Source organism: Janthinobacterium leeuwenhoeki (assembly GCF_051380795.1).
Classification (GTDB): Bacteria; Pseudomonadota; Gammaproteobacteria; order Burkholderiales; family Burkholderiaceae_D; genus Janthinobacterium.
The window spans coordinates 1-57,671 of sequence record NZ_JBNYXT010000005.1 but is presented as its reverse complement, the minus strand read 5'-3'; the positions used below and the strand labels follow the sequence as shown (position 1 = coordinate 57,671).

At 61.3% G+C, this 57,671-nt stretch carries 47 protein-coding genes and 2 tRNA genes (1 of these 49 running past the window's edge); 13 read left to right on the top strand and 36 right to left on the bottom strand.

All coding sequences use genetic code 11. From position 1 onward, the window contains the following. From ACQ4WS_RS06275 to xsc (ACQ4WS_RS06230), 10 genes are all read right to left on the bottom strand, one after another. Positions 1 to 1,350, bottom strand: the 5' portion of a protein-coding gene (locus tag ACQ4WS_RS06275) for a glycoside hydrolase family 19 protein (protein WP_436474659.1). It extends 108 nt beyond the left edge of the window; 1,350 of the gene's 1,458 nt are visible here — the first part of the coding sequence; its start codon is at positions 1,348 to 1,350; its stop codon lies beyond the left edge, outside the window. Between the two features lie 299 nt (positions 1,351 to 1,649). Next, entirely contained in the window at positions 1,650 to 2,264 is a 615-nt protein-coding gene (gene sorB, locus ACQ4WS_RS06270) for a SorB family sulfite dehydrogenase c-type cytochrome subunit (RefSeq protein ID WP_436474657.1), read from the bottom strand. Positions 2,265 to 2,274: 10 nt separating this feature from the next. Beyond that, complete coding sequence (sorA, locus tag ACQ4WS_RS06265; RefSeq protein WP_436474655.1) at positions 2,275 to 3,501, bottom strand: SorA family sulfite dehydrogenase catalytic subunit; 1,227 nt, start codon at positions 3,499 to 3,501, stop codon at positions 2,275 to 2,277. Then, a complete protein-coding gene (locus ACQ4WS_RS06260) occupies positions 3,494 to 4,927 on the bottom strand; it encodes an amino acid permease (protein WP_436474653.1) in 1,434 nt (477 codons plus the stop codon). The genes sorA and ACQ4WS_RS06260 overlap by 8 nt, the downstream gene beginning before the upstream one ends. 279 nt (positions 4,928 to 5,206) lie before the next feature. After that, positions 5,207 to 6,001, bottom strand: a complete 795-nt coding sequence (locus tag ACQ4WS_RS06255) for an ABC transporter permease subunit (protein WP_436474922.1) — start codon at positions 5,999 to 6,001, stop codon at positions 5,207 to 5,209. 79 nt (positions 6,002 to 6,080) lie between these two features. Next, positions 6,081 to 6,914 carry a taurine ABC transporter ATP-binding protein gene (locus ACQ4WS_RS06250; RefSeq protein WP_436474920.1) on the bottom strand — a complete coding sequence of 278 codons (834 nt, stop codon included), beginning with the start codon at positions 6,912 to 6,914 and terminating at the stop codon, positions 6,081 to 6,083. A gap of 84 nt (positions 6,915 to 6,998) precedes the next feature. After that, complete coding sequence (tauA, locus tag ACQ4WS_RS06245) at positions 6,999 to 8,051, bottom strand: taurine ABC transporter substrate-binding protein (protein ID WP_436474651.1); 1,053 nt, start codon at positions 8,049 to 8,051, stop codon at positions 6,999 to 7,001. A gap of 115 nt (positions 8,052 to 8,166) precedes the next feature. Then, positions 8,167 to 9,606, bottom strand: coding sequence for an NAD(P)/FAD-dependent oxidoreductase (locus ACQ4WS_RS06240; protein WP_436474649.1), 1,440 nt, complete (start codon positions 9,604 to 9,606; stop codon positions 8,167 to 8,169). A 25-nt stretch (positions 9,607 to 9,631) separates the two neighbouring features. Further along, positions 9,632 to 10,057 (bottom strand): nuclear transport factor 2 family protein, encoded by a 426-nt coding sequence (locus ACQ4WS_RS06235; RefSeq protein WP_436474647.1) that lies wholly within the window; start codon positions 10,055 to 10,057, stop codon positions 9,632 to 9,634. Between the two features lie 246 nt (positions 10,058 to 10,303). Further along, entirely contained in the window at positions 10,304 to 12,124 is a 1,821-nt protein-coding gene (xsc, locus tag ACQ4WS_RS06230; RefSeq protein WP_436474918.1) for a sulfoacetaldehyde acetyltransferase, read from the bottom strand. 202 nt (positions 12,125 to 12,326) lie between these two features. Between xsc (ACQ4WS_RS06230) and ACQ4WS_RS06225 the strand changes: the two genes are divergently transcribed. Genes ACQ4WS_RS06225 through ACQ4WS_RS06215 form a run of 3 tightly spaced genes read left to right on the top strand, consistent with a single transcriptional unit; the run spans position 12,327 to position 15,924 of the window. Next, positions 12,327 to 13,178 (top strand): IclR family transcriptional regulator, encoded by an 852-nt coding sequence (locus tag ACQ4WS_RS06225; protein ID WP_436474645.1) that lies wholly within the window; start codon positions 12,327 to 12,329, stop codon positions 13,176 to 13,178. A 41-nt stretch (positions 13,179 to 13,219) separates the two neighbouring features. Next, positions 13,220 to 14,194, top strand: coding sequence for an AAA family ATPase (locus ACQ4WS_RS06220; RefSeq protein WP_436474643.1), 975 nt, complete (start codon positions 13,220 to 13,222; stop codon positions 14,192 to 14,194). Then, a complete protein-coding gene (locus ACQ4WS_RS06215; RefSeq protein ID WP_436474641.1) occupies positions 14,191 to 15,924 on the top strand; it encodes a cobaltochelatase CobT-related protein in 1,734 nt (577 codons plus the stop codon). The genes ACQ4WS_RS06220 and ACQ4WS_RS06215 overlap by 4 nt, the downstream gene beginning before the upstream one ends. Here the strand turns inward: ACQ4WS_RS06215 and ACQ4WS_RS06210 are convergent, their stop codons facing one another. From ACQ4WS_RS06210 to ACQ4WS_RS06185, 6 genes are all read right to left on the bottom strand, one after another. Beyond that, positions 15,925 to 16,617 (bottom strand): choice-of-anchor E domain-containing protein, encoded by a 693-nt coding sequence (locus ACQ4WS_RS06210; RefSeq protein ID WP_436474639.1) that lies wholly within the window; start codon positions 16,615 to 16,617, stop codon positions 15,925 to 15,927. 232 nt (positions 16,618 to 16,849) lie between these two features. Further along, positions 16,850 to 17,992, bottom strand: coding sequence for an AAA family ATPase (locus tag ACQ4WS_RS06205; protein WP_436474637.1), 1,143 nt, complete (start codon positions 17,990 to 17,992; stop codon positions 16,850 to 16,852). After that, positions 17,989 to 18,876 (bottom strand): RNA ligase family protein, encoded by an 888-nt coding sequence (locus tag ACQ4WS_RS06200; RefSeq protein WP_436474635.1) that lies wholly within the window; start codon positions 18,874 to 18,876, stop codon positions 17,989 to 17,991. Before ACQ4WS_RS06200 ends, ACQ4WS_RS06205 begins: the two co-directional genes overlap by 4 nt. 326 nt (positions 18,877 to 19,202) lie before the next feature. After that, positions 19,203 to 20,867, bottom strand: a complete 1,665-nt coding sequence (locus ACQ4WS_RS06195) for a ShlB/FhaC/HecB family hemolysin secretion/activation protein (RefSeq protein ID WP_436474633.1) — start codon at positions 20,865 to 20,867, stop codon at positions 19,203 to 19,205. 29 nt (positions 20,868 to 20,896) lie between these two features. Further along, positions 20,897 to 25,210 (bottom strand): MBG domain-containing protein, encoded by a 4,314-nt coding sequence (locus ACQ4WS_RS06190; protein WP_436474632.1) that lies wholly within the window; start codon positions 25,208 to 25,210, stop codon positions 20,897 to 20,899. Positions 25,211 to 25,441: 231 nt separating this feature from the next. Further along, positions 25,442 to 27,448 (bottom strand): sensor histidine kinase, encoded by a 2,007-nt coding sequence (locus tag ACQ4WS_RS06185; RefSeq protein WP_436474630.1) that lies wholly within the window; start codon positions 27,446 to 27,448, stop codon positions 25,442 to 25,444. A gap of 81 nt (positions 27,449 to 27,529) precedes the next feature. Between ACQ4WS_RS06185 and ACQ4WS_RS06180 the strand changes: the two genes are divergently transcribed. Next, complete coding sequence (locus ACQ4WS_RS06180) at positions 27,530 to 28,213, top strand: response regulator transcription factor (protein ID WP_436474629.1); 684 nt, start codon at positions 27,530 to 27,532, stop codon at positions 28,211 to 28,213. A gap of 13 nt (positions 28,214 to 28,226) precedes the next feature. Here ACQ4WS_RS06180 and ACQ4WS_RS06175 read toward each other — a convergent pair whose 3' ends face one another. The 8 genes from ACQ4WS_RS06175 to ACQ4WS_RS06140 form a co-directional block, all read right to left on the bottom strand. Then, entirely contained in the window at positions 28,227 to 28,973 is a 747-nt protein-coding gene (locus ACQ4WS_RS06175) for a TSUP family transporter (protein WP_436474916.1), read from the bottom strand. 16 nt (positions 28,974 to 28,989) lie between these two features. Next, complete coding sequence (gene pta / locus ACQ4WS_RS06170) at positions 28,990 to 29,991, bottom strand: phosphate acetyltransferase (protein ID WP_436474627.1); 1,002 nt, start codon at positions 29,989 to 29,991, stop codon at positions 28,990 to 28,992. 64 nt (positions 29,992 to 30,055) lie between these two features. After that, positions 30,056 to 31,882, bottom strand: coding sequence for a sulfoacetaldehyde acetyltransferase (xsc, locus tag ACQ4WS_RS06165; RefSeq protein WP_436474625.1), 1,827 nt, complete (start codon positions 31,880 to 31,882; stop codon positions 30,056 to 30,058). Positions 31,883 to 32,108: 226 nt separating this feature from the next. Then, positions 32,109 to 33,119, bottom strand: coding sequence for a porin (locus ACQ4WS_RS06160; protein WP_436474624.1), 1,011 nt, complete (start codon positions 33,117 to 33,119; stop codon positions 32,109 to 32,111). 84 nt (positions 33,120 to 33,203) lie between these two features. Further along, positions 33,204 to 34,013 carry a thiazole synthase gene (locus ACQ4WS_RS06155; protein ID WP_436474622.1) on the bottom strand — a complete coding sequence of 270 codons (810 nt, stop codon included), beginning with the start codon at positions 34,011 to 34,013 and terminating at the stop codon, positions 33,204 to 33,206. A gap of 26 nt (positions 34,014 to 34,039) precedes the next feature. Beyond that, entirely contained in the window at positions 34,040 to 35,389 is a 1,350-nt protein-coding gene (locus tag ACQ4WS_RS06150; RefSeq protein ID WP_436474620.1) for a D-amino acid dehydrogenase, read from the bottom strand. Positions 35,390 to 35,405: 16 nt separating this feature from the next. Beyond that, complete coding sequence (locus tag ACQ4WS_RS06145; RefSeq protein ID WP_436474618.1) at positions 35,406 to 36,470, bottom strand: YeiH family protein; 1,065 nt, start codon at positions 36,468 to 36,470, stop codon at positions 35,406 to 35,408. 204 nt (positions 36,471 to 36,674) lie between these two features. Then, positions 36,675 to 37,544: an NAD(P)-dependent oxidoreductase gene (locus ACQ4WS_RS06140; protein ID WP_436474616.1), complete on the bottom strand. Its 870-nt coding sequence runs from the start codon at positions 37,542 to 37,544 to the stop codon at positions 36,675 to 36,677. Positions 37,545 to 37,807: 263 nt separating this feature from the next. Here ACQ4WS_RS06140 and ACQ4WS_RS06135 point away from each other — a divergent pair, with 263 nt between their 5' ends. Beyond that, complete coding sequence (locus ACQ4WS_RS06135; RefSeq protein WP_436474614.1) at positions 37,808 to 38,461, top strand: FxDxF family PEP-CTERM protein; 654 nt, start codon at positions 37,808 to 37,810, stop codon at positions 38,459 to 38,461. A 48-nt stretch (positions 38,462 to 38,509) separates the two neighbouring features. Here ACQ4WS_RS06135 and hisC read toward each other — a convergent pair whose 3' ends face one another. Then, the gene (hisC, locus tag ACQ4WS_RS06130; protein WP_436474612.1) at positions 38,510 to 39,568 is read right to left on the bottom strand and encodes a histidinol-phosphate transaminase; all 1,059 of its coding nucleotides are present in this window, start codon (positions 39,566 to 39,568) and stop codon (positions 38,510 to 38,512) included. Positions 39,569 to 39,698: 130 nt separating this feature from the next. On the opposite strand from hisC, the gene ACQ4WS_RS06125 reads away from it, so the two are divergent. Further along, positions 39,699 to 40,436, top strand: coding sequence for a hypothetical protein (locus ACQ4WS_RS06125; protein WP_436474610.1), 738 nt, complete (start codon positions 39,699 to 39,701; stop codon positions 40,434 to 40,436). A 175-nt stretch (positions 40,437 to 40,611) separates the two neighbouring features. Here the strand turns inward: ACQ4WS_RS06125 and ACQ4WS_RS06120 are convergent. The 5 genes from ACQ4WS_RS06120 to ACQ4WS_RS06100 form a co-directional block, all read right to left on the bottom strand. Continuing rightward, positions 40,612 to 40,701: transfer RNA gene (locus ACQ4WS_RS06120), tRNA-Ser, on the bottom strand. Positions 40,702 to 40,971: 270 nt separating this feature from the next. Further along, positions 40,972 to 41,061, bottom strand: a tRNA-Ser gene (locus ACQ4WS_RS06115). Positions 41,062 to 41,138: 77 nt separating this feature from the next. After that, a complete protein-coding gene (serS, locus tag ACQ4WS_RS06110) occupies positions 41,139 to 42,428 on the bottom strand; it encodes a serine--tRNA ligase (protein ID WP_436474608.1) in 1,290 nt (429 codons plus the stop codon). Between the two features lie 146 nt (positions 42,429 to 42,574). Next, positions 42,575 to 42,778, bottom strand: coding sequence for a hypothetical protein (locus tag ACQ4WS_RS06105; protein ID WP_436474606.1), 204 nt, complete (start codon positions 42,776 to 42,778; stop codon positions 42,575 to 42,577). 149 nt (positions 42,779 to 42,927) lie between these two features. After that, on the bottom strand, positions 42,928 to 44,349 hold the full coding sequence (locus tag ACQ4WS_RS06100; RefSeq protein WP_436474604.1) for an aminotransferase-like domain-containing protein: 1,422 nt from the start codon (positions 44,347 to 44,349) through the stop codon (positions 42,928 to 42,930). Between the two features lie 180 nt (positions 44,350 to 44,529). Between ACQ4WS_RS06100 and ACQ4WS_RS06095 the strand changes: the two genes are divergently transcribed. Next, positions 44,530 to 44,820 carry a DUF2917 domain-containing protein gene (locus ACQ4WS_RS06095; RefSeq protein ID WP_436474602.1) on the top strand — a complete coding sequence of 97 codons (291 nt, stop codon included), beginning with the start codon at positions 44,530 to 44,532 and terminating at the stop codon, positions 44,818 to 44,820. After that, positions 44,817 to 45,554: an NAD-dependent epimerase/dehydratase family protein gene (locus ACQ4WS_RS06090; RefSeq protein WP_436474600.1), complete on the top strand. Its 738-nt coding sequence runs from the start codon at positions 44,817 to 44,819 to the stop codon at positions 45,552 to 45,554. The genes ACQ4WS_RS06095 and ACQ4WS_RS06090 overlap by 4 nt, the downstream gene beginning before the upstream one ends. 2 nt (positions 45,555 to 45,556) lie before the next feature. Here the strand turns inward: ACQ4WS_RS06090 and ACQ4WS_RS06085 are convergent, their stop codons facing one another. From ACQ4WS_RS06085 to ACQ4WS_RS06075, 3 genes are all read right to left on the bottom strand, one after another. Then, positions 45,557 to 46,876: a replication-associated recombination protein A gene (locus tag ACQ4WS_RS06085; protein WP_436474914.1), complete on the bottom strand. Its 1,320-nt coding sequence runs from the start codon at positions 46,874 to 46,876 to the stop codon at positions 45,557 to 45,559. Between the two features lie 70 nt (positions 46,877 to 46,946). After that, the gene (gene lolA / locus ACQ4WS_RS06080; protein WP_436474598.1) at positions 46,947 to 47,603 is read right to left on the bottom strand and encodes an outer membrane lipoprotein chaperone LolA; all 657 of its coding nucleotides are present in this window, start codon (positions 47,601 to 47,603) and stop codon (positions 46,947 to 46,949) included. 3 nt (positions 47,604 to 47,606) lie between these two features. Continuing rightward, the gene (locus tag ACQ4WS_RS06075) at positions 47,607 to 49,967 is read right to left on the bottom strand and encodes a DNA translocase FtsK (protein ID WP_436474596.1); all 2,361 of its coding nucleotides are present in this window, start codon (positions 49,965 to 49,967) and stop codon (positions 47,607 to 47,609) included. Positions 49,968 to 50,182: 215 nt separating this feature from the next. On the opposite strand from ACQ4WS_RS06075, the gene trxB reads away from it, so the two are divergent. From trxB to ACQ4WS_RS06060, 3 genes are all read left to right on the top strand, one after another. After that, positions 50,183 to 51,136 (top strand): thioredoxin-disulfide reductase, encoded by a 954-nt coding sequence (trxB, locus tag ACQ4WS_RS06070; protein WP_101480433.1) that lies wholly within the window; start codon positions 50,183 to 50,185, stop codon positions 51,134 to 51,136. A gap of 7 nt (positions 51,137 to 51,143) precedes the next feature. After that, on the top strand, positions 51,144 to 51,818 hold the full coding sequence (locus tag ACQ4WS_RS06065; protein WP_436474593.1) for a Smr/MutS family protein: 675 nt from the start codon (positions 51,144 to 51,146) through the stop codon (positions 51,816 to 51,818). A gap of 123 nt (positions 51,819 to 51,941) precedes the next feature. Continuing rightward, a complete protein-coding gene (locus ACQ4WS_RS06060; RefSeq protein ID WP_034758680.1) occupies positions 51,942 to 52,571 on the top strand; it encodes a trimeric intracellular cation channel family protein in 630 nt (209 codons plus the stop codon). 166 nt (positions 52,572 to 52,737) lie between these two features. On the opposite strand, the gene ACQ4WS_RS06055 is transcribed toward ACQ4WS_RS06060, so the two are convergent. Together ACQ4WS_RS06055 and ACQ4WS_RS06050 are read right to left on the bottom strand one after the other, a co-directional pair. Beyond that, a complete protein-coding gene (locus ACQ4WS_RS06055) occupies positions 52,738 to 53,076 on the bottom strand; it encodes a P-II family nitrogen regulator (RefSeq protein ID WP_034758685.1) in 339 nt (112 codons plus the stop codon). A gap of 41 nt (positions 53,077 to 53,117) precedes the next feature. Then, complete coding sequence (locus ACQ4WS_RS06050; protein WP_436474589.1) at positions 53,118 to 54,734, bottom strand: NAD+ synthase; 1,617 nt, start codon at positions 54,732 to 54,734, stop codon at positions 53,118 to 53,120. Positions 54,735 to 54,824: 90 nt separating this feature from the next. On the opposite strand from ACQ4WS_RS06050, the gene ACQ4WS_RS06045 reads away from it, so the two are divergent. After that, positions 54,825 to 55,958, top strand: a complete 1,134-nt coding sequence (locus ACQ4WS_RS06045; RefSeq protein ID WP_436474587.1) for a GNAT family N-acetyltransferase — start codon at positions 54,825 to 54,827, stop codon at positions 55,956 to 55,958. Between the two features lie 75 nt (positions 55,959 to 56,033). Here ACQ4WS_RS06045 and ppa read toward each other — a convergent pair whose 3' ends face one another. Next, on the bottom strand, positions 56,034 to 56,576 hold the full coding sequence (ppa, locus tag ACQ4WS_RS06040) for an inorganic diphosphatase (protein WP_436474585.1): 543 nt from the start codon (positions 56,574 to 56,576) through the stop codon (positions 56,034 to 56,036). Between the two features lie 650 nt (positions 56,577 to 57,226). Between ppa and ACQ4WS_RS06035 the strand changes: the two genes are divergently transcribed. Next, entirely contained in the window at positions 57,227 to 57,544 is a 318-nt protein-coding gene (locus ACQ4WS_RS06035; protein ID WP_436474583.1) for a hypothetical protein, read from the top strand. Positions 57,545 to 57,671 lie beyond the last annotated feature (127 nt).

The following is a 57,671-nucleotide window of genomic DNA, read 5'->3' as shown; positions in this document are numbered from 1 at the left end:
ACCCGCGCTCCAGTTTTTTTCCCAATAGATGTTGTAGGAAGCGGAACTGGCCGGAGTGAAGCGTTGCATGTTGGCGCAAGACAATTGTTCGCCGGAATAATCCCAGCCCATGTCAGCGGCAAATTGCTTGTAGTAATCGATGCGGTTTTGCGCGGCCTGCTTTTCCGTGCCCTGCCCGCATTCGGCGTTGATGATCATGATGGTGGTGGCGAAGTTATTGCCCGCGCCAGCCGTCGTATCGGCCGTGTTCGGCACCCACGTGCCGTCGAGCACATGCAGCATCGACGGTTTCGGTGGTTGCGGATAGACAAAAAAGAAGGTCGCCGACGCCAGGTTCAGCCAGGTCGAGGCCACCAGATCCGGGTTCTTCAGCAGCACGGATTGATCGCCGTCATGCATGGCTTGGGAAAACGGCCCATAGTTATAGTTGTACGACAGCTGCTTGGCGCCGCGGCCGAAATATTTCTTGAAGCTGCCGTCCGCGTTCTTGCCACAGGTCCACACCTTGTTGAAGACGGGATCGGCGCACTCGATGTTGTAGCCGCAGCCGGCGCCCGTCTCGTCGCAGCCCAGTTCGCGCAAATACTTCAAACCCTGACGCCATTGCGGCAGCGGACTGCTGGCGTTATGGTCGCCCGTTTCCTGTACGAAATGGGCGAACATGGTGGCCAGGCTGTGGCGGCAGATGGCATCCGCATTGCGCCCGTCGCTGTAATCGTCGCACACGGCGGGGAACTTGGCCACGGCTTGCAGGAAGCGCTGGTAGGTATAACTGGTATCGCGCGCGGCAAAATAGTAATCCCACTTCGCCGCCGGCAACAGGCGCTCGACGCGCTTGACGTTGAGCGGATTGCTGGCCAGTCCCGGCTGCACGGCTTCGACAGCCGTATTGCCCAGGGTGCGGATCGAGGCCTTGACCTTGCGGAAGAAATCGTTATTCGTCAGCGCCGCCTCGTTGGCCTCGGCCTGGGCCTTGGTGGGCACGCCTGGCGTGGGCGTGGGCGTGGGCGTAGGAGTCGGTGTCGGAGTGGGAGTCGGTGTCGGTGTCGGAGTGGGCGTTGGCGTTGGCGTGGTGGTATCGAGACTCCACGGTCCCCACTGGTCGTTGTTCGGCGCCGTGCCCTGCACCCACCATTTGGCCCGATACACCTTGCCGTCGTAGACGGCGCACTGGCCCGCCGTATAGACGGCAGCGGCGCTCCAGGCCGCGCAACTGTCGCTGGCAGCCGTGGCGGCCAGCAGGGTCGATGGGGGTTCGGTGGTGGAATTGCCGCCGCAAGCGAGTAGTGCGCTGCCCAGCAGGCCAGCCATCAAAGGCGAGGCCAGCCGGCTAATTTGCCGTGTCTTCACAATGTCTCCTGAACGTTATACGAAAACTATCGAAGTAGCTTTTTATGTTGTACGTAAAGAAAGCACAGCGAAGCGTCGGCTTTCTGCACAGAGAATGCGACGCGCTAAATTGGTAGTCAAGTGGTTTTATATAGCGGTGTTTTTTACAATACCAGTGCTGGCGATCGCTGCGTCGTCAAGCGATGCGGCAGCGAATGGGGGACGTAATAAAAAGCCCGCTGCAGGATGGCAGCGGGCAATACCGCGCAGGATGGGGGGCGGCAAGTGGTATTAAGGGTTTCCGCGCGTGCGGGACGAACTTATCTGTTCAGCACGTACTTCGCCAGGCTCGCCGCATCGGCTACACTGAGCTGGCTGAAGGGCGGCATGGGCACGGGGCCCCATTTGCCGGCACCGCCACTGCGGATATTCGCCGCCACGGCAGCGACACTGTCCTTGCCCTTGTATCTGGCGGCCACTTCCGCAAAACCAGGCCCGACCACCTTCTGATCGAGGGCGTGGCAAGCCATGCAGCCGTTCGCCGCCAGCAAGGTTTTGACATCCTTGCCGCTGGCGGCCGGGACAGCGGCTGCCACGGGTTTGGCCACAGCCGCAGCCGTTGTAGCGGCGCCCCGCTCCACGCCATAGGTTTTCACCAGGTAATCGACCATGGCCGGCATGTCCGCGTCGTCAAACTGGGCGCCAAACGGCTTTTTCATCTTCTTCACGGTCGCTTCCCAGTAGGCGCGCGGCGAGGCGGGCGGCTGGCTCGATGCATATTGGGCCGCGTGGCACGTCATGCAGTTGCGCTGTACCAACTGGTAGCCGGGCAATTCGCTGGCTTTGTAGGTTGCCGTTTCCGGCGGCAAATGGATTTCCAGCGCGCACGCACCGCCCGCCGCCGACAGTGCCAGCGCGGCAAGTAATATCTTCATATGGTTCTCCTCAGACTGCCTGGATGCGCGTGGTTTCCACCACGTTGCGCATATAACCCATGGGATTCCACAGGGCTTTCATGGGCTGGCTCTGACCGATGCGATTGACGGCGCGCACCATCAGCACGTGCTTGCCCTTGCGCGGCGCTTTCAGGATCATCGTCCACTCGCGGAAGGAAAAGCGTCCCAGGTCCTTGCCCAGCCTGGCTTCCTGCCAGCTGTGCCCGCCGTCAAGCGACACCGTCACCTCGCTGATGCCCTGGCCGCCATCAAACGCGATGCCGCGCAGCGCCAGGTCGCGCCCCGCTTTTACCTGCGCGCCATCGTGCACGCTGGTGATGAAAGAGCGCACGTTGAGGCGGCTGATGGGCGTCGTCTTGCCCACGGGCGCGCCCGGCTCGATGAAGCCGGAACCGTTGTCGGGAATGCGGTAGCCCGTGCTCATCCAGAAACCGTCGAACGGTTTGTCCAGCACGGTGATGTCGCTCAAGTGCTTGACCCAGTAAGTGCCATAGAACCCCGGCACGATCAGGCGCAGCGGATAGCCGTTGAGGAAAGGAATATCCTCGCCATTCATGGCCCAGGCCAGCATGACGTCGCCGGCCATGATGTGCTCGACGGACAAGGCTTTTTGAAAGTCGGGGCCATCGCCCACGGGCGGCGTTTCCAGGCCATTGAAAGCGACCTGCACGGCGCTGGCTGCGATGCCAGCCTTTTCCAGCACGGTTTTCAGAGGGATGCCCGTCCAGCGGGCATTGCCCATGGCGCCATTGCCCAGCTGCCCGCCATTCGCGCGCGGGGCGAAGAAGCCACGGCTATTGCCCGAGCATTGGGTCACGGCCACCACATCGACGGGCTCGGCCAGCTGTTTCAGTTCGGCCAGCGACAGCGCCAAAGGCGTGTTGACGAGACCGCCGATGCGCAGGCGGTAGCTGTCGCCATCGATGCTGGTGGGCAAGCCGCTCCAGTGGTAGCGCACGAAAAACGCGTCGTTGGGCGTGATCGCGCCTTCATTGAAGACACTAAACGGCGTTTCCAGCTGGGGCGGACGGCTGGTCAGCAGGATCAGCGGGCGCTTTTGCGGGAAGGCCACCAGTTCGCGCTCGCCATTTTCAAACGGCAAGGTGATGGAGGCAGCCAAGGCTGACCCAGGCCCCGCCACTGCGGCGGCGCCCAGGGCGGCCGTCGTGCGCAGGAAGCGGCGCCGGCCGGCGGGCAACAAGGTCGTGTCAGACATGTTTGAGCTCCACTTTGGTCTCGGCCGTTTCACCGCCGTTGCGGTCATCGTTGACGAGCTTCTTGATGTAGTACATGACGCTCATGATGACCACGCTCAACAGGCCGAACCAGAACGACACGCGCTGCTCCGTATCGGACGACACGCTCATGGCGCCGAGGATCACCAGCATGGCGATGATGGTGAAATACGTCAGGTAGGGGAACAGCCACATGCGCACCTTGATGCGTTCCGGGCATTCGCGTTCCAGGCGGCGGCGCAGGCGCAATTGAGATATCGCAATGAGCAGGTACACAAACAGGATCAGAATGCCGTAGGAATTGACGATGAAGGGGAACACCAGGTCGGCCGACACATACGATACGGCAATGGCGAAATAGGCGAACAAGGTGCTGAACAGGATGGCGCGAATGGGCACGCCGTTCTTGCTCAGCTTGACCAGGCCCGTGGGAGCATCGCCGCGGCGGGTCAGCGCAAAGATCATGCGTGACGAAGCGTACAGACTGGAATTCAAGGCCGACAGCACGGCCGTCAAAATGATGGCGTTCATGATGTGGGCCGCGTACGGGATGTTCATCACGGTCAGGGCGCTGACGAAAGGCGTGGCGATGGCCGGCGAATCCCAGGGCACGATGCAGACGACGACAAACATGGAACCGACATAAAACATCAGCACGCGCGTGATGACGGAATTGGTGGCGCGGGCGATGGCCTTGGCCGGGTCTGACGTTTCAGCGGCGGCGATGGTGACGATTTCGGCGCCCGAATAAAAGGCCGTGGCGGCGACGGCGCCGCTCAATACTGGGCCCCAGCCGTGTGGCATGAAGCCGCCATTGCTGGTCAGGAAACCCAGGCTTGGGATGCTGTTGGGCAAGCTACCCGTGATGAACAGGGCGCCGACGAACAGGAAGACGATGATGGCGACCACCTTGATCGAGGCAAACCAGAATTCGAATTCGCCGAACGCCTTCACCGAGAACAGGTTCAGGATGGTCATCGAGACCAGCAGCACCAGGCTGATAGCCCACGACGGCACGTCGGGCAGCCAGAAGTTGACCAGCTTGGCGCCGGCGATGGCTTCCAGTGCGACGACGACGACCCAGAAATACCAGTACATCCAGCCGCTCATGAAGCCGAGGAATTTCGACACTTTCGGCTTGTCGTCGAAGGCCAGGCGCGCATATTCGTAGAAGGAGCCGACCACGGGCAGGGACGAAGCCAGCTCGCCCAGCATGCGCATGATCAGGACGACCAGGCCGCCCGTGAGCAGGAAGGAAAGGATGGCGGCCGGGCCGGCAGCCTTGGCGATGACGCCGCTGCCGACAAAGAGGCCGGCGCCGATCACGCCGCCAATGGCGATCATGCTCATGTGGCGCTGCTTCAGCGAGTGCTGCAAGCCCGTGTTGTTATGGTTGTCGCTAATCATTTTTGTCTCCTAGTAATATCTGAAGCTCGGTGCGCCCTGGCCTGCTGCGGCTCTGTTTCTGCCGCGCGGCTTTGTTTTATTTAGGCAACACCGTCAAGCAGCATCGATACATCATCAAATCAGTCTGGTTGGCTGCATGCCATAAGTCAATCTGGAAATGCAGCGGCCCGGCGCGGCGCCCAAGGAGCAAGCGCGCTGGAGGATACGTACGGGGTATGGCGGTTGAAAAGAGGGAGCGGCGGCAACACTTGTGGCGTGCGCGCCACTCCCGGGAACGTCTTACACCTTGCCCTTCCATGGCACGAGGGTACGTTCGAGGTAACGCATCATCAAATCAAACAGGAAAGCGAAGAAGCCGATCACGATAATGCCCATGATCACCACGTCGCTGGCCAGGAACTCGGAGGCGCTCAGCACCATGTAGCCGAGGCCGCGCGTGGCCGCCACCATTTCGCCAGCCACCAGGGTGGTCCAGCCCACGCCGATGCCGATGCGCATGCCGGTGAGGATTTCCGGGATCGCGGCCCGCAAAATCACGTGCACGATGACCTGGAAGCGGGTAGCGCCCATCGAGTACGCCGCGTGGATTTGCTCCAGCGATACGGAGCTGACGCCGGCCCGGGCCGCGATCGCCATCGGCGCGAAGATGGCCAGGAAGATCAGGTAGACCTTCGAAAACTCGCCAATGCCGAACCAGATGATGACCAGTGGCAAGTAAGCGAGCGGCGGCAGCGGACGGTAGAACTCGATCAATGGATCGAAGATGCCGCGCGCCACGCGATTGACGCCCATCATCACGCCGATGGGAATGGCCAGCAGGCAGGCCAGGCCAAAGGCACCGAACACGCGCACCAGGCTGGCCACCGTGTGTTCCCACAGGGTAGCGCCGCCGAAACCGGTGGTCGCCGCCATGATGAATTTCTCGTACACGGCTTGCGGCGACGGCAGGAACAGGGGTTTCACCATGCCGCTTGCCGTCACGCAAAACCACAGCAACAGCACGGCGATAACGGTGACAGTGGCGATGCGGCTGGAATTGCCCTGCCCCGGCGCGCCGAACGCTTCGCCCGGCATGGCGCAGCGGGGAGCGAACAGGCGTCCAAAGAAACCGGCGCGCTTGGCAGTGGTGGGAGGAAATCCCACGACGGATGGGCTATGCATGGGACACCTCCAGCTCTTTATTGACGGCGTGCTCTTGGTTCATTGCGCGCTCGTCGCCATAAATGATGTTGAGCACCGTTTCGCGCATCTTGATGAAGTCCGGGCTCGATTTCACGGCGCGCGCATCGCGGCATTCGAGGAAGCGCTTGTTGAAATCGAGTTCATACGTGTGCGTGATGCGGCCCGGACGGGGCGACATGACGATCAGCCGGTTCGCCAGGAACAGCGCCTCGTCGACGCTGTGGGTAATGAAGAAAAACATGGTGCTGGACTTGGCCCAGATATCGAGCAGCAATTCCTGGATGGTTTCGCGCGTCAGCGCATCGAGCGCCGCCATCGGTTCATCCATCAGCAGCATGGCGGGATTGCTGGTCAGGGCGCGGGCGATGCCGACCCTTTGCTGCATACCGCCCGACAATTGATAAATCATATTGTCGTGAAAGTCCTTCAAGCCGACCAGCGCCAGGTTTTTTGCCGCCTGTTCGCGCCGCACGGCTTTCGCCACGCCTTGCAACTTCAAGCCGAATTCCACGTTTTCCATCACGTTCAGCCATGGCAGCAAGGCATGCTTCTGGAACACCACGCCACGGTCGGCGCCCGGTCCTTCCACCTTGTTGCTGCCCAACATGATTTCGCCCTTGGAAGGGGCGATAAAGCCCGCCATCAGACTCAGCAAGGTCGTCTTGCCGCAGCCCGAGGCGCCCAGCGCGACGACGAAGTCGCCGCTATTGATGGTGAGATTGATATTATTTAAGGCATGGACGCGTTCACCGGCCGTCTTGCCCGGATAAATCACGCTGACATCCTTGACGTAGAGATTTTCCATCATGTGCCCCGCATAGGTGTAGTCACTTCAGTTCAACGCACTCTGTTCAGTCAGCGCGCCCGCAGGCGCGCCATCGCACAACGTTTACTTCAGCAGGCCGGCGGCCTGTGCATACCTGGGTGTCACATATTTGGCGTAGTCAGGGGCCAGCGTATCGATCTTGCCTTCGCCCTTCAAAAATTGCGCCGTGGCCAGCAAGGCTTGCGCCACGCCGCCCTTCGCACCGCCACCGAGCCAGGCCGGCGAGGCCTGTTCCTGCAGCGATGGGTAGGCGTACAGGGCCACGGAAGCGGCCACGTCCTTGGCGGCAGCGCCCGAATGCTTGACGTTGGCTTTCACTTGCGGCGAATCGATGGTCCACGCTTTCGGATTGGCGCGGTAGTCGGCGTCGGCAGCGGCCATCACCTTGACGAACTTGGCCATGAAATCCGCATTCGCTTCGCCCCAGGCACGCTCGACGGCCATGCCGTCAAACGTGGCCTTGCCCTTCTTGCTCAGTTCGCCGGAGGTGACAAGCACCTTGCCGTTTTGCTTGAGTTTGCTCAAGGCGGGATCCCACACGAAGGCGGCATCGATGTCGCCCCGCTCCCAGGCGGCGGCGATCTGGTTCGGCTGCATGTTCAGCAATTTCACTTCCGTGGGCTTGATGCCCCACGTTTCCAGCGCGAACATGGTGTGGAAGTGCGTGGTGGAAACGAAAGGTACGGCGATCTTCTTGCCGCGCAAGTCCGTCGGCTTGGTGATGCCGGCGCCATTGCGGGCCACCATCGCTTCGGCTTCGTTGATGTCGTCGATGATCCAGAACAGTTGCAGATCGACGCCGCGGCTGACGGCCGCCGTCAATGGGCTCGAACCGATGACGCCGATCTGCACGTCGCCGGAAGCCATGCCGGTGGCTACCTTGGCGCCCGAATCGAACTTGCGCCAGTTGATTTTATAGCCGGTGGTCTTTTCCACTTCGCCGCTGGCGATCGCCACCAGGAAGGGACCGTTGATTTCCTGGTAGGCAATCGTCACCTCCTTGCTTTGCGCAAAGGCCGTAGCGCTGGAGGCAAGGGTAAGGCCCAATACCAGGGTGCCGAGGACGGCGCGGCGCATCGTTGAAAAAACCGTGTTTTTGCTCGTATTTGTGTTCATGTCTCACTCCAAGTGTATTGTTATGTGTGAACGTGCGGGCAATCTCATCCCTTTCGGGAGGCGCCGCTGTTTGCTCTTTGTCAACCATGCGGCGGCTTAGTACGGCTACTGCTATTTAAAACACTTCATCCTTCAAGTGATACCAGCGGTACAGGAAGCGCTGGCCCAGGCGGCGGAACGGGGCGAAGGCTTGCGACTCGACCAGTTCCATCATGTTGGGATACGGCAGTTTCGAATTGAAGATCGGCAAGCCCGTGTCGCTGGCCTTGCCGGCGATGCGCTCGGCCATGCGCCGCCCGGCCTGCGCCGAGTACATGACGCCGTTGCCACCGTAACCGAGCGAATAGAAAATCGATTGCTTGGGGTCCGGTTGCACGATGCGCGGCATCATGTCGTGGCTGACGTCGACCCAGCCCCACCACGAATAATCGATGGCGATGCCCGTCAACGCAGGGAACTTGCGGTGCAGATCGTTGATCAAAAACTGTTTGTACTTGTCGTCCGGCGCGTCGGCGCCCGTGATGGCGCTGCGGCTGCCGATCTGCACGCGGTTGTCCGGCATCAAGCGGTAGTAGTGACGCAGGATGCGCGTATCCGTGATCACCTGGTGGGTGCGGAAGTTGCACGCCTCGATTTCCGCCGGGGTCAGCGGACGCGTGACGAGCGAGTTAGACAAAATCGGCAGCAGGCGGTTTTTCACTTGCGGATGCAGATGGGGCGAGGTGTAGCCGCCCGTGGCCACGGCCACGGCACGGGCCCGTACCACGCCACCCGGCGTTTGCAGATAATGCACGCCGTTGCGCGTTTCCCAGCCCATCACGGGGCTGGACGGATGCACCTTGGCGCCCAATGCGCGCGCCTTGCGCAGGTAGCCGAACGCCAGCTTGCCAGCGTGGATGCCGATGCCTTCCGGCTCGTGCAGCGCGCCAGCCGCCTCCTTGTCGTCGACGAATTCGCGCTTGACGGTGTCGGCGTCAAGAATGCGCGCGTCGTATTTGAAGATCTCGCGCATGAGCTTGGCTTCTTTTTCCAGCGCGGGCATGGCTTTCGCCTTGTGGGCGATGTACAAGTGGCCGCCCGGTTGCGGGTCGCAATCGATGTCGGCCGTGATCTTCTTGAACGTTTCCATCGCGTCGCACACTTCCGCGTGCAATTTCAGGGCCGTATCCATGCCGTAGCGATCTATCCACTGCGAGCGTTTCAGGCGGCCCGTCGTGCATTGGGCCTGGCCGCCATTGCGCGTGCTGCAGCCCCAGCTGACGCGGTTCGCTTCCAGCACCGTCGCCTTGATGCCGTGTTCCTGGGCCAAAAAGATGGCGCAGGAGAGACCGGTAAAACCCGAGCCGATGATGGCCACGTCGACGTCGATGTCATGCGTGATGGGGCCGTCGTCAGCGGGTGGCTCGCCGGCCGTGCCGATCCAGTAGGTGGGCGCGTAGGCATTGCCGTGACCTGGGCGCTGGGCCACCAGGGGATCGAAGGCGGGATCGTAGGGCGTGCGGGCGGCGGTGCTGTTGCCCAGTACGCCAGGCGGGGTGTCGACAGGTTTGTTCATGATCATTCCTGGTGAACGTGCTGGCTCAGGCTTTGGCAGCCGTGACGACCGGTGGGCGATCCTTGCGGAAGGCATTCTTCACGGCGATCTTGCCGTCACGGAAGGTGAAGATGTCGACCATGCGCGCTTCGATGCGCGTGCCGTCCGCCTTGGTGCCGGAAAACGTGCATTCCGTCACGCCGCGCTGGCCGCTGACAAAGTGCACGGGATTGAGCCAGGCGGCGTCGGGAAAGGTTTGCCAGGCCAGCTCGAAACCGGCACGCACGGCGTCGCGGCCGATGAAGCTCTTGCCCAGCAAGTCAGGGCCGGCTACGGCATGGAATTCGCAATCGTCCGCCATGGCGCCCATCAGGGCCTCGATATCGTGGCGGTTCCAGGCATCGCCGAACGCTTGCAGGAAATCAGTAGTCACGGCGGTGGTGACGGCGTCAGTAGGTACTCGTGTATTCATTTTTGTCTCCGTAAATCGTTTTTGATACGCTACGTTCCGTTTTTTGTCTTTTATTGAATTTAAGCCTTAAGCATGGCCTTGTCAAATCAAATAATTCAAAAAACGGGACGGTTTGTATTCTTTATTGAAATTGCGCTATTGAAGTGACAATGTGTGAGGATTTCGTCACAAGCCATCCAAACCCGGATGCAAGTACCGGGGTCGAACCCTCAGGGTTCGACCCCAGCATTTGCGACCTTGGGTTACTTAAACATAGTCTTTATATTTGTCCAGGTGACGCACAGGTTTGCTCAGCGCATCACGGCGGAACGGGTCGCCCAGCTCGCGCGTGCACATGATTTCGATGATGGTAGTCTTGCCTTCATTCATCTGCATGGCTATGGCCTTTTTCAAGGCCGGGCCCACGTCTTCCAGCTTGTCGACCGTGATGCCTTCGGCGCCCATGGCCCGCGCAATTTCCGCGAAGCTCTGGTTGTCGAGCTCACCGGCCACGAAACGGCGGTTGTAGAAGTCGACCTGGTTTTTCTTTTCTGCGCCCCACTGGCGGTTGTGGAACACCACGGCCGTCACGGGAATGTTATGGCGCACGCAGGTCATCGTTTCCATCAAGCTCATGCCCCAGGCGCCATCGCCCGCATACGACACGGCCGGACGATGCGGCGCGGCCACTTTCGCGCCGATGATGGTCGGAAACGCGTAGCCGCAGTTGCCAAAGCTCATCGCCGCAAAGAAGCTGCGCGGCTTTTCAAAGCGCAGATAGCTGTTCGCCACCGAGTTGATGTTGCCGATGTCGGTCGACACCATCACGTCTTCCGGCATGGCTTTTTCCAGCTCGCGCAAGACCTGGCGCGGGTGCAGGTAATTGCCCGGCTCTTTCTTTTGCTCTTCGATCATATCCAGACTGTACGCATCCTTTTCATGCGTCCAGTTCGTCAATTCCTCTTCCCATGCGGCCTTTTCCGCCTGCACGGTGGCATAGCGCTCGTCGCGCGTGGCGTCGCAATCGAGGCTCTTGCCATCCAGGCGGGCCAGGATGGCTTTCGCGGCAGCCTTGGCATCGCCGCAAATGCCCACCGAAATCTTTTTCACCAGGCCCAGCATCTTGTTGTCCGCATCGATCTGGATGATCTTGGCATTTTTCGGCCAGTAATCCATGCCGTGCTGCGGCAGGGTGCCGAACGGGCCCAGGCGCGAACCGAGGGCGACGACGACGTCGGCCTTGGCGATCAGTTTCATGGCCGCCTTCGAGCCTTGATAGCCGAGCGGACCGCACCACAGCGGATGGCTGGCGGGGAAGGAGTCATTGTGCAGATAGCTGTTGACGACGGGCGCGCCCAGGCGCTCGGCCAGGGCCTTGCACTCTTCGATCGCTTCGCCCATGACGACCCCGCCGCCCGAGATGATGACGGGGAACTTGGCTTTTGCCAGCAATTCGGCCGCATCGTTGAGGCTTTGCTCGCCGCCAGCGCCACGGTCCAGGCGGTTCGGCTTGGGAATTTCTGCCTTGATTTCGCCATAGAAATAGTCGCGCGGGATGTTCAGTTGCGTCGGGCCCATTTCCGACATGGCACGGTCAAAGCAGCGGCCCGTAAATTCCGCCATGCGGGCGGGATTGGTGACGTGGCCTTGATATTTCGTAAATTCCTCGAACATCGGCAGCTGGTTCGCTTCCTGGAAGCCGCCCAGGCCCATGCTCATGGTGCCCGTTTCCGGCGTGATGATCACGACGGGGGTATGCGCCCAGTAGGCGGCGGCGATGGCGGTGACGCAATTGCTGATGCCGGGGCCGTTCTGGCCGATGACCACGCCGTGGCGGCCCGAGACGCGGGCATAGCCGTCGGCCATGTGGCCGGCGCCCTGCTCGTGCACGACGGGAATCAAACGGATGCCGGCGGGCGCAAAGATATCCATCGGATCCATGAAGGCCGAGCCCATGATGCCGAACATGTCGGTCACGCCATTGGCGGCCAGGGTTTCCACGAACGCTTCGGAAGGCGTCATCTTTTGCGGGCCTACAGAAGCCGAAGGATTTACTGCGGCTGCGGCGGCGGCTTTTTGCTCGGTCATGTCATTCATGGGTGTCTCCTGGTCTGTGGTAATGAACTGCAGTGTAGTTATCAACTTATTTATCAAAAAACGGTATATTTTGTTCCGAAATTTGATATACAATTCAATTTAAGCGTTCGGGAATCAAAAGTCAAACAGATTTTCAAGGAAACGGTACAATTTGAGTTCGAAAATGAAATAACACACCGAGGCAACCATGGACATGATTTCATCCCCAAAACTTGAGCCAGAAAAACTGGAAGGCGACACGCCCACGATGCGTTTGTTTGCCTTGCTGGAAGTGATTGCCGAGAAAGACCAGTTGCTGTCGCTGCAAGCGCTGGTGGAAGAAACGGGGCTACCGAAACCCACCTTGCACCGCATGCTGCAACAGCTGGAAAGCGTGGGCGTGCTGCAGCGCGAAAGCGATGGCCGCCACTACAGCACGGGCGTACGCTTGCGCCGGCTGGCGTCGAACCTGCTGATTAACAACACTTTCCATGGCGCCCGCCGCATGGTCTTGCGCCAGCTGGTCGAGGAAGTGGGCGAAAGCTGCAACCTGACGGCCTTCAGCGGCAGCGAAGTGGTGTACCTGGACCGGGTGGAAACGGCGGCCCCGCTGCGCTTCTACCTGCATCCCGGTTCGCGGGTGCCGGCCCACTGCTCGTCGAGCGGCAAGCTGTTCCTGGCGCAAATGACGCCCGTGCAACGGCGCCGCTTGCTGGGCCACATGGAATTGACGCGCTTTACGGACAAGACGGAAACGGACCCCGTCAAGCTGGAACGCGAACTGGAACTGGTGCGCCGCAACGGCTATGCGCTGGACGATGAGGAATTCCTGCCCGGCCTGCTGTGCGTGGCCGTGCTGGTACCGAATCCGAACGGCCGCTCGAACCTGGCCGTGGCCATCCAGGCGCCCATCATCCGTTTGACGCACGACAAGGCTTTACATTTCTTGCCAGCATTGCAACGCGCGGCGCAAGCCCTGGCCGCCATCGAATCGGAAACCATGCCGACGACGGGCGGGGACGACGACGCCGCATTTCAAGCCGCGCATTCGGCTGGCAATTCATAACCGCTGCGGCATCCATGCTGCGGCTAGACCAGGAGAACAAGGTGCCAGATTCACGCCAACATCCCCCCGCCGCAGCGGCGCAAACCTTGCAGTCCGTGCGCAGCCTGTTCAATATCGACAGCGACCTGCGCGTGCCCGTCTTCACGGAGCGCGACCCGCACGTGCCCGACATCGATCCCGCCTACCGCTTCAACCAGGATGTGACCCTGGCGATCCTGGCCGGCTTCAGCCACAACCGCCGCGTGATGGTGCAAGGCTTGCACGGCACGGGCAAGTCCACGCATATCGAGCAAGTGGCGGCGCGCCTGAACTGGCCTTGCGTGCGCGTCAACCTGGACGGCCACATCAGCCGCCTGGACCTGGTCGGCAAGGACGCCATCGTGTTGCGCGAACAGCAGCAAGTGACGGAATTCCAGGAAGGCATCGTGCCCTGGTCGCTGCAGCGCCCCGTGGCCCTGATTTTCGACGAGTACGACGCGGGCCGCCCCGACGTGATGTTCGTCATCCAGCGCATCCTCGAGCGCGACGGCAAGTTCACGCTGCTGGACCAGAACCGGGTCATCACGCCGCATCCCCACTTCCGTTTGTTCGCCACCTCCAATACCGTAGGATTGGGCAACTTGAACGGCATGTACCACGGCACGCAAGTGCTCAATCACGCGCAGATCGACCGCTGGAATATCGTTGCCACCCTGAACTATCTGCCGCAGGCGGAAGAAACGGCAATCGTCCTGGCGCGTGTCCCGGCCATGAATGACGCAGCGGGCCGCCAACTGGCAAGCAGCATGGTGGCCGTGGCCAGCCTGACGCGCCACGGTTATGCGGCGGGCGACCTGGCCTGTCTGATGTCGCCGCGCACGGTGATTACCTGGGCGGAAAATTGCCAGATCTTCCGCGACCCGGCGCTGGCCTTCCGCCTGTCCTTCCTCAACAAATGCGACGAGGCCGAGCGGCCCATGGTGGCCGAGTATTACCAGCGCTGTTTCAATGAGGAATTGCTGGCGACGGCGCCATGAGCGCCGAAGCAAGTGCTCCTGCCGCCTACACGCGCGAGCAGCAGGAAACGGATGAACTGTGCGCGGGCGCCATCCGCGCGCTCAGCGGCGTTGCCGCCATCCGCTACCGGGGCCGGCGCCTGCACGATGGCCACCGCCCCCTGCCCATCCACGCCGCCCATCTGCAGCCCGATGCGGCGCTGCAGGATTTGCCCTCGCTGCGCGGCGCGGCCGATAGCGTGGCCCTGCGCCTGCGGCACACGGATGCGGCCCTGCACAAGTCCTTCTGCCCGCCAGAACCCGTGGCGCGTCTGGTGTTCGAGCTGCTGGAGCAGTTAAGAGTGGAAACGCTTGCGCCAGATCAACATGCCGGTGTCATCAACAACCTGCGCCACCGTTTTACTGCATGGTCGCATGCGTTTTACGATTCCGGCCTGGCCGAGGGCGCTTCGGGCTTGCTGCTGTACACGGTATTCCAGATGTGCTGGTCGCGCCTGACGGCCCGGCCCGTGCTGGAAAAGACGGAAGATTTTATCGAAGCGACGCGCTGGTCAGTCTCTTCACAATTGAGCGGCGACCTGGCTGGCTTGCGCCGCCACCGCACGGATCAAGCCACCTTTGCGCGCCATGCGCTGGCCATCGCCCACGCCGTCGATGCCATGCTGAAAGAGGCACAAACGGCGCGCGACGGTGGCCAGGACGAGGCCGGGGACGCAAAAGCGCAGGCGGCCTTCAAGCTGCTGCTCGATTTCGACAGCGACAATGACAACCTTCCAGACGCCGCCCCGCTGGGCGAAAGCCGCGCCTTGCGCGACAGTGATGGCGCCTACCGCGCCTATTCCTCGGTCTACGACCGCGAGGAAAAGGCAGGCGAGCTGGTGCGCCGCGCCCTGCTGCTCGACTACCGCGAACGCATGGATGCGCGCATCGCCAGCCTGGGCATCAACACGGCCCGCCTGGCGCGGCGTTTCACGCAATTGCTGGCCGTACCCGAGCGCGACGGCTGGTCGTTCGGCGAGGAAGAAGGGTACATCGACGGCCGGCGCCTGGCGCAGCTGATCAGCTCGCCCTCGGAGCGCCGCTTGTTCCGCAAGGAACAATTTTTGCCGCAAGCCGATTGCCTCGTCACCTTTCTCGTCGATTGCTCCGGCTCCATGAAGACGCATGCGGAATCCGTCGCCGTGCTGCTCGACATTCTGTTGCGCGCACTGGACCAGGCCGGGATCAAGACGGAGTTGCTGGGCTTTACGACGGGCGCCTGGAACGGGGGAAGAGTCAAGCGCGACTGGATGCGCGCCCGCTCGCCGGCGAATCCGGGCCGCTTGAACGAGCTCGTGCACATGGTCTTCAAGGATGGCGATACCAGTTGGCGCCGCGCGCGTCCCGACATCGCTGCCCTGTTGAAGGCGGACCTGTACCGCGAAGGCGTCGATGGCGAAGCCGTGGACTGGGCGTGTACACGCATGCTGGCGCGTCCCGAGCGCCGGCGCATCCTGCTCGTCGTCTCCGACGGTTGCCCGATGGATACGGCGACGAATCTGGCCAACGACGAGTTTTACCTGGCACAACATCTGAAACAAGTGGTGGCGCGCCGCGAAGCGCAGGGCGCCGTGGAAATCTGCGGTCTGGGACTGGGCCTGGATCTGGGCACCTACTACAGCCGCAGCCTGGCCACCACCCTGCCCGCCTCGCTGAACAATGAGTTGTTCAGCGAGATCGCGCAGTTGATCGGCGGGCGGGGAAAACGCTAGCTATGCCCGTGGTTTGCGGCGGCGCGCCATCACGCCGGCCAGCGCCAGGCCCGTCAGCAGCATGACATAGGTTTCCGGTTCCGGCACGGCGCTGACGTATTCATAGGTCACTGCCACGCGGCCGGAAGCGGCAGTCTGGAATTGAGTCAGTAAATTACCGGAACCGCTGCCCGTCGAGGAACCGATGGCGTTCAGGCCCAGCTGGATCAAACCACCGCCGGCCGAGGAAAACAGCGCGAAGTCGCTGGCACTGGCGCTCGTGTAGGCATTCGAGCCCGTACTGGATCGTGGTCCCGTATTCGCGCCCGAGGTGCCGGCGAAATCGATGCTGCCGTCGAAGCCGCTCAGGGCGAATGTCTGCGTAAACAGCGGATTGGCCACCAGCAAGGTGGAATTGTCGGGACGATACAAGGTCAGCAGCGACGCCAGGCTCAGGGTCACATCGGATGCGCTGGCGTCAAGACTTTCCGCCTTGCCACTGCCCTGCACGGCGCCTTCCAGGTGGAACTTGATCGACGTCAATGTCCCCAGTTTGCTGTCGAACTTGCCTAATCCCAAAGTGTCAGTCCAGTTGGTGGCGCCCAGCGCGCGGTCGGCGCTGAAGGTGATGGTCTGGGTGGCCGCCTGAGCGGAAGACGCAGCGCCGAGGCCAAGCAAGGCGGCTGCAGCCAGTGCGATGAGAGGTTTTTGCATCGATGACTCCTATTCATTCAATGAGGAAGAGTGGATCACCCAGTGATTCACTCAGGAAACGCGAGGGAGTCCCCTCGCGCCACAGCCTGGCCATTCAGCTACCAGGCAATTCATTGTAATAAATGAAAGAGTCGCAATATACTCAGTTTGTTGCAATTTTTAAAATATATATTATTATTTTGATTGCTTGTAGGCGCACAAAAAACAGCGAACAAGCGCTTTCCACAGTGCTTCAATCGACGCAGTAACGCACGACGTGCGCCTCCATCGGCAGGGGGATTTCCCAGTTCCACAACATCGCTTGCAACTTCTTGTTACTCAGCGACGTGTCGCGCTGGCCGTTGCGCCGCAGTAATTCCTTGCGCGGCTGCTCCAGGTACACGAGTTCCACCTGCGCATGGTATTTGTACAGCAGGTTGAGCGTCTTTTCACGCATCAGCTTGGACAGATGCGTGGCGTTCCACACGAACGGTTCGCCCTTGCGCAACAGTTCGCGCGCCCGCTCTTCCGCATAATCGCCCACCTGCCCTTCGTTCTTGCCGTGCTTCAAGCCCAAGGCCGTCCGCGCATCGTCGAAGGACACGACGGGCAGGCGCGGATGGTGCTTCTCCACCCACGTATTCTTGCCCGATGCAGGCAAGCCCGACATGACGATCACCTGCGAGCCCGGCTCCTGGAACAGGGAATAATCGGGATGCGCCTCGGCGCCGCGAAAATATTTGACGCGCGTGTGATCGTCGACAAAAACCCGCCGCTGGCCATAGCAGCCGTCCTCGCGCGCCAATTCACGGAACAGCTCGATGGCATCGAGGATGCGCTGCGGGTCCGGGCAAATCCGGCCGCGAATATCGGCTTCGGCCAGCATGGCCAGCAGGCGGATATCGACCTGCCACGACAGTTCGCGCACGGTAAATTCGGGCGTGACGCCGCGCCGCGAGGTTTCCAGCGCAAAGAAAGGCACTTGATGTACGTTAATCAGGCGGCAGATTTCTTCGCGCACGGCAAACGGTACGTCAACATCCCACAGGGCGATGCGCGCATCGAGGGCACCCTTGCGCGAGTGACCCGGCTGGCCGATGGCGCCGGTCACCGGGTCGATCACCGTGGTGCTGCACTTGGCCACGTCGTGCAGCAAGGCAGCCAGGAACACGATTTCCTGTTCCGCCCGCGTGGCTTGCTGATAGTCAGGCATGCCCAGCAGGGACTCCACCACCATCATGGTATGCGTCCACACGTCGCCTTCCGCGTGGTAGACGGGGTTTTGCGGTGTCGTCTTCGCCAGTTCCAGCTGGGGAAAGGCGGCCAGGCAGGCGCTAAAATCGGGCGACTGGCCCACTGGCGGCACCAGTTGTTGCAGGGTTTTCCAGTGCATCATTTTGTACTCCTCGAAAAGGCTGCCAGTTCGTCGAGCGAACGGCAGGTATGCAAGCCCAGGCTTTCCCACGTGACGAGCGGCTGTGGCGCGTACAGGTCCACGCCATCGGCCAGCAGATTCGGGATCAAGGGCCGCGTGCTGTGGTGCGAACCGCTGTCGAGGATGGTTTGCGTAAAGTCATGCCGCACCAGCTTGTAGCGGGCCAGCACTTGCTCGTCATCTTCCACTTTCAGGTACAGGCCTTCCGCGTGGTCGGACTTGTCCGTCTGTTTCCAGCACAGATCCAGCGGCAGGCGTTCGCGCGCCACCGCGTGTTCAAAAGCGTCGCGCCACAAACGGGACTTGGCCAGCGAATGGCGCAGCAGCTGCCACAGCTGCTTCGGCGACGTGGGCATCTTGCCCGCATACAGCACGGGGACCGATAACACGGGCGAGCCGGCCAGCATGGCATGGCGGCGCGCCGTCGACAAAAACATCTGGCGGCGGCGGCAATACACGTCGAACTCGTTGAAATAATGCGGCAAGCGGTCGTAAAACACGGAATGCTTGCTGTACGACCATTCGCCAAACAGCACAAATTGATCTTCCAGCAGAGGCAGCAAGGCGTGTTCATGCCCATGCGCCCACGGTTTCAACAGGTTGAACTGGCGTTCGCTGCCGCCGCCCGCCAGGTAGTGGCCGCGCGACTGCAACAGCACCTCGCCCGCATCGCTGAACGACACGGCAGAGTTGGCGCCATCGATTTTTTCCTCGATGACGACGTACTGGCCGGCCAGCTTTTTCAAGGGCATCTGGTCGGAAGCGTCGTCGCCATCCTGCAGGCGCGAGCCTTCCAGGTGCGGCGTGCGCGGGTATTTGAATAAGGGTAAAGATTGTAAAAACATAGCGTCCCACGCCGCGTTCACCGGGGCGTGTCCATACAGGGTCAGGGGTGCTGACGACGTGTTCGGGCGTGGACGGTCGAGACCAGAGTCTCGGATACGTGTGCGGAGGAAGCAAAAACAGTGCCGCAGCAATCGGGGGCGTCAACGCGCCGAACGATGCTGCAGAGAGCATTTCGTCAGCGTTAGCAGGTGATGGCGAAGTAGCGAGGCACTTTTGGCTCCAATGAGGAAGAGGTTCGAGAAAGAACGAGGAATATAACGGGTGTTTGCATATTTTGCAAGGCGCACGCGTCAACCGTGCGCCTTGCCATCCGACGAACTAAAAGCTAGAAGCGGTATTCCACATTCAGCCACACACGCGGCTTGGGATCGCTGTTCGCCTCCGATTGCGGCCGGCCGCCCACGGTGCGCCAGGCCAGGGCGGCATCCGCGCTCCACGCCTGGTATTGGTAGCGCAAGCCCAGGCCGCCACCGCTCAGGCTGCGCCGGTTGTCACCGGCCACCACCGGCTTGGCGTTGACCGTGATGCGTCCCGTATCCATGAAGACATACGGCACGTAGGCACCGGCGTCATAGCGCAGTTCCAGCTGCGCCAGGGTACCTTCGTCGCCGGTGGCTTCACCGGATGGATACGCGCGCACGCCACTGGCGCCGCCCAGGCTCAGCTTTTCGGACGAATCCAGGTTCTTGTCGGCCTGCTGCCAGCTCAGGTGGGCCATCAGGTTGAAACCGGCGGGCAAGGATTGCAGGCGCACCACATCGAGGTTGACCTTGTGAAAACGACCGTTGCTCTTGTAATCATCAACGGCCGTCAGGCCCGCATCGAGTTTCAACTTGCCTGGAGTCCAGCTCACGCTGCCGTAGGTGATGCCATCGAACGCGTCGCGGTAATCGAATTGCAGGGCCAGTGGCATGGACTGGCTGGACTTGCTTTCGTAGGTCTGGGTGCTATCGCGGTTATCGCGCAAATCCTTCGATTGATAGGTGGCGATCAAGGTCAGATTGGCCTTTTGCGAGCGCAGGATAGGATAGCTGAGGCCAGCGCTGGCAACCTTCGCAGTTCCGTTCGCATCCAGGCTGGCGAATTCCTTCGCCAGCTCATAGCTGGTGTGCGAATAGCCTACGTTGCCGCGCAAACCTGACGCTCCCAAAGGCAGGCTGTAGCCAAGCGAGCCGAGCCACAATTGCTCCTCGCTCAGCAGTGCACGCACGGTGATCTGGTCGCCCAGCAGGAAGGGACTATTGATGTCGAGATTCGCACGCACGCGGTTTTTCCCCGTGTAGCGGCTACCGGCATTGTCCAGGCCGATGTCACCCCTCACGCGCTGGTCGCGGGCAACCTGGACGATCAAATCGCCCGTTCCCGCCAACGTTCCAGGACGCATCGTGGCGCTGGTCTGGATACCGGGCAAATCATCGAGCAACAGGGTGGCCCGTTCCAGCGGTCCGCTGGCGATCACGCTGCCGGGACGCAAGCCATCGAGGAAGGCCGTCGCCTGCTGCGCCAGGACGCTATCGTCGCCTGCCGCCTGCACCGCGCCATAACGCCCCTCGATGACGTTGATGCGCAAGTCGCCGTGCTCCAGGTCTTGCGGCGGCAGTATGGCGCGGGCAAACGGGTAGCCACTGGCCTGGTAAAAGTCAGTGATGCGCTCGGCCAAGCCGCGCAAGCCGGCCAGGTCGAAGGTCTTGCCCGTGACATCGCCCAGCACCGCGCGCAGCGCTTCCTCGGCAACGACGGAATTGCCCGTCAACTTGAGCGAACGCAAAACCACCGTCGCGCCTCCCGGTACGATGGCAGCGGAACCCAGCGGCGCCTGAATCTTCAGTGGCTGGCTTTCGCGTGGCGGTGCAATCGGCGGCTGCAACTGCTGCAGGGTTTGCCCCGCGTCAGGGGGAACTTGCGCCTGTGCTGCTGGTGCAAAATGCAATAAAGCCAATCCCAGCGCCATGGCAACAGCGGTGCGTTGTGGATATTGTTGTTTTTTCATAGATGTTTTTTCATATTGAGTCAGTACCATCATTGCGCCACGCCCTCGGAGACCGGGACGGCGGGAGCAACGTTAATGCCGCCGTTGACGACAAAGATGCGGGTCATGCCCGGCGTGACGCTGCTGCCCGACGCTGGCAACGCGGCCAGCAGCGTATCTGGCGCCGTGCCAGTAGCCGCTGCCGCGGATCTCACCTCTTCTACCACCGGCACCAGGGCCAGCCCACCGATCAGGCTGACGCCGCCGTTTGGCACACTGCTGACGCCATCGGCGGCATACGCGACGCCCGGCACGGCCAGGCCAGTAGCAGAAGCCGTCGTGCCAGCCGCCACATCGTTGGTGCCAGTGGTGACCTGGCGCCGCGCCAAACGAATTGCGTTTTCCAATGAGGGATCGGCGTCTATCGTCAAGTTGCCGTTCCGGGCAGTCACCACATAGTTGCCATTGGCCAGGGCAGAAGCGTCAATCGTGTAACGGCCCACGTTTTCACCGGCCACGCGGCGCAAGACGCCGGACAGGCTGTCGCCCTCCACCAGCGCGCCTTGCGTCACCTGATAGGTCAAGCTTGGATCAACGTTGCCGTAGATCTTGCTTTTCGCATCGGCCGTCACCGTGATAGCACGCGCGGCTATGCTCAAGGCGCCGTTGTGCGCCGTCACCACATAGTTGCCGTTCGCCAGGGCGGAGGCGTCTATCGTGTAGCTGCCCACGTTTTCACCTGCCACGCGGCGCAGCACGCCACCCAGGCTGTCGCCCTCCACCAGCGCACCTTGCGTCACCTGATAGGTCAAGCTTGGATCGACATTGCCGTAGATCTTGCTCTTCGCATCGGCCTTCACCGTGATAGCACGCGCCGCTATGCTCAAGGCACCGTTGTGCGCCGTTACCACATAGTTGCCGTTCGCCAGCGCGGATGCATCGATCGTGTAACGGCCCACGTTTTCACCGGCCACGCGGCGCAAGACGCCGGACAGGCTGTCGCCCTCCACCAGCGCACCTTGCGTCACCTGATAGGTCAAGCTTGGGTCGAGATTGCCGTAGACCTTGCTCTTCGCATCGGCCGTCACCGTGATAGCACGCGCCGCTATGCTCAAGGCGCCGTTGTGCGCCGTCACCACATAGTTGCCGTTCGCCAGAGCAGAAGCGTCGATCGTGTAGCTGCCCACGTTTTCACCGGTCACGCGGCGCAAGACGCCGGACAGGCTGTCGCCAGCGACCAGGCTGCCCTGCGTCACCTGGTAAGTCAGGCCAGGATCAACATTGCCGTAGATCTTGCTTTTCGCATCGGCCGTCACCGTGATAGCACGCGCGGCTATGCTCAAGGCGCCGTTGTGCGCCGTCACCACATAGTTGCCGTTCGCCAGCGCGGATGCGTCGATCGTGTAGCTGCCCACATTTTCACCGGCCACGCGGCGCAAGACGCCGGACAGGCTGTCGCCAGCGACCAGGCTGCCCTGCGTCACCTGGTAAGTCAGGCCAGGATCGACGTTGCCGTAGATCTTGCTTTTCGCATCGGCCGTCACCGTGACCGGTCGCGCCTCGATGCTGGCGCTGATGCCGCTGGCGTTCAACACATAATTGCTGTTTGACAGGCTCAAGGTGCTGGAGTCAAAGCTGCTGTAGCGGCCGGCGTTGCGGCTGCCGACACTGGCTGAACCCGTCACGCTAGGCGCACTATCGCCATTGACCAGTCCCGACAGCACAAAGCCGGCATTAAACGTACCGCTGCCGTCGTAGGTCTTCGTCACGGCCACGTTCAACGGCCGGGGCGTCACCGTCCAGTAGACAGGACCACCCGGCGTCAAAGTATAACCAGCCTTGCCCAAGGTGAGGCCGGTGCCATAGGTGATCGTGTAGAGGCCGGTCGATGAGGTGGCGGAAGGCGCACCCAGCCAGGTAATGGTGCCGCTAACGCCGGCATCCGTGACCAGTCGCCCGTCCACGAGCGCGTCATACAGCGCATAGTTAAAGATCGGCATGTTGCCATATACGCTGCTACCGGGCGTCAGGCGCAGATACACCGACTTGGGAGTGTTACCGGCGGCATCGTCGACCGAGACGATGGCGGACGATAATTGCGAAATGGGCGCCGCCGCATAATAAACCGACAGGCCGCCTGACTGCCCGGGAGCCAGGTCCGGCACGCGCATGAACATGGCATAGCTGCCATCGGTCTGCCCTGAGGCGATCAGCGAGCTTTTCGGATCCTTGAACACCACGTTGGAAAACTGGCAGCAGTCGCTATGGACGGTGTTCACGCCAGCTGTCGTCGAATAAAACAGCACGGCCGACCCGTTTGTGCCGCTACTGATTTCACTGACCATGATGGCATTCGACGGCGCATTCGCGTCAGTCAGGGGCACGAACGCCCCGCCGCTGATCGCGCCCTTGGTCTTGAAATTACGGTCCGACGCGCCGATGAAGTCGTCGCCAGTCCCCAGCCACATGCGTACATTTGCCAGTGGCGTGCTGCTCAGGTTGGTGACGCGACTATCCATGTTGATATAGGCTTCTCCCGTCTTCAACGTGTAGCTGTGCGTCACGCCGGCAGATTGCTGCAAGGTCTGGAAAGTCAACGTTCCCGTCGTCACCACGGTACCGACACCCTCTTGATAACCGGCAATGTTCAGCGAACGATTACTCAGCGCATTCAAATAGCTGCCTGCCGAGCCCATCCCCGCCCCGCCCCCATTCAAATTGGAGGCCAGCACTTCCCCGGTGCCATTCCAGGAGTTGCTGCCGTCACCGCCTGCGGCGATGGCAAACTCGAATGGCCTCGCGCTATAGGTCAGCTGGTACCAGCCGTTACGGCCCGCAGTGGTATTATCGAAATAGGCTGGGCCTTTCAGCAGACCATCGTCCGTGAACGAATTTTCCACGCCGTTGCCATAACGCACCTTGCCATTGTCCAGCACCAGATTGTTCACGCGTCCGCCGCTACCCTTTTGCCAGGTAAATGCGGTGGCATGCGGAATGTTCACGGCAACGCCCAGCGAAACACTGTAGGCGCTGCCGGCACCATCGGCCGTGGCTTGCCCGTACTGGTATGCGAGCTGGCCCGTGCCCCTCGCGTTCAGGTTCGCATTGATATTGATGTTGCGCTCGGCAGTAAGCGTGAGCTTGTTAGCCGACCAGTTGATCGCGTCATTCACGTGGATGTCGCCGTTGCCGCCCGTCGTCCCCATGCTGGTCGTCATGATGGAGAAATTGTTGTTGGCCAGGGCGCTGGACACCGCCGCCCCCGTCATGTTGCCACCGCTGGCCGCTACCGTGAAGTCGTTCGGATCGATCAGCCAGGTACCAGTCTTGCCGCGCGGCGCGGCAGTGGTTACGCGCGGTGCGCCGATGACAACCTGGTTCGCACTCGTTTCGATAAAGCCGCCGTCCCCGCCCTGGTGGGCGCTGGCATCCAGCACGCCGGCCACACGGACGCTGCCCTGACGCATGTCACCGAGCAGCACGATCTGACCTTTTTCGCCCGTGGCCAGGGTATGCGCCTCGATCACGCCCGTATTGTTGATGACGCTGGAGGCCAGCTGGCCGGCCGCCTTGGCCGTCAGGTAAACGTGGCCGCCATCGGCGCGGATGGCGCCGCCATTTTCGATCAGGGTATCGAGCGCGCCCTGCGTCACCTGCAACTTGATCGGACCGCCCAAGTCCAACACGACCTGGCTACCAGCGCCCATCAGCACGCTGCCAGCATGGGCAGCAATGCTGCCGCTGTTGCTGATTCGGGCGGAAATCAGGGCCACATAGCCGCCGTCGGCCGCGCGGATCGCGCCCTCATTGACGATGCTACCGGGCCCCTTGCCGTTGAAGACATGCTTCTTGCCGCCCATGCTGGCATTGTCCACATCCAGGGTCGAGGCGACGAGGCCGCCCACATTGACCTGGGCCGTACGGCCGAACAGGATGCCGTTCGGGTTAATCAAATACACCTGGCCATTGGCGTTCAGGCGCCCGAGTATCTGCGAGCCATTGCTGTCGAGAATGCGGTTGACGGCCAGTGCATTCGACGATGGCTGGACGAAATTGACAGTTTCCTTGCTGCCCACATTGAAGCTGGCCCAGTTCAGCGACGCCTGCTCGCTCGTCTGCCGTATCGTCGTCGTGGTGCCGGACTGCGTGATGGTCGCCGTGCCGGCCACCACTTGGCCACCCGCGGGCCCGGCACAGGCGGGTCCACCCAGCGCCAGGGCCGCCATAGCGGCAGCGGCGGCTGCGAGCTTGCGGCGCCCGCCCTTGCCGCGCCCGCGCGAAGTCTCGGCAACCGCGACCCAGGCGTTCAGGACATGGCTCCAGACGAGCCGGTATATGTGATTCAGTGATCCGTGGCGATGCATGCTCTCTATCCTTGTTAATGTTGTACAGGGAGCGCACAGGCGATGTCGGCCATGCATGTGCGTGCCGCGCAGGCAGCGCCTACCACGCTCCCATTCTTGTTACTTTCCACCACATATAGGTGACAAAAAGCTTCAAAAATTTCCTTAGGGAAAATGTAACAAAGATTCAGGATTTATAAGTGAGCAAACCTGAGCGATTCCCGACTGATTCAGTCGGAAATACAGGGCGCCTTAGCCGGGTATGTGCAATGAAAAACTGACAACACCATCCCCGCCGGCACTGTCGAGCGTGACCTTGCCACCATGCAGTGCCGCAATACGCTGCACCAGATACAGGCCCAAGCCCGCGCCAGGCTTATGCTGGGCGATGCGACCACGGAAATACTTCTGGAACAGGCGCGGAATTTCATCGGCGGGCAAGGGATCGCCGGGGTTGCTGACGGTGATCTGCAAGCTGCCGTCGCCATCCACCGCAGCATGCACGCATATGGCCAACACCTGGGGTGCATGCCGGTCAGCGTTGCTGAGCAGGTTGCGCAAGGCAACCCGTAGCAGACCCGGGTCGCATCGCAGGCGTGCCGGCAAAACGGGCAAGGTCGCCTCCACCCTGCCCTCCGGCCATTCGGCCAACACCGTCTCGAGCAGCAAGCGCGGATCGCAAGACTGGGGACGGAAGGTGGCGGCGCTCGTTTCCATGCGGTCGGCGCTCAGGTACTCGTCAACAAGCGCCGTCATGCGGCCGCTGGCCTCGCGCAAGTTCTGGCAGCGCTGCAGGGTCTTGACCCAGGCGGCATCGGGATTACGGGCAATCTGCTGGGCTGTCGTATTGATGATGGCCAGCGGCGTATGGAATTCGTGCGAGACCATGGCGACAAAATCCTGCTGTTCTTCGCGCGTGCGCGTTTCCACCGCCAGCGCCGCGCGCAGGTCCGCTTCCAGCACTGCGCGCCGGCCGATTTCCTGTTGTAGCGCGTCCGTGCGCAGCGCCACCAGCCCTTCCAGCCTTTCGTTGAGCGCGCGCACGGCCAGCACGGCTTCGGCCTGCGCCATGTCCTTAGCGCGACGCAATTCCGCATAGCGCCGGTTCAGGCGCAAGCTCATCAGCATCATGTGAAAAAATGCGCCCAGGGTGGCCGCATGGTTGGTCCAGAAATTGGGCGGCAGCACGGCCATATTGCGCAGGAAGCTGACTAGTACGCCCGCGTAAAAGACGCCGAAGATCAATAAAAAGGCTCGCGCCGGGCGGTGGCCGCGCAGTGCCAGCCACGCGGCCAGTACGACGAACAGCACGATCAGCGGCAAAGCCGTGCCCTGCACCACGAGCACGCCTGCCGCATAATTACCGCACAATATCAGCACCGCCCCCGTCAACGCAGCGGCGGCAGTGACGCCGACAACGCCACGGCTGAAGCGGGGAAACAAGGCTGGCAACTCCAGTTGCAAGGTGGAAAAACGGGCGCCGATGGCGATGGACATGGCCATCGATACACCCAGCATCGGATCCGACAGCCAGTTCGGCATGCTGAATATTTGCTGCGGAATGGCGATCGTCAACGCCTCGGTAGTTGCATTCGTCAGCACATACAGCAAGTACCAGCCGCTGTGGGCTTCGCGCGTCATGCGCCAGAAGAACACATGAAACAGGATCAGCAGCAGGTAGCTGCCAAACTGCAAACCGTAATACAAGTATTCGCGGCGCGAGGATGCATCGAACGCCGCGCGCGGCCACATGGTCAGCTCGGTCGACATGGCCTTCTTGCTGTGCAGGCGCACCAGCCAGCGTTCGGTCTCGCCATCCTGCAGGCGAAATGGAAATACCACCTGGCGCGCATCGACAGGCCATGCACCGCGTGCCACGTCCGCCCCGGCCACCTGCAGGGTCCAGTGTCCCGCAACATCCTGCCGGTACAGGCGCACGTCGTCGAGCACGGCGTTACTGAAACGCAACACCCACTCCTCGGGTGCATGCGCGGCGCGCGCCACGTCCAGCCGCAGCCAGATGGCATCGTCCGTATAGCCGGCACTGACGGTAGCAGGCAGCGCACGCCAGCCGGGTGCCGCCTGCACCGCGCCCGGACCCAGCGTACCACCCGGGTCGCGCAGCATCAGCATGTGACCGCTGGCAGACACCGCTTGCGCGCTTTCCGGCAGCACCAGCGGAGCCGGGGGTGGCTCGGAACATGCGGCCAACGGGCAGATACTGGAAAAGAATAAAAAAATGGCAAGCAGGATAGTCATGGCGGCGCAGCTTATCACAGGCAGATCAAGGCCCTGGCAAGTTGCCTTCACACCACATGGGTGATCGGTTATCCTTGCGCCATGCTGAACCTTATCCTGCTTGAAGATGAAGCCGTCCTGCGGCAAGAACTCACTGAATTTCTAGACGATTGCGGCTATCGCGTCAGCGCCGTCGCCGACCTGGCCAGCTTTCATGCCTGTTATGCGCCTGCGCGACACCGTATTGCCATCATCGACCTGGGCCTGCCCGATGGCGATGGTATGGAACTGGTTCGCGCGCTGCGCGTCCGGGCCCCACAGATCGGCATTGTCGTCTTTACCGCGCGCAGCGCCACGCAGGACAAGGTCAGCGGGCTGACTGGCGGTGCCGATTATTATCTGCCGAAACATACGGATCTCGATGAACTGGCAGCGACCCTGAGCAGCTTGCGCCGCCGCCTAGGCGAACCGGCCAGCGCGCCAAGCTGGATACTCGAACTGGGACCGCGCCGACTGTTGCCGCCCGGTTGCAGCGCCATCGCGCTGTCGCAGCAGGACGCCATCGTGCTGCAGGTGCTGATGGCGGAACCGGAACGTATCGTCAGCCGCCAGCAAATCGTCCAGTCGCTGGGCGAGGACTTCCTCGACTACGATCAACGCCGCCTCGATACGCAGATCAGCCGCCTGCGCCGCAAGACCGAGCAGGCCACCGGGCTGTCCCTTCCCATCAATACGGCGCGCAACGCCGGCTACCGCTTTTTCGCCAACGCCGCTGTACGGCCCTGAAGCCAGGCGCCGCCTAGGTGAACAGTTGCGGCACGCCCGCCGCCATCAGCGAAAGGCCGATCAAGGTCAGCACGGCAAACGCGATGCGGCGCATGCCGCGCTGGGCGATCGGTGGCGGATAGCGCTTGCCGGCCATGGTGGCCAGCACGCCGACAGGCAGGGCCAGCAGGCACAAAAGTAACACTTTCGCATCGAGCTGGCCCTGGCTGCCCGCCATCAGGGAGCGTCCGCCCGCGCTGATGGCGAACAAAAAAATCAGGCTGTAGCGGATGGTGGCCAGGCTCATTTCCTGGCGGTAAAACTGGTACACGAGCGGTGGCCCGGCCAGCGAAAACAGGCCCGCAAACAGGCCGCCGCACACGCCGCTGATGAAGAAGCTGCGCTTGTCAGCCGCGCCCGGTCCCGGCGGCGCCTGTAGCAAAATACTGACACCGCCATACACGATGGCCGAACCCAGCAGCAGCTTCAGCAAGGGCGCATACGCCTGGTCCAGATATCCCAACAACAACACGCCGGCCACCATGGCCGGCAGCAAGCCGATGCTGGCGGCGCGGATGGCGCGCCAGTCCAGGTGGTGCAAGGCGCCCGGCAAGGCCACCAGGCAATTGGCCAGCGACAACAAACTGACGAGGGCTGCCAGCGCGGGCACGGGCGCCAGGCCCAGCCCGCTAGCCAAGCCCATGACGATCATGCCCAGGCCAAAACCCGTGACAGTCTGGAAATACGTGCCCACTGCCACCACGCCCAGCAGCGCCAGCATGGGCAAGCTGAACAACTCAGCGCCCACCCTGGGCCTGCACGGATGTGACGGCAATCACGTTGTAGACGTCGTCGGCGCTGCAACCGCGCGACAAATCGTTGGCGGGCTTCTTCAAGCCTTGCAGCAAGGGGCCGATGGCGACAGCGCCGCCCATGCGCTCGGCCAGCTTGTAGCCGATATTGCCCGCGTCCAGGTTCGGGAACACCAGCACATTCGCGCGGCCATTGACGACGGAATCCTTGACCTTGCGCTGCGAAATCTCGGCCACGATGGCAGCATCGAGCTGCACGTCGCCATCGATGGCCAGCAGCGGACGCTGGGCCTTGACCCGGTCTGTTGCCGCATGCACCTTGTCGACGGCCGCATGGTGGGCGCTGCCGCTGGTGGAAAACGACAGCATGGCGACCCGAGGTTCTTCCATCAGCAAGGCTTGCGCGCTGTCGGCGGCGGCCATGGCGATGTCGGCCAATTCCTCGGCTTTCGGATCGACCACTAAAGCGCAATCGGAAAAGATGAAACCACCCTTGAGGCTATGGAAAGGTTCGCACAGCATCATCAGGAAAAAGCTCGACACCAGCTTGAAGGCCGGGTCGACGCCGATGATCTGGATGGCGCTGCGCACCACGTCGGCCGTCGTGTGCACGGCCCCCGCCACGCAACCATCCGCGTCACCCAGGCGCACCATCAGGTTGGCATAGCACAGGGGGTCTTGCACGGCGATCCTCGCCTGCTCCACCGTCATGCCCTTGGCCTGGCGCAGCACAAACAATTGCTGGGCGTAGTGTTCCGACTCATCGGAAGTTGCCGGGTCAACCAGGCGCACGGCGTCCAGGTCCAGCGCGTGTTCGCGCGCCAAGGCCAGGATGGCGGCCGGCTTGCCGACGATGGTGATGTGCGCCAAGCCTACACTTGCTGCGCGCGCGGCGGCCTGCAACACGCGCGCATCGTCGCCCTCGCACAAGACGATGTTTTTTGGCACGGCGCGGGCTTGGGCGATGATGCGGTGCAGGGCTTTCATGGCGACTCCAATTCGGTAAAAATATGGGGTCAGACCCGGCGGGTCTGACCCCAGGTTTGCTTACTTATACGTAGTCTTTGTACTTGTCCAGGTGACGCACAGGTTTGCTCAGCGCATCACGGCGGAACGGGTCGCCCAGCTCGCGCGTGCACATGATTTCGATGATGGTGGTCTTGCCTTCATTCATCTGCATGGCTATGGCCTTTTTCAAGGTCGGGCCCACGTCTTCCAGCTTGTCGACCGTGATGCCTTCGGCGCCCATGGCCCGCGCAATTTCCGCGAAGCTCTGGTTGTCGAGCTCACCGGCAACAAAACGGCGGTTGTAGAAATCCACCTGGTTTTTCTTTTCCGCGCCCCACTGGCGGTTGTGGAACACCACGGCCGTCACGGGAATGTTATGGCGCACGCAGGTCATCGTTTCCATCAAGCTCATGCCCCAGGCGCCGTCGCCCGCATACGACACGGCCGGACGATGCGGCGCGGCCACTTTCGCGCCGATAATGGTCGGAAACGCGTAGCCGCAGTTGCCAAAGCTCATCGCCGCAAAGAAGCTGCGCGGCTTTTCGAAGCGCAGATAGCTGTTCGCCACCGAGTTGATGTTGCCGATGTCGGTCGACACCATCACATCTTCCGGCATGGCTTTTTCCAGCTCGCGCAAGACCTGGCGCGGGTGCAGATAGCTGCCCGGCTCTTTCTTTTGCTCTTCGATCATATCCAGACTGTACGCATCCTTTTCATGCGTCCAGTTCGTCAATTCCTCTTCCCATGCGGCCTTTTCCGCTTGTACGGTGGCATAGCGCTCCTCGCGCGTGGCGTCGCAGTCGAGGCTCTTGCCATCCAGGCGGGCCAGGATGGCTTTCGCGGCGGCCTTGGCATCGCCGCAAATGCCCACCGAAATCTTTTTCACCAGGCCCAGCATCTTGTTGTCCGCATCGATCTGGATGATCTTGGCATTCTTCGGCCAGTAATCCATGCCGTGCTGCGGCAAGGTGCCGAACGGTCCCAGGCGCGAACCGAGGGCGACGACGACGTCGGCCTTGGCGATCAGTTTCATGGCCGCTTTCGAGCCTTGATAGCCGAGCGGACCGCACCACAGCGGATGGCTGGCAGGGAAGGAGTCATTGTGCAGATAGCTGTTGACGACGGGCGCACCCAGGCGTTCGGCCAGGGCCTTGCACTCTTCGATGGCTTCGCCCATGACGACCCCGCCGCCCGAGATAATGACGGGGAACTTGGCTTTTGCCAGCAATTCGGCCGCATCGTTGAGGCTTTGCTCGCCGCCAGCACCACGGTCCAGACGGTTCGGCTTGGGAATTTCGGCCTTGATTTCGCCATAGAAATAATCGCGCGGGATGTTCAGTTGCGTCGGGCCCATTTCCGACATGGCGCGGTCAAAGCAGCGGCCCGTAAATTCCGCCATGCGGGCGGGATTGGTGACGTGGCCTTGATACTTCGTAAATTCCTCGAACATCGGCAGCTGGTTCGCTTCCTGGAAGCCGCCCAGGCCCATGCTCATGGTGCCCGTTTCCGGCGTGATGATCACGACGGGGGTATGCGCCCAGTAGGCGGCAGCAATCGCCGTCACGCAATTGCTGATGCCGGGGCCGTTCTGGCCGATGACGACGCCATGGCGGCCCGAGACGCGGGCATAGCCGTCGGCCATGTGGCCGGCGCCCTGCTCGTGCACGACGGGAATCAGCCGGATGCCGGCCGGAGCAAAAATGTCCATCGGATCCATGAAGGCCGAGCCCATGATGCCGAACATGTCGGTCACGCCATTGGCGGCCAGGGTTTCCACGAACGCTTCGGAAGGCGTCATCTTTTGCGGGCCTACCGGGGTTGCTGCGGTAGTGGCAGCGGCGGCGGCTTTTTGGTCGGACAAATCGGTCATGGCTCAGTCTCCTTACAGTTTTATAAAAAATCGGTATATTTTGTTCCGATATTTGAAATACGTGTTCAATTTAACGGTTGCGAAATGCGCTGTCAATGAAAATTCATGAAAATTCGGACTGTTTCATTCCTGATTCCGGAATCCGTGACTTTGAGCCATGTCTGAAACAACAATGGCGGGCTATCCGCAACAGACAGCCCGCCATCGGTTCGTGCCGCGCTGCGTGCTAGAACTTCAGGCGCATGCCGGCCGTGAAGGCGCTCGAGTTATGCCCAGGCAAGGGCACGCTGCCGCCGCTGGAAGCATCTCCAACGAAATTGGTGCCCGCACCATCGTTGTTGATGCGCCCGTACGAGGTGTACAGGTTGGTGCGCTTGGACAAGGCATAGGTGTAGCCGATGGCCAGCTGGCGCCCGCCGCGGCGTAGGTTGGTGCGGTCATCCTTCTTGATGTAGGACGCCATCACGCTGCCGGCCGCGCCCACGGGGGCCGATGCGCCCAGCATATAGTTGCGGAAATCCGTGCCCGCATCGTCCTTGTCCGTTTCATACGCGGCGTGCAGCTTGGCAGGGCCGAAGTCGTAGGTGCCGCCCAGCAAGGTCACTTTCGCCGTGTTCAGCGGCGTATCCTTGCGCTTGTCGTGCGCCAGGGTCAGCACCAGTGGGCCGTTGGCGTAGTCGATGGAAAAGTCGATGGTGCGGCCCAGGGTGTTGCTGTCCGGCTTTTCGCCGAGGCCAACCATGACGGCGGCCGACAAGCCGTTCACCTTCGGCGTTTCATACATGATGGAGTTTTTCGTGCGCAGGCTGGCCACGCTCATCAGGTTGATCGAGGCGCCCGTCAGGCCCGTCTCGAAGGGGTCGATATTGTCCAGTGCGGTAAACAGCGGATTGTGCTGCAAGCCGATATTCACGGCGCCGAAGTCGCCCGACAGGCCCACATACGCCTTGCGCCCGAACAAGGCGCCCTGGCGGTTGGCGCCCGTGTCCACGTCGAGGCCATTTTCCAGCAAGAAATTGGCCTTCAGCTTGTTGCCCAGGTCTTCCGTGCCCTTGAAGCCGATGCGGCTGCCCGACTGCACGCCGGTGGCCAGCTTGGTGACGGAACCGTCCGCGCCACCGTGTTCGGACGTCAGGCCCGCGTCGAGCAAGCCGTATACGGTGACGGACGATTGGGCGCTGGCGCTGCCGGCGAAGAAGGAGGCCAGGACGGCCGCCGCTACGAGTGTGTGTTTCATGTCATCTCCAGGTATTGTGGTTTTTATAAACGCTTGAAACGATAATCAACTACGGTGCTGCAAATTGCGGGTAAATGCGGCGGCTCAGGCGATCAGCCCGGCCATCGGCGACGAGGGCGAGGCACTCATGGCGCCCGCTCTCCGGGGCATGCGTCCGGCCAGGTAGGCCTCGCGTCCGCCCTGCACTGCCAGTTTCATGGCGCGCGCCATGCGTATCGGTTCGCGCGCCGCCGCGATGGCGGTATTCATCAGGATGCCGTCGCAACCGAGCTCCATGGCGATGGCCGCGTCCGACGCCGTGCCGACACCGGCGTCGACCAGCACGGGTACCGTGGCTTGCTCGATGATCAGCGACAAGTTCCACGGATTCAGAATGCCCATGCCCGAGCCGATCAGTGACGCCAGCGGCATGACGGCGATGCAGCCGAGGTCTTCCAGCATGCGCGCCTGGATGGGGTCATCGCTGCAATACACCATCACCTGGAAGCCATCCTTCACCAGCTGCTTCGCCGCTGTTAACGTTTCCGGCATGTTCGGGAACAAAGTCTTTTCATCGCCCAGCACTTCCAGCTTGCACAGCGGGTGCCCACCCAGCAGCTCGCGCGCCAGTTGCAAGGTGTAGACGGCGTCGCGCGAGTTGTAGCAGCCGCCCGTGTTGGGCAAAATCGTGTATTTCGACGGCGGAATGAAGTCGAGCAGATTCGGCTCGCCCTTTTCCTGGCCAATGTTGACCCTGCGGATCGTGACCGTGACGATCTCGGCGCCGCTCGCTTCGATGGCCAGGCGCGTTTCCTCGAAATCCTTGTATTTTCCTGTACCCACCAGCAGGCGCGACTGGTAGGTGGTGCCGGCCAGGGCCAGGCCGGTAGGGCTGGGGGTGGCGTCGTCTCTCATCTCGATCTCCTAAGTTAAAGCTGGGGTCAGTCCCTTCGGGATCGGAATATGCCCCACTGAGGCACATTCCCCCGCCGGGTCTGACCCCGGAATTCCTCTGCTGCAGACGGCGGCGCCAAGCGCTCGCCGCAAAACGCAAAATCGACTTCGGGCCGCCGTCCCGACACGAGGTCGGCGATCGCCCTGCCCGCGCCGCAGCCCATGGTCCAGCCCAGGGTGCCGTGGCCCGTGTTGAGGAAGAGCTGGCGGTAGCGCGTGGCGCCGATATACGGCACGTTCGATGGTGTCAGGGGGCGCAGGCCGGCCCAGTAGACGGGGTCGCTGTAATCGCAGGCGTGGGGAAACAGCGTCTGCACGCGGCGCGTGATGGCGGCGCAGCGCATGGAATTGAGTTCGCGCGTATAGCCGTTCAACTCGCACGTGCCGGCCACGCGCAGGCGCTCGCCCAGGCGCGAAAACACCAGTTTGTGGCCGTCGTCCGTCAGCGAGACGGAAGGTGCGCTGACGGGGTCGAGAATCGGATAAGTAGCCGAGTAACCCTTGCCCGGATACAGCATCAGGCGGATGCCCAGCGGCTGCAGCAGGGGCGCGGAAAAGCTGCCCATGGCCACCACCACGGCGTCCGCATGCTCCATGCGGTGGCGCCCTTGCGCATCGATGCATTCCACGCCCGTGATGCGTTCGCCATCCGCCAGCAAGCGCGTCACGGTCGTGCCGTACTGGAAATCCACGCCGGCTGCGGCCGCGCGCGCGGCCAAGGCCGTGGTAAACAAATACACGTCACCCGACTCGTCGCTGGCCGTGAAGTCGCCGCCGACGATATGCTTGCGGCTATGCGCCAAGGCCGGCTCGATGCGGATCACTTCATCGGCGCTGACGGTGTTGCGCGGGCAGCCCAGTTCGCGCAGGAGCGCGGCGCCCGCTTGCGATTTATCAAACTCCTGCTGGTCTGTATAGAAATGCAGGATACCCCGTTCCAGGTGGTCGTAGGCTATGCCCGTCTCGCGGCGCAAGGCTTGCAAGCTCTGGCGGCTGTACTCGGCCAGGGCGACGATCTGACGCATATTGCGCGACACCCTGGCCGGCAAACACTCGCGCAGATAGTGCAGCACCCACTGCCATTGCAACGCATCAAGACGGGGGCGGAACAGCAGCGGCGCATCGTCCTTGCCCAGCCACGCGAGCACCTTGCGCAGCGTGGCGGGGTTAGCCCACGGTTCCGCGTGCGAAACGGAAATCTGCCCGCCGTTAGCAAAACTGGTTTCCTGCGCCGCGCCCGCCTGGCGCTCGAACACGCGCACATCGTGGCCCGCCTGGCGCAAATACCAGGCCGATGCCGTGCCGACCACGCCGGCGCCGAGGACAAGGATCTTCATGGCGGGCCCGGTTCGCTTAGCGCGTCAGCAGCACGGCGATGGCGACGAAGGCGGCGATCCACACGGTTTCCATCACCAGCATGATCACGGGACGCCAGCCCAGCGAGGCCAGCGACTGGAACGAGGTTTTCACGCCCAGCGCGGCAATGGCGATGACGAGGCAGGCCCGCGAGGCATTGTTGATCCAGCCATTTACTTCCTGCGGAATCAGGCCCAGGCTATTCGTAATGACGAGCCAGACAAAGCCGATCAGGAAGAAGGGCACCAGCGGCGGCGCGTCGACCTCGCTCTTGCCATCCTTGCGCTTGAACATGATCGACAGGCCCAGCACGACGGGCACGAGGCAAGCCACGCGCGTCAGTTTGACGAAGGTGGCCACGTCGCCCGTATGGTTGCTGACCAGATAGCCGGCGCCCACCACTTGCGCCACGTCATGGATGGTGCCGCCGATGAACACGCCCGCTTCCGTGGGGTCAAAACCCAGCAGCTTGACCAGCAGCGGGTAGACGATCATGGCCAGGGTCGACAGGGTCGTCACGCCCACCACCGTCAGCAGGGTGAACTTTTCGTTTTCCTTGGTTTGCGGCAGCACGGCCGAGATGGCCAGCGCGGCCGACGCGCCGCAGATGGCGACCGAGCCGCCCGACAAAATGCCTTCCGTGATGGGACGTTTCAGCCACTTGGCCAGCAGGTAACCAAAGCCCAACGTCGCCACCAGGCCGCCGACGACGATCAGCAATGGCGTCACGCCGACCGAGGCGATCTGGTTGAAGGTGATGCGCGCCCCCAGCAGGGCCACGCCCGTGCGCAACAACACCTTGCTGCAAAATTCGATGCCGGGCTTGCAGGTGGGATCGGACGCGAGGAAGTGGAAGGCCAAGCCGAAGAACAGCGCATACAGCAGCTGGGGGCCGCCGTAATTGCTGGAAATAAAGGTCGCCGACAGGGCGATCACCAGCGCGATAGCCACACCGGGCCAGCTGCGCAGCACGGCGCGGGGGCGCCAGATGGCGACGGCGGAAGACAGGTAGGGAATGTTCTTGTCGACAACGCGTGTTATCGCTGAGGAGTTGGTTTTCATGCGGGTCCGCTCATAATGTTTTAAAAATTGGGACATTTCATCTCGTTTTTTAATAATACACGATGAGCTAGCGAAGTCCATGCTTTTCCATGCAAATCGAAACTGGATGTTCCGGAAACTGACGTTTTAATGGTGTCGGCGCCGTAAACGACGAGCGGCGCGGCCCTTTGCAGGGACGCGCCGCCGTTGCCAGTACTTGAAAGATTACTTTTTGTTCAGACGGGTAATCAGGCTGGACGTGTCATAGCGGTTGCCGCCCGCCTGCTGCACTTCGCCATAGAACTGGTCCGTCAAGGTCGTCACGGGCAAGTCGCTGCCGTTGCGCTTGGCTTCGGCGAGGCAGATGCCCAGGTCCTTGCGCATCAGGTCGACGGCGAAACCGAAGTCGAACTTGCGTTCGATCATGGTCTTGCCCCGGTTTTCCAGCTGCCACGACTGCGCCGCGCCCTTGGAAATCACGTCCACCACCAGCGCCGCATCGAGGCCCGCGTTTTCCGCAAAGGCGATGCCTTCGCTGAGCGCCTGCACCAGGCCCGCGATGCAGATCTGGTTGACCATCTTCGTCAGCTGGCCGGAACCGGAGGCGCCCATGTAGGTGACGGCGCGCGAGAACAGGGCGATGACAGGCTCGGCGCGTGCATACGCTTGCGCATCGCCGCCCACCATCACCGTCAGCTTGCCGTTTTCCGCGCCCGCCTGGCCGCCGGACACGGGCGCGTCGAGGAAGAACACGCCCCGCTCTTGCGCTGCCGCGTGGATGGTGCGCGCCGCTTCGGCGGAAGCCGTCGTGTGGTCGATCAGGATGCTGCCCGGCGCCATGGCGGACAGCAAGCCGCCCTCTTCCAGGATGACCTGGTACAGGTCGTTATCGTTGCCGATGCAGGTGAAGACGAACTCGGCACCGGCTGCGGCCGCGGCCGGCGTGGCGGCGCTGCTACCTTTATGCTGTTCCAGCCAGGCGGCCGCGCGGGCCGGGTTGCGGTTGTACACGGTGACGTCGTGCCCGCCTGCCGCCAGATGGCCTGCCATGGGGAAACCCATGACGCCCAAACCGATGAATGCCACTTTTGCCATATTGTCCGTCCTGTCGATGAGTGAATCCGATTATTGTTGCACAAATGGCCCGTGGCGGCAGCATGGCGCGGCCAGATGGCCACCATGGCCGCGCCAGCAGTGGCGATTGGGGAACATCCGCATTTCAACCATACAAGACGGAAATTATCATAAAGAAACTTTATGTTGCATTTTTTTCTAGCAAATATTATATTGAGTTGGCATTAGGAATTTCAATGTAAAGTGCCACTGTCCTTTTCCCCATCCCTGTTAAGGAGTCAATCTTGCAAACTACATTCTCCCGCCTGAAAATCATCAGCGCCGCCGCCCTGCTGCTCGCCGCCAGCGCCGCACAGGCAGACATCACGGTCTTTACCAGCCAGTCCGCCTATCTGGCAGCGGTCGGCAATACCGGCGTCGATACCTTTGATGATTTGCCCATCGATGCGCTCGGTGGCCCGCTGAACCGCAGCGCCGGCAGCTATGCTTACACGGCAAGCAGCGTTGGCGTCTCGCCCATCCTGTATGGCGCCGGCACGGGCAGCGACAACTGGCTGAGTACGAACAACCGTGACGACAGCGTGCTGTTTTCCAACTTTTCCAGCGCCGTACGCGGTGTGGGGGGATTTTTCTTCGGCTCGAACCTTGCCGGTGAATATGCGAACGGACAGAGCGTCACCCTGACCGCGCGCAATGCGCTGGGAGAATTGCTCACCTACGAGCTGACCTTGCCGACGCAAGCCTCGTTTATCGGCTTCGTGTCGTCGGGTGCATTCTCCGACCTGGCCGTCAGCACGGCGGGACAGATCGGTATCTGGCCAACCATCAATAACCTGACCGTGTCGGCCGTACCGGAGCCCGCCACTTACGGCATGCTGCTGGGAGGCCTGGGCTTGCTGGGCTTCATGGCGCGCCGCCGCCGGGCCAGCCAGCAGTAAACAAACTGGCGCCTGGTACGGCTGCCGGCAGCCGTACCAGGCCTGCCATCACGACAACAGCTCGCGCAAGACCGCCATCAGGGCTGCGCACTCGGCCGGATTGCCGATGCTGATGCGCAAGTACTGGCTGATGCGGGGCGCATTGAAATGGCGCACGATCACGGAACGGGCGCGCAAGCCGGCCGCCAGTTGCGCCGCGTCATGCTGCGCGTGGCGCGCAAAAACAAAATTGGCCACCGACGGCAGCACCTCGAAGCCCAACGCAGCAAGATCTGCCGTCAGCTGTTCGCGGCTGGCGATCACAGCCTGGCGCGTCTGCTGGAAATATGCTTCGTCGTGCAGCGAAGCGACGGCGCCGGCCAGCGCCAGCCGGTCCAGCGGATACGAATTGAAACTATTCTTCACTCTTTCCAGCGCCTCGATCAGGTCAGGATGCCCGAAAGCACACCCCACGCGCAAGCCGGCCAGCGAGCGCGATTTCGAGAACGTCTGCACCACCAGCAAGTTCGGATAACGCTCGACCAGGGCCACGGCGCTCTCGCCGCCGAAATCCACATACGCCTCATCGACCACCACCACGGCATCGGGATGCGCGCGCAGCAGGGTTTCCACGCCGGCCAGCGGCAAGTCGACGCCCGTGGGCGCGTTGGGATTCGGGAAGATGATGGCGCCACACGGCCCTTGATAGTCTTCCGGGCGGATGCGCATGGACTCGTCGAGCGCTAGCGTGCGGTAATCGATGCCGTACAGCTTGCAATACACAGGATAGTAGCTGTAGCTGATGTCGGGGAACAGCAGCGGCGCATCGTGCTTGAGCAAGGCCATGAAGGCCAGTGCCAGCACTTCGTCGGAGCCGTTGCCGACGAACACTTGCGCGCTGGTCAAGCCATGGTAGTCGGCCAGGGTTTGCTTCAGTTCGCTGGCTGAGGGGTCCGGGTAGAGGCGCAAGGTGTCGTTGGCAGCTTCGTGCAGCGCAGCCAGTACCTGGGGCGACGGGCCGTAGGGGTTTTCGTTGGTGTTGAGTTTGACCAGGTCGGGCAGTTTCGGTTGCTCGCCCGGGATGTAGGGGGTCAGCTCGCTGACGATGTTGCTCCAGAATCGGCTCATTGCTTTTATTGGTGGGGGCAGGATGGGAGGGGGTAGATTAGCATAGGCTGAGCAGGGTCAAGGTAGGCTGCATCGGCAAGGGGTAGCGTGGACAGCATCGGCATCGGCCCCAGCCTGGAGAGGACGCAGCATGAACAAGCTGAGCGATACGCGGCTGCGGCATGATGCGCTGACGCAACAGGCGCGCCAGCGCAAGATCGATGCGTGGCTGCAGGTTGCGGCCAGCCTCGGCGAACAGATCGCCGTCGAATTACAGACTGCCACGAACCAGCTACAGTTGGAAGGAATGGCCGATTTGCAGCGCGCGACAGCGCTGGCACAGCGCTTGGCCAGGAATAGCAATGCCATGCGCGATACTCTTGGGACACTGTTTGACAGCGGTGAAAAAAGCGAGGAGCATGAAGTGAAAAGCACGGAGGATTGCGCCATGGACGAGCAAGTCAACACACTGGCAAAACACATGGCTGGCGTGAAACTGGACGTTAAGGATGTAAAGGCCGATGTGGCTGACATCAAAGTGGATGTCGCGGACTTGAAAACCGATGTTGCGGACCTCAGGGTGGATGTTGCTGGTTTGAAAACGGATGTCACTGGTCTCAAGGTGGATGTGGCTGGTCTGAAAACGGATGTCGCTGGTCTCAAGGTGGATGTGGCCGACCTCAAGGTGGATGTGGCCGGCCTGAAAACGGATGTCGGCGTTCTCAAGACGGATGTCAGTGGCTTGACACTGGACGTCGCTGTGGTGCGCTCCAATTATGCGACCAAGTCAGATGTGGCTGAGGCGAAGTCGGCTGTCATCCTGTCGTGTGTGGGGACGATGATTGCCTTGTCGGGCGCGGCGTTTGCGGTGGCCAAGCTCGTGCACTAGCTTGGCACTAGCTTGTTGCGTTAGTGGCGGCGCTGGCTTTCAAAGCTTGAATGGAGGAAAAAACGCCTTGCGCTGCGCGCTTTGGGCGGTTTTTCTACCTGGACTTTGCGCTGGTGGTTTTTTGACCTTGCGGGAATAAAAAAAGCTCCCTTGCGGGAGCTTCTTCTATGTATTCTGGCGGAGAGGGTGGGATTCGAACCCACGGTACGATTTAACGTACGCTTGATTTCGAGTCAAGTACATTCGACCACTCTGCCACCTCTCCGTTTACTGCGGTCTATTCATTCAAACTGGCGTGCCGGTTTGAACGAGGCGCTATTTTAGCATGGGTGTTGTTGGGTTGGGTAGGGGTTTTATTGGCGATTTGCAACTGAGGGCTGGGAATTCAAACCAAAGCCCATAGGGGCGATTCGGGGAGCCTCGCGCGAGTACGCGCTCGTCTTCGAATCCCACTCGCAAGGCGCGCAGGCGCCTTGCTCCTCTTCGCCGCCACAAATAAAAAAAGCTCCCTTGCGGGAGCTTTCTCTATTTGTTCTGGCGGAGAGGGTGGGATTCGAACCCACGGTACGATTTAACGTACGCTTGATTTCGAGTCAAGTACATTCGACCACTCTGCCACCTCTCCATTTGCTGCGGTCTTTCCCCGCATTGCTGCGAGAAGGCAAGATTATAGCAGCCCGCGACAAAAAGAAAAGGACTATTTTAAGCCTTCAAATGCGTCAGGCCACCCATGTAAGGACGCAGTACTGGCGGGATCTCGACGCTGCCGTCCGCCTGCTGGTAATTTTCCAGCACGGCGACCAGGGTGCGGCCCACTGCCAGGCCGGAGCCGTTCAGGGTGTGGGCCAGTTCCGGTTTGCCGGCGGCGTTGCGGAAACGCGCTTGCATGCGGCGGGCCTGGAAGGCTTCGCAGTTCGACAGGGACGAGATTTCACGATAGGTGTTTTGCGCCGGCAACCACACTTCCAGGTCGAAGGTCTTGGTGGCACCAAAGCCCATGTCGCCCGTGCACAGCGACATCACGCGGTACGGCAGGCCCAGGCGTTGCAAGATGGCTTCCGCATGGCCGACCATTTCATCGAGCACCTGGTACGAGGTGTCCGGATGCACCACTTGCACCATTTCCACTTTGTCGAACTGGTGCTGGCGGATCATGCCGCGCGTGTCGCGGCCATAGCTGCCCGCTTCCGAGCGGAAGCATGGCGTGTGGGCCGTCATTTTCAGTGGCAATTGATCGAGCGCAAGGATCTCATCACGCGCGATATTGGTCAGCGACACTTCCGACGTGGGGATCAGGTAGAAGGTCTCGCCCTCGCCTTCCGCGCCACCTTTTTTCACCGAGAACAGATCGGCTTCGAATTTCGGCAACTGTCCCGTGCCGCGCAGCGAATCGGCGTTGACCATGTATGGGGTATAGCATTCCGTGTAGCCGTGCTCGTCCACGTGCGTGTTGAGCATGAATTGCGCCAGCGCACGGTGCAAACGGGCGATGCCGCCCTTCATGACGGAGAAGCGCGAACCGGTCAGCTTGGTGGCCACTTCGAAGTCCAGGCCCAGCGGGGCACCCACGTCGACGTGATCCTTGACTTCAAAGTCAAAAGTGCGTGGCGTGCCGACCTTGCGCACTTCCACGTTGCCCGCCTCGTCCGTGCCCAAGGGCGACGACTCGTGCGGCAAATTCGGCACGGCCATGATGAAATCGCTCAGCTTGGCTTGCACCACGCTCAGGGCCGCTTCATCGGCTTTCAGCTCATCGCCCAGGCCGGCCACTTGCGCCATCACGGCCGAGGTGTCTTCCCCCTTGCCTTTCAACATGCCGATTTGCTTCGACAGCGCATTGCGCTTGCTCTGCAGCTCTTCGGTGCGCGTCTGGATCGCCTTGCGTTCGGCTTCGAGGGCATTGAAACCTGCCACGTCGAGCTGGAATTTGCGCGTCGCCAGGCGTTCTGCGACGTTGGCGATGTCTTTACGGAGAAGTTGGATATCTATCATGGGTGGATGGCGGTGCCGATGTATCGAAAGCACTCATTGTACCAAGACCCGTTCAGTTCTTTATGAGTTTTGCACATGGCTGTCCATCGTCATGGCAGCATGGCCGGGCACTCGCGCCCGCTTTACGGCTGGTGCTCAGGCTACTGTCAGATAAAGGCGGCTTTTTCGGCAGCGGTCAGGCGGCGGGCGCTGACGGTGACGACGGGCATCTTGCTGTCGGCGGCCTGGGCGATCACGGTGCTGCTGGCGCTCACTTCCAGCGTATTCGCACCGGCGGTGGCGAAGCTGGCGCCGATGGCGATGATGGCGGCGGCGACAAAGGTGATTTCCATGTTTTTCAGTGCGTGCATGATGTGACTCCTGGTTAGTTTGTTTCGTTGACTGCTGCTGGTATGGTGGTACTTTAGCCAACGGCAACAAACAACGCCACCGGCTTGCGACCAGCGGCAAAAAACAGGGAGCGAACGGTGAAAAACGGGCACTGAAACGCAAAGAATAGTTACAAGGCGTCATGCACCAGGCGGCCCAGGCGGCCGATGGCCTGCTCGATGCGCGGCGTCCACGCATTGCCGCAATTGAGGCGCAGATAATTGCCGAACTTGCCCGAGGCCGAGAACAGCTGGCCCGGCATATACGCCACGCCTTCCGCAATCGCCTGGCCATGCAGGGCCAGCGCATCGATTTGCTGCGGCATTTGCACCCACAGCACGAAACCGCCCTGCGGCTCGGACAGCATGCACTCAAGCGGAAAACTGGCCGCCACGGCGTCGGACATGCGGGCAATGCGTTGTACCAGGGTGCGCCGCATCTTGCGCAGCTGCTGGTCGTAGCTGCTGCCTTCCAAAAAGTCGGCCAGCACGGCCTGGAAGAAATGGCTGGTGGCGCCGCTCGACACGGTTTTCAGCAAGGCCACTTCCTGCGCGAAGCGCCCGGCCAGCACGTAACCCACGCGCGAGGCAGGCGTAATGGCCTTGGAAAACGAGGAGCACAACAAGACGTTGCCGCTCGTGTCGTAAGCCTTCACGGGCCAGGGACGCTGCGGCGCAAAGCACAGGTCGCCATACACATCGTCTTCCACCAGCGGAATATTGAATTCCGACAGCAGCCCCGCCAGCCGCTTCTTGTTTGCTTCCGGCATGACGCAGCCAAGCGGATTGTTGGCGTTCGGCACGAACAGACACGCTTGCACGAGGCCGGCGCGCAGGGCCAGCTCGAGCGCGTCGAGCGACGGTCCCGTCTTCGGGTCGGTGGGGATTTCCAGCGCCTTCATGCCCAGGCTTTCTATCATCTGCAGCAGCACGAAATACGTGGCCGACTCGATGGCGATGGTGTCGCCCGGCTTGGCGACGGCGCGCAGGCACAGGCTGATCGCTTCCGTGCAGGAATTCGTCACGACGATCTCGTGCGGGTCCAGCTTGCCCCAGTCCAGCGCCCGGCGCGCGACCTGGCGCAGGAAATTACCTTCGCTGACGTCGTAACAGCTGACCTTGCTCAATAAAGCGGGCTCGCGCCGCGCGACAAAGCTGATGGTGCGCTGCATGCGCTTGATGGGCAGTATCTCGTCGGGCGGCCAGGCCGTGCCCAGCTGCACGATATTCGCCGTTTCGTTGTCCTTCAGCACGCGCATCAAGAGATTGTTGATGCCGACAAAGGCTGGCTCCTTCAAGTGCTGGGCGTCCGCACTGCAGGGACGGCGCGGCGCGCGGTGGCGCACGAAATAGCCGGACTGGGGCCGCGCATCGACTTGCCCCCGATCTTCCATCAGGCGCAAGGCTTGCATCACGGTACTGATGGAGATGCGCTTTTGCTGCGCCAGGTGGCGGATCGACGGCAAGCGGTCGCCGGGCGCAAACACGCGCGAGTCGATCAGGGCGCCCAGCTCATTGGCCAGGTGCTCGTACAGATTCAAATGCGCGCTCATGTTCATCCCTTCAGTATGCGGCTGCCGCACGCGGCACGCACAGATACAGTTGCCCGTTTTTTTGACAAGCACAGTGTACGACGAAGCGCACTGTATGCATGACAATTTCGTTTTCCTGCATCTGTCATGGTTTAAGCCAAGCGCCTAAGCTGTTCCTGTCAGCACAACAGGAGCGATGCCATGCATACCGACCACGAATTACGCAGCGAACGGCCTTTACGCCTGGAAAAAGCACACGCCAGGGTCATCGAATGCCTGTCCGGCACGGCGTGGATCACGGCCTACGCCCAGTTCGAGGATTGCGTGCTGCGCAGCGGCGAACGCTACACGATACCGAACGACGGCCTGGTGCTGGTCGAAGCCGTGGGCAGCGGACACATCCGCGTGCATGGGACCGCCGCACCCCGCCCCGCCCTGCTGCGCTGGCTGAATCTGGCACTGCCTCACACACTGCATACAAGGAATACATGATTCAAGAACCACTGCGCGTCCTCGTCACGGGCGCCGCCGGCATCATCGGCACCGCTTTCTGGAAGCGCCGGCACGGGGAATTCTCCCTGCGCCTGGCCGACCTGCACACAGGCAAGCTGGCCGAAGCGCCCTGCCCGTCCATGCCACTCGATGTCAGCGACTATGCCGCCTGCCTGGCCGCCTGCGCGGACACCGACGTGGTACTGCACCTGGCCGGCGTGCCGCACGCCGGCGCCGATTTCGATGCGCAATTGCTGCAGCCGAACATTATCGGCACGCACAACATCTTCCGCGCGGCACAGGCGCAAGGAGTGAAAAGAGTGGTGTTTGCCAGCAGCGCGCAAGCCGTGGAAGGCTACCCGCTGGACGTCCAGGTGCAGGAAAACATGCCGGCGCGGCCAGCCAATATGTATGGCGCCAGCAAGGCGTTCGGCGAAGGCGTGGCATCGGCGTTCGCGCAACAGCATGGCATGACGGCGATTGCCGTGCGCATCGCCAACGTGGCCCACTTTACGCCAGGTCAACAGCACAGCGCGCGCGACATCGCCGCCTTCATCAGCGAGCGCGACGTGGTGCAATTGCTGGCCCGCTGCATCGCCGCCGACGTGCCGGCCGGCTACCACGTCGTGCATGGCGTGTCGGACAACCGCTATAAACGCTTGTCCATCGCGGCGACGCGCCAGCTGGTGGGCTACGCGCCGCAGGATGACGGTTTTACCTTGCTGGGCCTGTAGTCTCAGCCCTTGCCGGCTGCTTTTCCTGCTTTCCTGTCCAGCTCGCGCAGCCAGGCCAATTTATCGGCGATCTTGCTTTCCAGGCCGCGCGGCACGGGCTGGTACCAACCCGGTTCGGCCATGCCGTCCGGGAAGTAGGTTTCGCCGGCCGCATACGCATCGGGTTCGTCGTGCGCGTAGCGGTAAGCGTGGCCGTAACCCAGTTCCTTCATCAGTTTCGTCGGCGCATTGCGCAAGTGCACGGGCACTTCCTTCGACTTGTCCTTTTTGACAAACGCCATGGCCGTATTGAAGGCGTTGTAACCGGCATTGCTTTTCGCGGCAATCGCCAGGTAGATCACGGCTTGGCCCAGCGCCAGCTCGCCTTCGGGCGAACCCAAGCGTTCATAGGTTTCTGCCGCGTCATTGACCATGGTCAAGGCACGTGGGTCGGCCAGGCCGATATCTTCCCAGGCCATGCGCACGATGCGCCGCGACAGGTAGCGCGGGTCGGCGCCGCCATCGATCATGCGGCAAAACCAGTACAGGGCCGCATCAGGGTTCGAACCGCGCACGGATTTATGCAGCGCGGAAATCTGATCATAGAAATTGTCGCCTCCCTTGTCGAAACGGCGCGAATTGAGGGTCAGCGCATTGTCGACGAAGGCCGCGTCAATCTTCGTCGTGCCCGTCGAGCTGGCGGCCGTCTCGGCCTGCTCCAGCAAATTCAAAAAGCGGCGCGCATCGCCGTCCGCGTAGCCGATCAGGGTGTCGGCAGCCGCCTCGTCGAAGCTCAGGTGCGTCAGCGCCGTCGACTGCGCCTTGGCCAGCAGCAGCTTCATCTCGTCTTCATTGAGTGATTTCAACACATACACTTGCGCGCGCGACAACAGCGCCGAATTGACTTCGAAGCTGGGGTTTTCGGTGGTGGCGCCGATGAAGGTCACCAGGCCCGATTCGACGAAGGGCAGCAAGGCGTCCTGCTGCGACTTGTTGAACCTGTGTATCTCGTCGACGAACAATAAAGTGTGCTTGCCGAACTGGTCCAGGCTATGACGCGCCTGATCCATGGCTGCGCGGATATCTTTCACACCGGCAAACACGGCTGACAGGGCGATGAATTCACTGTCGAAGGCGTTCGCCATCAGCCGCGCCAGGGTGGTCTTGCCCACGCCGGGCGGCCCCCACAAAATCATCGAATGCGCCTTGCCCGCTTCGAATGCGAGGCGCAGCGGCTTGCCCACGCCCAGCAAATGCGTCTGGCCGATGACTTCGTTGAGGGTAGCAGGCCGCAAGGCTTCGGCCAGTGGCTGGCGCGGTGCGGTGGAAAAGAGATCCGCCATCATATTTACCGGGTAAGAATGCAAAGGCCCCGCATCGCTGCGAGGCCGGTCAACAACAGAACGTCAGCGATCAATTGTTAATCACGTCGGCGCCCTTGGGCATGACAAATTTAAAGTGATTGGCAGATAAGGCCGGGTTCTTCTGGAAGTTCTTGAACGACAGCACCGAGGTCTGGCCGAACGAGTCGCGCAATTCCATCGCTTCGGGCACGCCATTGCGCAGGCCGATGGTGATTTCATCGAACGTCGTGTCCTTGGCTTTCGGCGTCGCTTTCAGCCATTCCAGGCCATCGCGCGTGCCTGCTTCGGCCAGGGTGAAATTCTTTTCCAGGTCATTGCTGCCGAACAGGATGGCGGCTGGCGAGGAACCGAGCGCGTCACCCAGTTTCTTCACCGTCACCTGGCTCAAGTCCTTGTCGTAGATATACAACTTGTCGCCATCGGCTTGCAGCAGCTGCTCGTACGGCTTCAAGTACGTCCAGATGAACTTGCCTGGACGGGCAAATTCAAACGTGCCGCTGGCAGGCGTGGACACCTTCGCCTTGCCGCTGGCGTCCGCCTTCTTGACTTGCCGCTGCACGAACTCGCCCTTGGCCGACTTGGTGCCGGCCGCAAAGCTCTTGAATTGCTCCAGCGCGCTGGCCGAGGCGCTGGCCGCGAACAGCAGGCTGCAGGCGACGCTGGCCGCGCCGATCATCATTTTTGCTGCGAAAGTATTGCTTTTCATTCTTTACCCTTGTTCGGCACTTGCCGCCGGCACCAGGATTTCCCGATTGCCATTGGATTGCATGGTTGATACCACCCCGCTCTGCTCCATCTGCTCGAGCAGACGGGCGGCGCGGTTGTAGCCGATGCGCAAATGACGCTGCACCAGCGAAATCGAGGCGCGGCGGTTTTTCAGCACCACCGCTACCGCCTGGTCATACAGGGCATCGGCCTCGCCGCCGCCCTCGCCCGGCGCACCGCCTTCGGCGCCATCGCCTTCCAGGGTGCCGCCTTCGAGGATGCCCTCGATGTAATTCGGTTCGCCCTGCAGCTTGAGATGGCTGACAACGCGGTGGACTTCCTCATCGGAAACAAACGCACCGTGCACGCGCATCGGCAAGCCGGTGCCGGGCGGCATATACAACATGTCGCCCATGCCCAGCAGCGCTTCCGCGCCCATCTGGTCGAGAATGGTGCGCGAGTCGATCTTCGACGAGACCTGGAAGGCGATACGCGTGGGAATGTTCGCCTTGATCAAGCCCGTGATCACGTCTACAGATGGGCGCTGCGTGGCCAGAATCAAGTGCAAACCGGCGGCGCGCGCCTTTTGCGCGATACGCGCGATCAATTCCTCGACTTTTTTGCCCACTACCATCATCAGATCGGCCAGCTCGTCGATGATGATGACGATGGTCGGCAGTTTTTCCAGCGGCTCCGGCGAGTCCGGCGTCAGGCTGAACGGATTCGGGATGTGTTCTTCGCGCTTTTTCGCGTCGGCAATCTTGGCGTTATAACCGGCCAGGTTACGCACGCCCATCTTGCTCATCAGCTTGTAGCGGCGTTCCATCTCGTTTACGGCCCAGTTCAGCGCGTGGCCGGCCTGGCGCATGTCGGTCACGACGGGCGCCAGCAAGTGCGGGATGCCTTCATAGACGGACATTTCCAACATCTTCGGATCGATCAGGATCAAACGCACGTCGAGCGGGTCGGATTTGTACAGCAGCGACAGAATCGTCGCATTGATGCCGACCGATTTTCCGGAACCGGTGGTACCGGCCACCAGCAAGTGGGGCATCTTGGCCAGGTCGGCCACGACGGGCTTGCCGGCAATATCCTTGCCCAGCGCTATCGTCAGGCTGGACACGCCATCGTTGTAGACCTTGGAGCCGAGGATTTCCGTCAGGCGCACGATCTGGCGCTTGCTGTTCGGCAGTTCCAGCGCCATGTAATTCTTGCCGGGAATGGTTTCCACCACGCGAATCGAGGTGAGCGACAGCGAACGGGCCAGGTCGCGCGCCAGACCGACAATCTGGCTACCCTTCACGCCCGTGGCCGGCTCGATTTCATAGCGCGTCACCACCGGGCCGGGGTAAGCGGCCACTACCTTGGCATCCACGCCAAAGTCGGACAATTTCTTTTCGATCAGGCGGCTGGTAAACTCCAGGGTTTCCACGGAGACCGTTTCCACCACGGGCGGCGCTTCATCGAGCAAGGACAGCGGCGGCAGCTTGCCATCGCCGGGGGTTTCAAACAGATGCGCCTGGCGTTCCTTTTCCACGCGCTCCGATTTCACCACGGTCACGACTTGCGGCTCGATCTTCACGGGCGGCGCGGCCACGTGCTTTTCTACATGCTTGGCCCGTTCGATCACCACCACTTCGTCGCGGCGCACGGCGGCCACTTCGCCCTGGCGGCGGTCTTCGCGATCCTGGTAGCGCAGCACGAACCAGTTGAAAACGTCTTCGATGGCGCCGCCAATGCGTTCGGCCACTTGCAGCCAGGATACGTGGAAGAACAGGGAAAAGCCCAGGCCAAACAGCAGCAACAGCAATAAAGTAGCGCCGGTGAAACCAAAGGCCACGTGGGCCGAGTGGCCCACCAGCTGGCCCAGCACGCCGCCCGGCTCGCGCGGCAGCTGCACGTGCAGGCTTTTTGCCATGCGCAGGTATTCCAGGCCCATGCTGCCGATCAGCATGATGGAGAAGCCGACGATGCGGATCAGCATCTCGACATGGTGCTCGCGCTCCACCTCTTCCTCTTCCAGCAGGAAGCGGCGGCTCAGGCGGCGATAGCCATGCCACACCGTGCGCAGCAGCCAGACGCACCACCACCAGGCGGAAAAGCCGAAGATATACAGCAGCAAATCGGAGAAGGTCGCGCCCAGCTTGCCGCCCAGGTTGGCGACCTTGTCGACGTTGGTGGCGTGCGACCAGCCCGGGTCGAGCTTGTTGAAGCTGGCCAGTATCAGCACGAAATACAGGGCAAACGCGGCCAGCGCGAACCAGCGCGCCTCGGACAGCAGCCGCACCAGCCGGTTGGGCAGGGGCCGGCGTTCGACCGGTTTTCGGGTGTAGCTATTTTGATTGGCCTGGGCTGGTTTAGTCATTCTGGGAAGCGCTGCAAGGTGATAAATGTTTCTGAAAGGGAATTTCCCATAATAAGGAAGTATTCTAAGCCATATATGCCCCGGACGGCCCCACGATTCGTCGCTACAGGCGGCTTGGTCTATAATCGTGGATTGCTTGCGCAAGCGCAATACGCCCTTGTTCTTCGCGCGTATGCCCCCAATTCGGACAGACCCAACTCATAGAGAAGCCTCCCATGACCACTACCAAACACGCCCGCGTTTTGATCCTCGGCTCCGGCCCAGCCGGCTACAGCGCCGCCGTCTACGCCGCCCGCGCCAACCTGAACCCGATGCTGGTCACCGGCGTGGAACAAGGCGGCCAGTTGATGACCACCACGGACGTGGAAAACTGGCCCGGCGACCCGATGGGCGTGCAAGGCCCGGACCTGATGCAGCGTTTGCTGCAGCACGCCGAACGTTTCAATACGGAAATCGTGTTTGATCACATCCACACCACCTTCCTCAACGAAAAACCGATCCGCCTGAAGGGCGACAGCCACGAATACACGTGCGACACGCTGATCATCGCCACGGGCGCGTCCGCGCAATACCTGGGCCTGCCATCGGAAGCGCAATTCATGGGCAAGGGCGTGTCCGCCTGCGCCACCTGCGATGGCTTCTTCTACCGCAACCAGGAAGTGGCCGTCGTCGGCGGCGGCAATACGGCCGTCGAAGAAGCGCTGTACCTGTCAAACATCGCCAATAAAGTCACCTTGATCCACCGCCGCGACAAGTTCCGCGCCGAAGCGATTTTGATCGACCGCCTGAACGCCAAGGTTGCCGAAGGCAAGATTGTGTTGAAATATAACCACACTCTGGACGAAGTGACGGGCAACGAAGGCGGCGTAACGGGCCTGAACATCAAGTCGACCATCGATGGCAAAGTCGAAGCCTTGAGCGTGCACGGCGTCTTCATCGCCATCGGCCACAAGCCGAACACGGGCATCTTCGAAGGCCAGCTGGAAATGCACAACGGCTACATCAAGACCAAGACGGGCCTGGAAGGCATGGCCACCGCCACCAGCGCGCCGGGCGTGTTTGCCGCCGGCGACGTGCAAGACCATATCTACCGCCAGGCCATCACCAGCGCCGGCACGGGTTGCATGGCAGCACTGGACGCCCAGCGCTACCTGGAAGGCCAGGAGTAAGCGTCGCATGGCGTCGATGAAAGACTTCGCCGACCTGAAAGCGGTCAGCAAGCAACTCAAGGAGCAGGCGGACGCGCGCGCGCAAGCCGCGGCTCAGCGCGCGCAGCAGGTCAAGGTGCAGGCCGTGGAGAGCAATCTGTTCAAGGCCAGCATCGGCGGCGTCAAGCGCCTGCCCGAGTCGGACCGCTACGTGCCCAGCCTGCCCAAGGCGGGGGCCATGGCGGCCCAGCAGCCGGCGCGCAAGCTGACGCCGGAAGAGGATCATGCAGCCGTACTGCGCGAGTCGCTGTCGGATTTGTTCGAGGTCGACCATTATCTGGAAAACGATCCGGCCCTGAACTACGCCCGTCCCGGCCTGGGACCGGACGTGGTCAAGAAGATGCGCAAGGGCCACTGGCCCATCCAGGATGAGCTGGACTTGCATGGCTTGCGCCGTGACGAGGCGCGCGACGGCATCGGCGCCTTTTTGAACCAGGCGACGCGGCGCAAGCTGCGCTGCGTGCGCGTGATCCACGGCAAGGGTTTTGGCTCGAAAGGCCAGGAACCGGTCTTGAAGTCGATGGTGCACAGCTGGCTCGTGCAAAAGGATGAAGTCATCGCCTTTTGCCAGGCGCGCCGCTCGGAAGGGGGCGATGGCGCGCTGGTGGTATTACTTTCTTCCGCTCTTCAGCCCATTCGCTGAGCTTGTCAGCAAGAAATCACAATTCAGTCACAAGTTACACCCTGCACACGGCCCCGTTTATCACCATTCGGGGCCGTGTCATGTTAACCTGTGACAATTATTTCCTGTCCTCGCGCTCCGCCCATGATGCCACCCCAACTGCCGCCTGGCTCGCTGATCAAGATCATTGAGGTCATCGCCATCCTGGTGGGCGCGTTTTCCGGCTTCATCGAAGCGCGCCGCAAGCGCATGGACCTGGTCGGCGTGTTCGTCGTGGCCTTCATCACGGCATTCGGCGGCGGCACCTTGCGCGACATCCTGCTCGACAAGCGCCCTTTGTTCTGGGTCTCGCACCAGGAATACGCGATTCTCATCTTCGTGCTGGCCCTGACGGCCGCGCCCTTGATCCAGCATTTGCGCCAGATCGTCTCGGAACGCCTGATCGTCATTGCCGACGCCATCGGCCTGGGCATGTTCGCCATCGCGGGCGTGGCCGAAGCGACGCGCGCCGGCATGCCGCTCTTCATCGCGTCGATGATGGGGGTGATTACGGGAATCTTTGGCGGCGTGATGCGCGACATCGTCTGCAACGAAGTGCCGATGGTGTTTCGTGACGGCAAACCGTATGCGATCTGCGCGTTTTTCGGCTGCTGGGCCTATCTGCTGCAGATGCACTTCGGCGCCGAGCACGACTTCGCGCTGTGGACCAGCGCCAGCGGCATCACGATTCTGCGCCTGATATGCTGGAAATTCGACATGCGGCTGGGGCGGTGAAGCGCGCTACTGCGCAATCCGGCAGCTTTGGTGGCTCAGCAGCGTCGGCTTACGCGCTGGCGCGCTAACCCGACCTACGGCATGACACACATTGCTACACGTAGGTCGGATTAGGCTCGAAGAGCCGTCATCCGACAACATCGTTGGCGCAGCTGCCAGCCAAAACTTAGACGGCGTCCGGACCCGTCTCACCCGTGCGGATACGGATGACTTGCTCCACGTCGCGCACGAAAATCTTGCCATCACCGATCTTGCCTGTGCGGGCAGCCTTGATGATGGCGTCAACCACCAGTTCCGACACGCTGTCGTCCACCACCACTTCGACTTTGACTTTCGGCAAGAAGTCGACCACGTACTCGGCGCCACGGTACAGCTCGGTGTGGCCCTTCTGGCGGCCAAAGCCCTTCACTTCCGTCACGGTCAAGCCCGTCACGTTTACATCGGCCAGGGCTTCGCGTACTTCGTCGAGCTTGAATGGTTTGATGATGGCGGTAATCTGTTTCATGGCTACTCCTTAAAATTGTTGGATTGTGGACAGATGGCTGCTTACTCGTAGAACTTGGAGGTAATCGGATAACGCCAGTCGCGGCCGAAGCCACGGTGCGTGACGCGGATGCCCACCGGCGACTGGCGCCGCTTGTATTCATTGATCTTGATCAGGCGCGTGACCCGGGCCACATCGGCCGGCGGGTAGCCAGCCTCGATAATCTCGGCGATCGGCCGGTTTTCTTCCATGTACAGCTGCATGATGCCGTCGAGCACGTCGTATGGCGGCAAGGAATCCTGGTCCAGCTGGTCGGCGCGCAACTCGGCCGACGGTCCGCGCGTCAGGATGCGCTCAGGAATCACGCTTGAGATGCTATTGCGCCAGGCACACAGGCGGTACACCAGCGTCTTGGCGATATCCTTGATCACGGCAAAGCCGCCCGCCATGTCGCCGTACAGGGTGCAATAGCCGACCGCCATCTCGCTCTTGTTACCCGTCGTCAAGACGATGCTGCCGTGCTTGTTCGACAGGGCCATCAGCAAGGTGCCACGGATGCGCGCCTGGATGTTTTCTTCCGTCGCGTCTTCCGCCAGTCCGGCGAACTCGTCAGCCAGGGTGGCGCGGAAGGCGTCGAAGGTTTGCTTGATCGGAATTTCATCGTAGCGCACATTGAGGCGTTTTACCATGTCGCGCGAATCGATCCACGAGATATCGGCCGTAAATTGCGACGGCATCATCACGGCGCGCACCTTCTCGGCACCCAGCGCATCGACGGCGATGGCCAGGGTCAGGGCGGAATCGACGCCGCCCGACATGCCAATCAGCACGCCAGGGAAACCATTCTTGCCGATATAGTCGCGCACACCCAGCACCAGCGCCTGGTACACCTGCGCCTCCGTCGTCAACGGCGTGGCCAGCGGTTGCGGCACGGGCGTGGCGCCGTCGAAGTCGACCAGCTGCAAGTCTTCCTCGAAGTGGCGCAGCTGGGCGCAAATCGTGCCGGCCGCATCCATGACAAACGAGTCGCCATCAAAAATCAGTTCATCCTGGCCACCGACCAGGTTGGCGTAGACCAGGGCCATGCCTTGCGCGCTGACGTTCCTGCGCATGGTTTCATAGCGCAGATGCTGCTTGTTCATGTGGTAGGGCGAACCGTTCGGCACCAGCAGCACTTGCGCACCGGCCGCGCGGGCGCGCATCGGCGCGTGCTCGAACCACGTGTCTTCGCAGATATTGATACCGAAACGCACGCCCTTCACGCCAAATACGAAAGCCTGGTCTGACGACGTAAAGTAACGTTTTTCATCGAAAACGGTCGTGTTCGGCAAGTCATGCTTGCGATAGGTGCCCAGCACTTCACCGTTCAGCAGCACGGAGGCGGCATTGTGGCGCACGCCCTTCTCGTCTTGCAGGGGCAAGCCCACCACCACGTGCAAATCCTTGAACTGGGCCAGGTCGGCAGCCAGTGCGGCAAACGCTTCCTGCGTTTTTGCGTAGAATGCATTGCGCAGTAGTAAGTCCTCGGGGGGATAGCCGACCAGCGACAGTTCCGGCGTGAGCACGATATCGGCGCCCGCCTCGAACGCGCGGCGTGAAAGGTCGAAGATCTTGGCACGGTTGCCGGCCAGATCGCCGACCGTACTATTCATTTGAGCAATTGCGACTTTGACTGTCATGATGATGATGGATATTTCGTTCTATTAAACAAGACAGGGGCGCGCAGGCCGACGGCGGCGCCCCGAGAGTGATGAAGGCACACTACAACAATGAATTATCGCACGGCTATCGTCTCCACTCTGGCTGAAATTGGCGAAGCGGCCTGGTCTGAGCTGCTGTCCAGCCAGGCGGACGCCACTCCCTTCCTTTCCTACGCCTTTTTGCACGCGCTGCACGAGTCCGGCTGCGCCAGCGCGGACACGGGCTGGCAACCGAATTACCTGGTGCTGTGGCAAGGCGAGGTGCTGGCCGCCGCCCTGCCCCTGTACCTGAAGATGCACTCGTATGGAGAATACGTGTTCGACTGGGCCTGGGCCGAAGCGTATCAGCAGCATGGCCTTGAATATTACCCGAAACTGTTGTCCGCGATTCCGTTTACGCCCGTGAGCGGCACGCGCTTGCTGGCCCGCGATGGTGAGGCGCGCGCGGCCCTGCTGGCCTTCCTGCAGGCGCAGCAGCAAGCGGCCGAGGTGTCGTCCTGCCACATCCTGTTTCCGCCGGAAAGCGAAGCGCGCCAGCTGGCGCAAGCTGGCTACCTGATGCGTAGTGGCGTGCAGTTTCACTGGCTCAATCCCGGTTACACGGATTTCGAGCAATTCCTCGCCACCCTGGAGCACAAGAAGCGCAAGAATATCCGCGCCGAGCGGCGCAAGGTGCAGGACGCGGGCGTGGTCATGCGCCAGGTACGCGGCGTGGACGCGACGGACACGGACTGGCAGCTGTTCCACCGCTGCTACAGCAATACCTATGTGGAACACCGCTCCTCGCCGTACTTAAGCCTGGAGTTCTTCCGCCGCATCGGCACCAGCATGCCGCAGAATATTTTATTGGTCATCGCCGAGCGCGAGGGCCAGGCCATTGCCGCCTCGCTGGTGATCCACACGGCTGACACCCTGTATGGCCGCTACTGGGGCGCACTCGAGCACGTTCCCTGTCTGCATTTCGAGACGGCCTACTACCAGCCGCTGGAGTTTTGCATCGCCAACGGCATCACCACCTTCGAAGGGGGCGCCCAGGGCGAGCACAAGATGGCGCGGGGCTTCCTGCCGCAAAAGACCTGGTCCGCCCACTGGCTGGCGCACCCGGCCTTTGCCGACGCCGTGCAGCGCTTCCTCGAGCGCGAACGGGGCGGCATCGACGCCTACCTCGATGAATTGAACGAGCACAGCCCGTTTCGCGGCTAGAAAAATAAAAACGCTCCCGACCATCGCTGGCGGGGAGCGTTTTGAACGGTGGGCGGCAGTGAAGCGCCCCGTTACTTATGCTTTTTCAGCATCTTTCTTGAACGCGGCGACGCCGTTCAGGATTTCTTCCTTGGCCACTTCAGGACCATACCAGCCGTCGATCTTGACCCATTTGCCTTTTTCCAGATCTTTGTAGTGCTCAAAGAAATGCTGGATCTGGCGCAAACGCAGTTCGTTCAAGTCTTCCGGCTTTTGCCAGTGGCTGTAGATCGACAGGACCTTGTCGACTGGCACGGCCAGCACTTTCGCGTCTTCGCCCGACTCGTCGGTCATTTTCAGCACGCCGATAGGACGGCAGCGCACGACCACGCCCGGGATCAGCGGGAACGGGGTGATGACCAGCACGTCAACCGGGTCGCCGTCCGGCGACAAGGTGTTCGGCACGTAGCCGTAGTTGCACGGGTAATGCATGGCGGTACCCATGAAGCGATCGACGAAAATCGCGCCGCTTTCCTTGTCGACTTCGTACTTGATCGGATCGGCATTCATCGGGATTTCGATGACGACGTTGAAATCGTTCGGCAGGTCGCGGCCGGAAGAGACGTTATTCAAACTCATGGGGTTCCTCATTAGCGGATGGTGTTTTAACCGCGTAATTATAGCGAAGTACAGGCGGCTTGTGCGATGCAGCAGCGGCCCGCCGGCGATTTGCGCCTCACGCCAACAACAGTGGCATGGATGGCGCTCAGGCCCGCGCAGCCTGCCATCGAGAAAACAAACAGGCCTCTGGAAATGATAATTATAGGCACCTAAGTAATACTACCGCCATTCCGCAGTTAATGCCTTCAACACCTTTATATTTTCATTTAAATATCATTACTTTACACACATGCTTATCATAAGCGGCATTGCATTTCTTGCAGCCACTTATAACAAAAATTTCAGCCCCACCTCCCGGCGACGCATGCGTATTGCCCGACCATATTGCCGCCGCAGCGGCTGAATCTCCTCTTCCAGCATAATATTTGCTTCTATTTGAAGAGTTTATTTGATTCAAATTTCGACCCTGCCAAAATATGGCACGACCAGAAGACAATCACCAATTTTTATAAACCATAACATTCTGGCGATTCCAAACTTTGTATATTCCGCAATCGACTCTCTCCCTGAATTCAATATGGCGCATCAACGCGCCACCGATAAATCCATGCAAAAAGGCATATGATGATTCCCTCTTTCCGGCCCGGCCCCGCATTAAAGTGCGCTAGTTGCTGATCGTCAACCCTGACGACATGGGCTTCCTGGAAAAAATCGTGCCGCGCGCCGAAACGACGGCCAAGGGCGGCACGGGCGGCGAAATGGGCTTGCAACCACAGGCGGGCGACCCGTTCGCCGTGGAAATCAAGGCCTTTTTGTCGCCGCTGGGCTTCCCATGCCAGGCTACGCCGATAAGCTATGTGTCGAACAAGGCGGGACGCCAGTGCGTCGTCGTCATGGCCGGCGGCCACGGTTCGCTGGGCGTAAAGATGAGCGACACCCTGGTCATGTATGCCTTGCCGGAAGGCACTGCCGTAGCGAAGAAGTAAAGCAGCAGCGATCGAGTAGGGGGCTGAGTTACCTCAGCCGCCCTCTCACACCACCGTACGTGCGGTTCCGCATACGGCGGTTCATTAAACACGCTGGAAGCGTCGCTGAGTATTCAGCAACGAAACC

Coding starts and splice junctions, on each gene's coding strand:
- ACQ4WS_RS06250 (WP_436474920.1), bottom strand. CDS start 6,914: ATGGAAAATCTCTACGTCAAGGATGTCAGCGTGATTTATCCGGGCAAG.
- ACQ4WS_RS06255 (WP_436474922.1), bottom strand. CDS start 6,001: ATGCCGGGCGAAGCGTTCGGCGCGCCGGGGCAGGGCAATTCCAGCCGC.
- ACQ4WS_RS06050 (WP_436474589.1), bottom strand. CDS start 54,734: ATGACAGTCAAAGTCGCAATTGCTCAAATGAATAGTACGGTCGGCGAT.
- ACQ4WS_RS06175 (WP_436474916.1), bottom strand. CDS start 28,973: ATGCTGGCGCTGCTGGGCGTGGTGGCAGTGGGCACGTATTTCCAGACT.
- ACQ4WS_RS06100 (WP_436474604.1), bottom strand. CDS start 44,349: ATGAGCGCGCATTTGAATCTGTACGAGCACCTGGCCAATGAGCTGGGC.
- xsc (WP_436474918.1), bottom strand. CDS start 12,124: ATGACCGAGCAAAAAGCCGCCGCCGCAGCCGCAGTAAATCCTTCGGCT.
- ppa (WP_436474585.1), bottom strand. CDS start 56,576: ATGAGTTTGAATAACGTCTCTTCCGGCCGCGACCTGCCGAACGATTTC.
- ACQ4WS_RS06095 (WP_436474602.1), top strand. CDS start 44,530: ATGCATACCGACCACGAATTACGCAGCGAACGGCCTTTACGCCTGGAA.
- ACQ4WS_RS06065 (WP_436474593.1), top strand. CDS start 51,144: ATGGCGTCGATGAAAGACTTCGCCGACCTGAAAGCGGTCAGCAAGCAA.
- ACQ4WS_RS06145 (WP_436474618.1), bottom strand. CDS start 36,470: ATGAAAACCAACTCCTCAGCGATAACACGCGTTGTCGACAAGAACATT.
- sorB (WP_436474657.1), bottom strand. CDS start 2,264: ATGAAGATATTACTTGCCGCGCTGGCACTGTCGGCGGCGGGCGGTGCG.
- ACQ4WS_RS06105 (WP_436474606.1), bottom strand. CDS start 42,778: ATGCACGCACTGAAAAACATGGAAATCACCTTTGTCGCCGCCGCCATC.
- ACQ4WS_RS06140 (WP_436474616.1), bottom strand. CDS start 37,544: ATGGCAAAAGTGGCATTCATCGGTTTGGGCGTCATGGGTTTCCCCATG.
- ACQ4WS_RS06090 (WP_436474600.1), top strand. CDS start 44,817: ATGATTCAAGAACCACTGCGCGTCCTCGTCACGGGCGCCGCCGGCATC.
- ACQ4WS_RS06150 (WP_436474620.1), bottom strand. CDS start 35,389: ATGAAGATCCTTGTCCTCGGCGCCGGCGTGGTCGGCACGGCATCGGCC.
- ACQ4WS_RS06195 (WP_436474633.1), bottom strand. CDS start 20,867: ATGAAAAAACAACAATATCCACAACGCACCGCTGTTGCCATGGCGCTG.
- ACQ4WS_RS06205 (WP_436474637.1), bottom strand. CDS start 17,992: ATGATGCACTGGAAAACCCTGCAACAACTGGTGCCGCCAGTGGGCCAG.
- tauA (WP_436474651.1), bottom strand. CDS start 8,051: ATGAACACAAATACGAGCAAAAACACGGTTTTTTCAACGATGCGCCGC.
- ACQ4WS_RS06190 (WP_436474632.1), bottom strand. CDS start 25,210: ATGCATCGCCACGGATCACTGAATCACATATACCGGCTCGTCTGGAGC.
- ACQ4WS_RS06215 (WP_436474641.1), top strand. CDS start 14,191: ATGAGCGCCGAAGCAAGTGCTCCTGCCGCCTACACGCGCGAGCAGCAG.
- ACQ4WS_RS06125 (WP_436474610.1), top strand. CDS start 39,699: ATGAACAAGCTGAGCGATACGCGGCTGCGGCATGATGCGCTGACGCAA.
- ACQ4WS_RS06240 (WP_436474649.1), bottom strand. CDS start 9,606: ATGAACAAACCTGTCGACACCCCGCCTGGCGTACTGGGCAACAGCACC.
- ACQ4WS_RS06085 (WP_436474914.1), bottom strand. CDS start 46,876: ATGGCGGATCTCTTTTCCACCGCACCGCGCCAGCCACTGGCCGAAGCC.
- ACQ4WS_RS06260 (WP_436474653.1), bottom strand. CDS start 4,927: ATGATTAGCGACAACCATAACAACACGGGCTTGCAGCACTCGCTGAAG.
- ACQ4WS_RS06225 (WP_436474645.1), top strand. CDS start 12,327: ATGATTTCATCCCCAAAACTTGAGCCAGAAAAACTGGAAGGCGACACG.
- ACQ4WS_RS06155 (WP_436474622.1), bottom strand. CDS start 34,013: ATGAGAGACGACGCCACCCCCAGCCCTACCGGCCTGGCCCTGGCCGGC.
- ACQ4WS_RS06200 (WP_436474635.1), bottom strand. CDS start 18,876: ATGTTTTTACAATCTTTACCCTTATTCAAATACCCGCGCACGCCGCAC.
- hisC (WP_436474612.1), bottom strand. CDS start 39,568: ATGAGCCGATTCTGGAGCAACATCGTCAGCGAGCTGACCCCCTACATC.
- sorA (WP_436474655.1), bottom strand. CDS start 3,501: ATGTCTGACACGACCTTGTTGCCCGCCGGCCGGCGCCGCTTCCTGCGC.
- ACQ4WS_RS06180 (WP_436474629.1), top strand. CDS start 27,530: ATGCTGAACCTTATCCTGCTTGAAGATGAAGCCGTCCTGCGGCAAGAA.
- lolA (WP_436474598.1), bottom strand. CDS start 47,603: ATGAAAAGCAATACTTTCGCAGCAAAAATGATGATCGGCGCGGCCAGC.
- ACQ4WS_RS06075 (WP_436474596.1), bottom strand. CDS start 49,967: ATGACTAAACCAGCCCAGGCCAATCAAAATAGCTACACCCGAAAACCG.
- ACQ4WS_RS06235 (WP_436474647.1), bottom strand. CDS start 10,057: ATGAATACACGAGTACCTACTGACGCCGTCACCACCGCCGTGACTACT.
- ACQ4WS_RS06210 (WP_436474639.1), bottom strand. CDS start 16,617: ATGCAAAAACCTCTCATCGCACTGGCTGCAGCCGCCTTGCTTGGCCTC.
- xsc (WP_436474625.1), bottom strand. CDS start 31,882: ATGACCGATTTGTCCGACCAAAAAGCCGCCGCCGCTGCCACTACCGCA.
- ACQ4WS_RS06055 (WP_034758685.1), bottom strand. CDS start 53,076: ATGAAACAGATTACCGCCATCATCAAACCATTCAAGCTCGACGAAGTA.
- ACQ4WS_RS06185 (WP_436474630.1), bottom strand. CDS start 27,448: ATGACTATCCTGCTTGCCATTTTTTTATTCTTTTCCAGTATCTGCCCG.
- pta (WP_436474627.1), bottom strand. CDS start 29,991: ATGAAAGCCCTGCACCGCATCATCGCCCAAGCCCGCGCCGTGCCAAAA.
- ACQ4WS_RS06045 (WP_436474587.1), top strand. CDS start 54,825: ATGAATTATCGCACGGCTATCGTCTCCACTCTGGCTGAAATTGGCGAA.
- trxB (WP_101480433.1), top strand. CDS start 50,183: ATGACCACTACCAAACACGCCCGCGTTTTGATCCTCGGCTCCGGCCCA.
- serS (WP_436474608.1), bottom strand. CDS start 42,428: ATGATAGATATCCAACTTCTCCGTAAAGACATCGCCAACGTCGCAGAA.
- ACQ4WS_RS06160 (WP_436474624.1), bottom strand. CDS start 33,119: ATGAAACACACACTCGTAGCGGCGGCCGTCCTGGCCTCCTTCTTCGCC.
- ACQ4WS_RS06060 (WP_034758680.1), top strand. CDS start 51,942: ATGATGCCACCCCAACTGCCGCCTGGCTCGCTGATCAAGATCATTGAG.